The 55,290-nt window shown below is 60.2% G+C and carries 58 protein-coding genes and 1 pseudogene (1 of these 59 only partly in view); 25 read left to right on the plus strand and 34 right to left on the minus strand.

Features of this window, described 5'->3' with window-relative positions:
- The 5 genes and pseudogenes from JZX87_RS31505 to tsaD all read right to left on the minus strand — a co-directional run.
- Window positions 1-168, minus strand: a pseudogene (locus tag JZX87_RS31505) (methyltransferase); the annotation flags it as partial.
- Window positions 169-178: 10 nt separating this feature from the next.
- Window positions 179-619 (minus strand): EVE domain-containing protein, encoded by a 441-nt coding sequence (locus JZX87_RS25095; protein ID WP_206828654.1) that lies wholly within the window; start codon window positions 617-619, stop codon window positions 179-181.
- 8 nt (window positions 620-627) lie between these two features.
- On the minus strand, window positions 628-930 hold the full coding sequence (locus JZX87_RS25100) for a YciI-like protein (protein ID WP_183828417.1): 303 nt from the start codon (window positions 928-930) through the stop codon (window positions 628-630).
- Between the two features lie 25 nt (window positions 931-955).
- Complete coding sequence (locus JZX87_RS25105) at window positions 956-1,939, minus strand: NAD(P)H-dependent glycerol-3-phosphate dehydrogenase (protein WP_206828656.1); 984 nt, start codon at window positions 1,937-1,939, stop codon at window positions 956-958.
- A complete protein-coding gene (tsaD, locus tag JZX87_RS25110) occupies window positions 1,936-3,033 on the minus strand; it encodes a tRNA (adenosine(37)-N6)-threonylcarbamoyltransferase complex transferase subunit TsaD (RefSeq protein WP_206828657.1) in 1,098 nt (365 codons plus the stop codon). The genes JZX87_RS25105 and tsaD overlap by 4 nt, the downstream gene beginning before the upstream one ends.
- 70 nt (window positions 3,034-3,103) lie before the next feature.
- Here tsaD and hemC point away from each other — a divergent pair, with 70 nt between their 5' ends.
- The 6 genes from hemC (at window position 3,104) to JZX87_RS25140 (ending at window position 9,084) form a co-directional block, all read left to right on the plus strand.
- On the plus strand, window positions 3,104-4,033 hold the full coding sequence (gene hemC / locus JZX87_RS25115; RefSeq protein ID WP_206828658.1) for a hydroxymethylbilane synthase: 930 nt from the start codon (window positions 3,104-3,106) through the stop codon (window positions 4,031-4,033).
- Window positions 4,034-4,036: 3 nt separating this feature from the next.
- Window positions 4,037-4,747, plus strand: coding sequence for a uroporphyrinogen-III synthase (locus tag JZX87_RS25120; RefSeq protein WP_206828659.1), 711 nt, complete (start codon window positions 4,037-4,039; stop codon window positions 4,745-4,747).
- Between the two features lie 91 nt (window positions 4,748-4,838).
- Window positions 4,839-6,158, plus strand: a complete 1,320-nt coding sequence (locus tag JZX87_RS25125) for a COG4223 family protein (protein WP_206828660.1) — start codon at window positions 4,839-4,841, stop codon at window positions 6,156-6,158.
- A 14-nt stretch (window positions 6,159-6,172) separates the two neighbouring features.
- Complete coding sequence (locus JZX87_RS25130) at window positions 6,173-7,792, plus strand: heme biosynthesis protein HemY (protein ID WP_183828434.1); 1,620 nt, start codon at window positions 6,173-6,175, stop codon at window positions 7,790-7,792.
- A 23-nt stretch (window positions 7,793-7,815) separates the two neighbouring features.
- The gene (locus JZX87_RS25135; protein ID WP_148147838.1) at window positions 7,816-8,298 is read left to right on the plus strand and encodes a tellurite resistance TerB family protein; all 483 of its coding nucleotides are present in this window, start codon (window positions 7,816-7,818) and stop codon (window positions 8,296-8,298) included.
- Window positions 8,299-8,301: 3 nt separating this feature from the next.
- Window positions 8,302-9,084 carry a glutamine amidotransferase gene (locus JZX87_RS25140; protein WP_206828661.1) on the plus strand — a complete coding sequence of 261 codons (783 nt, stop codon included), beginning with the start codon at window positions 8,302-8,304 and terminating at the stop codon, window positions 9,082-9,084.
- Between the two features lie 28 nt (window positions 9,085-9,112).
- On the opposite strand, the gene JZX87_RS25145 is transcribed toward JZX87_RS25140, so the two are convergent.
- Window positions 9,113-10,351 carry an MFS transporter gene (locus JZX87_RS25145; RefSeq protein ID WP_183686355.1) on the minus strand — a complete coding sequence of 413 codons (1,239 nt, stop codon included), beginning with the start codon at window positions 10,349-10,351 and terminating at the stop codon, window positions 9,113-9,115.
- Window positions 10,352-10,540: 189 nt separating this feature from the next.
- Between JZX87_RS25145 and JZX87_RS25150 the strand changes: the two genes are divergently transcribed.
- Together JZX87_RS25150 and JZX87_RS25155 are read left to right on the plus strand one after the other, a co-directional pair.
- Window positions 10,541-10,831 carry a YggT family protein gene (locus tag JZX87_RS25150; RefSeq protein WP_148147835.1) on the plus strand — a complete coding sequence of 97 codons (291 nt, stop codon included), beginning with the start codon at window positions 10,541-10,543 and terminating at the stop codon, window positions 10,829-10,831.
- Window positions 10,828-11,136 carry a DUF167 domain-containing protein gene (locus tag JZX87_RS25155; RefSeq protein ID WP_206828662.1) on the plus strand — a complete coding sequence of 103 codons (309 nt, stop codon included), beginning with the start codon at window positions 10,828-10,830 and terminating at the stop codon, window positions 11,134-11,136. Before JZX87_RS25150 ends, JZX87_RS25155 begins: the two co-directional genes overlap by 4 nt.
- Here the strand turns inward: JZX87_RS25155 and ppa are convergent, their stop codons facing one another.
- The 7 genes from ppa to JZX87_RS25190 all read right to left on the minus strand — a co-directional run bounded on the left by ppa (window position 11,137) and on the right by JZX87_RS25190 (window position 20,551).
- Window positions 11,137-11,670 (minus strand): inorganic diphosphatase, encoded by a 534-nt coding sequence (gene ppa / locus JZX87_RS25160; RefSeq protein ID WP_148147833.1) that lies wholly within the window; start codon window positions 11,668-11,670, stop codon window positions 11,137-11,139. It abuts the gene before it with no gap.
- 135 nt (window positions 11,671-11,805) lie between these two features.
- A complete protein-coding gene (locus JZX87_RS25165; RefSeq protein WP_148147832.1) occupies window positions 11,806-12,315 on the minus strand; it encodes a GNAT family N-acetyltransferase in 510 nt (169 codons plus the stop codon).
- A 198-nt stretch (window positions 12,316-12,513) separates the two neighbouring features.
- Window positions 12,514-14,334 carry a translational GTPase TypA gene (typA, locus tag JZX87_RS25170; RefSeq protein ID WP_148147831.1) on the minus strand — a complete coding sequence of 607 codons (1,821 nt, stop codon included), beginning with the start codon at window positions 14,332-14,334 and terminating at the stop codon, window positions 12,514-12,516.
- 124 nt (window positions 14,335-14,458) lie between these two features.
- Window positions 14,459-16,138 (minus strand): ABC transporter permease, encoded by a 1,680-nt coding sequence (locus tag JZX87_RS25175; RefSeq protein ID WP_206828663.1) that lies wholly within the window; start codon window positions 16,136-16,138, stop codon window positions 14,459-14,461.
- 130 nt (window positions 16,139-16,268) lie between these two features.
- Complete coding sequence (locus JZX87_RS25180; RefSeq protein WP_206828664.1) at window positions 16,269-17,228, minus strand: ABC transporter substrate-binding protein; 960 nt, start codon at window positions 17,226-17,228, stop codon at window positions 16,269-16,271.
- A 28-nt stretch (window positions 17,229-17,256) separates the two neighbouring features.
- Window positions 17,257-18,351 carry an ABC transporter ATP-binding protein gene (locus JZX87_RS25185; RefSeq protein WP_206828665.1) on the minus strand — a complete coding sequence of 365 codons (1,095 nt, stop codon included), beginning with the start codon at window positions 18,349-18,351 and terminating at the stop codon, window positions 17,257-17,259.
- A 112-nt stretch (window positions 18,352-18,463) separates the two neighbouring features.
- Window positions 18,464-20,551 carry a M3 family metallopeptidase gene (locus tag JZX87_RS25190; RefSeq protein ID WP_206828666.1) on the minus strand — a complete coding sequence of 696 codons (2,088 nt, stop codon included), beginning with the start codon at window positions 20,549-20,551 and terminating at the stop codon, window positions 18,464-18,466.
- Between the two features lie 158 nt (window positions 20,552-20,709).
- On the opposite strand from JZX87_RS25190, the gene JZX87_RS25195 reads away from it, so the two are divergent.
- Complete coding sequence (locus tag JZX87_RS25195; RefSeq protein WP_148147826.1) at window positions 20,710-21,207, plus strand: MarR family winged helix-turn-helix transcriptional regulator; 498 nt, start codon at window positions 20,710-20,712, stop codon at window positions 21,205-21,207.
- Window positions 21,208-21,229: 22 nt separating this feature from the next.
- A complete protein-coding gene (locus tag JZX87_RS25200) occupies window positions 21,230-22,405 on the plus strand; it encodes a multidrug effflux MFS transporter (RefSeq protein ID WP_206828696.1) in 1,176 nt (391 codons plus the stop codon).
- 54 nt (window positions 22,406-22,459) lie between these two features.
- On the opposite strand, the gene JZX87_RS25205 is transcribed toward JZX87_RS25200, so the two are convergent.
- The 3 genes from JZX87_RS25205 to JZX87_RS25215 form a co-directional block, all read right to left on the minus strand.
- Window positions 22,460-23,683 (minus strand): argininosuccinate synthase, encoded by a 1,224-nt coding sequence (locus JZX87_RS25205; RefSeq protein WP_206828667.1) that lies wholly within the window; start codon window positions 23,681-23,683, stop codon window positions 22,460-22,462.
- Window positions 23,684-23,794: 111 nt separating this feature from the next.
- Window positions 23,795-24,097 carry a type II toxin-antitoxin system RelE/ParE family toxin gene (locus JZX87_RS25210; protein WP_206828668.1) on the minus strand — a complete coding sequence of 101 codons (303 nt, stop codon included), beginning with the start codon at window positions 24,095-24,097 and terminating at the stop codon, window positions 23,795-23,797.
- Window positions 24,087-24,335: a type II toxin-antitoxin system ParD family antitoxin gene (locus JZX87_RS25215; protein ID WP_206828669.1), complete on the minus strand. Its 249-nt coding sequence runs from the start codon at window positions 24,333-24,335 to the stop codon at window positions 24,087-24,089. The genes JZX87_RS25210 and JZX87_RS25215 overlap by 11 nt, the downstream gene beginning before the upstream one ends.
- A 102-nt stretch (window positions 24,336-24,437) precedes the next feature.
- Between JZX87_RS25215 and JZX87_RS25220 the strand changes: the two genes are divergently transcribed.
- Together JZX87_RS25220 and JZX87_RS25225 are read left to right on the plus strand one after the other, a co-directional pair.
- A complete protein-coding gene (locus JZX87_RS25220) occupies window positions 24,438-25,295 on the plus strand; it encodes an SDR family NAD(P)-dependent oxidoreductase (protein WP_206828670.1) in 858 nt (285 codons plus the stop codon).
- A gap of 70 nt (window positions 25,296-25,365) precedes the next feature.
- Entirely contained in the window at window positions 25,366-26,007 is a 642-nt protein-coding gene (locus JZX87_RS25225) for a LysE family translocator (protein ID WP_148147823.1), read from the plus strand.
- Between the two features lie 22 nt (window positions 26,008-26,029).
- Here JZX87_RS25225 and JZX87_RS25230 read toward each other — a convergent pair whose 3' ends face one another.
- The 3 genes from JZX87_RS25230 to JZX87_RS25240 all read right to left on the minus strand — a co-directional run bounded on the left by JZX87_RS25230 (window position 26,030) and on the right by JZX87_RS25240 (window position 28,756).
- A complete protein-coding gene (locus JZX87_RS25230; protein WP_206828671.1) occupies window positions 26,030-26,824 on the minus strand; it encodes an ABC transporter ATP-binding protein in 795 nt (264 codons plus the stop codon).
- A complete protein-coding gene (locus JZX87_RS25235) occupies window positions 26,821-27,702 on the minus strand; it encodes an ABC transporter permease (RefSeq protein ID WP_206828672.1) in 882 nt (293 codons plus the stop codon). Before JZX87_RS25235 ends, JZX87_RS25230 begins: the two co-directional genes overlap by 4 nt.
- Window positions 27,703-27,802: 100 nt before the next feature.
- Entirely contained in the window at window positions 27,803-28,756 is a 954-nt protein-coding gene (locus JZX87_RS25240) for an ABC transporter substrate-binding protein (protein WP_206828673.1), read from the minus strand.
- Window positions 28,757-29,019: 263 nt separating this feature from the next.
- On the opposite strand from JZX87_RS25240, the gene JZX87_RS25245 reads away from it, so the two are divergent.
- Window positions 29,020-29,415, plus strand: a complete 396-nt coding sequence (locus JZX87_RS25245) for a MarR family winged helix-turn-helix transcriptional regulator (RefSeq protein WP_286195044.1) — start codon at window positions 29,020-29,022, stop codon at window positions 29,413-29,415.
- Window positions 29,412-31,280 (plus strand): FUSC family protein, encoded by a 1,869-nt coding sequence (locus JZX87_RS25250; RefSeq protein ID WP_206828674.1) that lies wholly within the window; start codon window positions 29,412-29,414, stop codon window positions 31,278-31,280. Before JZX87_RS25245 ends, JZX87_RS25250 begins: the two co-directional genes overlap by 4 nt.
- A gap of 11 nt (window positions 31,281-31,291) precedes the next feature.
- Here the strand turns inward: JZX87_RS25250 and rlmN are convergent, their stop codons facing one another.
- Window positions 31,292-32,536, minus strand: coding sequence for a dual-specificity RNA methyltransferase RlmN (gene rlmN, locus JZX87_RS25255; protein WP_206828675.1), 1,245 nt, complete (start codon window positions 32,534-32,536; stop codon window positions 31,292-31,294).
- Window positions 32,537-32,754: 218 nt separating this feature from the next.
- On the minus strand, window positions 32,755-33,258 hold the full coding sequence (locus tag JZX87_RS25260) for an invasion associated locus B family protein (RefSeq protein ID WP_183828488.1): 504 nt from the start codon (window positions 33,256-33,258) through the stop codon (window positions 32,755-32,757).
- A 254-nt stretch (window positions 33,259-33,512) separates the two neighbouring features.
- Between JZX87_RS25260 and JZX87_RS25265 the strand changes: the two genes are divergently transcribed.
- On the plus strand, window positions 33,513-34,073 hold the full coding sequence (locus JZX87_RS25265) for a sigma-70 family RNA polymerase sigma factor (protein ID WP_206828676.1): 561 nt from the start codon (window positions 33,513-33,515) through the stop codon (window positions 34,071-34,073).
- A 19-nt stretch (window positions 34,074-34,092) separates the two neighbouring features.
- On the opposite strand, the gene JZX87_RS25270 is transcribed toward JZX87_RS25265, so the two are convergent.
- The 4 genes from JZX87_RS25270 to JZX87_RS25285 all read right to left on the minus strand — a co-directional run bounded on the left by JZX87_RS25270 (window position 34,093) and on the right by JZX87_RS25285 (window position 36,223).
- Window positions 34,093-34,485, minus strand: a complete 393-nt coding sequence (locus JZX87_RS25270) for a YkvA family protein (RefSeq protein WP_148147814.1) — start codon at window positions 34,483-34,485, stop codon at window positions 34,093-34,095.
- A gap of 97 nt (window positions 34,486-34,582) precedes the next feature.
- Window positions 34,583-34,885 carry a 4a-hydroxytetrahydrobiopterin dehydratase gene (locus JZX87_RS25275; RefSeq protein WP_206828677.1) on the minus strand — a complete coding sequence of 101 codons (303 nt, stop codon included), beginning with the start codon at window positions 34,883-34,885 and terminating at the stop codon, window positions 34,583-34,585.
- 30 nt (window positions 34,886-34,915) lie between these two features.
- Entirely contained in the window at window positions 34,916-35,503 is a 588-nt protein-coding gene (gene thpR / locus JZX87_RS25280) for an RNA 2',3'-cyclic phosphodiesterase (protein ID WP_183828492.1), read from the minus strand.
- 69 nt (window positions 35,504-35,572) lie between these two features.
- Complete coding sequence (locus JZX87_RS25285; protein WP_148147811.1) at window positions 35,573-36,223, minus strand: arylesterase; 651 nt, start codon at window positions 36,221-36,223, stop codon at window positions 35,573-35,575.
- A 55-nt stretch (window positions 36,224-36,278) separates the two neighbouring features.
- Between JZX87_RS25285 and JZX87_RS25290 the strand changes: the two genes are divergently transcribed.
- The 4 genes from JZX87_RS25290 to JZX87_RS25305 all read left to right on the plus strand — a co-directional run bounded on the left by JZX87_RS25290 (window position 36,279) and on the right by JZX87_RS25305 (window position 41,295).
- Complete coding sequence (locus JZX87_RS25290) at window positions 36,279-37,010, plus strand: ATP-binding cassette domain-containing protein (RefSeq protein ID WP_500066944.1); 732 nt, start codon at window positions 36,279-36,281, stop codon at window positions 37,008-37,010.
- Window positions 37,007-39,550 carry an ABC transporter permease gene (locus tag JZX87_RS25295; RefSeq protein ID WP_206828678.1) on the plus strand — a complete coding sequence of 848 codons (2,544 nt, stop codon included), beginning with the start codon at window positions 37,007-37,009 and terminating at the stop codon, window positions 39,548-39,550. The genes JZX87_RS25290 and JZX87_RS25295 overlap by 4 nt, the downstream gene beginning before the upstream one ends.
- Window positions 39,551-39,881: 331 nt before the next feature.
- Window positions 39,882-40,619 (plus strand): Bax inhibitor-1/YccA family protein, encoded by a 738-nt coding sequence (locus tag JZX87_RS25300; RefSeq protein WP_148147808.1) that lies wholly within the window; start codon window positions 39,882-39,884, stop codon window positions 40,617-40,619.
- Window positions 40,620-40,737: 118 nt separating this feature from the next.
- Window positions 40,738-41,295 carry a GNAT family N-acetyltransferase gene (locus JZX87_RS25305; RefSeq protein ID WP_148147807.1) on the plus strand — a complete coding sequence of 186 codons (558 nt, stop codon included), beginning with the start codon at window positions 40,738-40,740 and terminating at the stop codon, window positions 41,293-41,295.
- 30 nt (window positions 41,296-41,325) lie between these two features.
- On the opposite strand, the gene JZX87_RS25310 is transcribed toward JZX87_RS25305, so the two are convergent.
- Window positions 41,326-41,715: a DUF2794 domain-containing protein gene (locus tag JZX87_RS25310; protein ID WP_148147806.1), complete on the minus strand. Its 390-nt coding sequence runs from the start codon at window positions 41,713-41,715 to the stop codon at window positions 41,326-41,328.
- Window positions 41,716-42,079: 364 nt separating this feature from the next.
- A complete protein-coding gene (locus JZX87_RS25315) occupies window positions 42,080-42,829 on the minus strand; it encodes a DUF1223 domain-containing protein (protein WP_206828679.1) in 750 nt (249 codons plus the stop codon).
- On the opposite strand from JZX87_RS25315, the gene JZX87_RS31510 reads away from it, so the two are divergent.
- Window positions 42,828-42,953, plus strand: coding sequence for a hypothetical protein (locus JZX87_RS31510; protein WP_286195048.1), 126 nt, complete (start codon window positions 42,828-42,830; stop codon window positions 42,951-42,953). The genes JZX87_RS25315 and JZX87_RS31510 overlap by 2 nt on opposite strands.
- Before the next feature lie 64 nt (window positions 42,954-43,017).
- On the opposite strand, the gene JZX87_RS25320 is transcribed toward JZX87_RS31510, so the two are convergent.
- A complete protein-coding gene (locus JZX87_RS25320) occupies window positions 43,018-43,755 on the minus strand; it encodes a sulfite exporter TauE/SafE family protein (RefSeq protein WP_206828680.1) in 738 nt (245 codons plus the stop codon).
- A 217-nt stretch (window positions 43,756-43,972) separates the two neighbouring features.
- Complete coding sequence (gene acnA, locus JZX87_RS25325; protein WP_206828681.1) at window positions 43,973-46,666, minus strand: aconitate hydratase AcnA; 2,694 nt, start codon at window positions 46,664-46,666, stop codon at window positions 43,973-43,975.
- Window positions 46,667-46,935: 269 nt separating this feature from the next.
- Between acnA and ccmA the strand changes: the two genes are divergently transcribed.
- The 5 genes from ccmA to JZX87_RS25350 all read left to right on the plus strand — a co-directional run bounded on the left by ccmA (window position 46,936) and on the right by JZX87_RS25350 (window position 50,099).
- Entirely contained in the window at window positions 46,936-47,580 is a 645-nt protein-coding gene (gene ccmA / locus JZX87_RS25330) for a heme ABC exporter ATP-binding protein CcmA (RefSeq protein WP_206828698.1), read from the plus strand.
- Window positions 47,581-47,836: 256 nt separating this feature from the next.
- A complete protein-coding gene (ccmB, locus tag JZX87_RS25335; RefSeq protein WP_206828682.1) occupies window positions 47,837-48,496 on the plus strand; it encodes a heme exporter protein CcmB in 660 nt (219 codons plus the stop codon).
- Window positions 48,497-48,539: 43 nt separating this feature from the next.
- Window positions 48,540-49,310, plus strand: coding sequence for a heme ABC transporter permease (locus JZX87_RS25340; RefSeq protein WP_206828683.1), 771 nt, complete (start codon window positions 48,540-48,542; stop codon window positions 49,308-49,310).
- Window position 49,311: 1 nt separating this feature from the next.
- Window positions 49,312-49,491: a heme exporter protein CcmD gene (gene ccmD / locus JZX87_RS25345; protein ID WP_206828684.1), complete on the plus strand. Its 180-nt coding sequence runs from the start codon at window positions 49,312-49,314 to the stop codon at window positions 49,489-49,491.
- Entirely contained in the window at window positions 49,488-50,099 is a 612-nt protein-coding gene (locus tag JZX87_RS25350; RefSeq protein ID WP_206828685.1) for a DsbE family thiol:disulfide interchange protein, read from the plus strand. Before ccmD ends, JZX87_RS25350 begins: the two co-directional genes overlap by 4 nt.
- Before the next feature lie 3 nt (window positions 50,100-50,102).
- On the opposite strand, the gene JZX87_RS25355 is transcribed toward JZX87_RS25350, so the two are convergent.
- The 5 genes from JZX87_RS25355 to mtaB form a co-directional block, all read right to left on the minus strand.
- Window positions 50,103-51,284, minus strand: a complete 1,182-nt coding sequence (locus tag JZX87_RS25355) for a GGDEF domain-containing protein (protein ID WP_206828686.1) — start codon at window positions 51,282-51,284, stop codon at window positions 50,103-50,105.
- A 112-nt stretch (window positions 51,285-51,396) separates the two neighbouring features.
- Window positions 51,397-51,984, minus strand: coding sequence for a DUF2585 domain-containing protein (locus JZX87_RS25360; protein ID WP_206828687.1), 588 nt, complete (start codon window positions 51,982-51,984; stop codon window positions 51,397-51,399).
- Window positions 51,981-52,634, minus strand: a complete 654-nt coding sequence (locus JZX87_RS25365) for a septation protein A (RefSeq protein WP_206828688.1) — start codon at window positions 52,632-52,634, stop codon at window positions 51,981-51,983. The genes JZX87_RS25360 and JZX87_RS25365 overlap by 4 nt, the downstream gene beginning before the upstream one ends.
- A 53-nt stretch (window positions 52,635-52,687) precedes the next feature.
- The gene (ftsY, locus tag JZX87_RS25370; RefSeq protein WP_206828689.1) at window positions 52,688-54,241 is read right to left on the minus strand and encodes a signal recognition particle-docking protein FtsY; all 1,554 of its coding nucleotides are present in this window, start codon (window positions 54,239-54,241) and stop codon (window positions 52,688-52,690) included.
- A gap of 19 nt (window positions 54,242-54,260) precedes the next feature.
- Window positions 54,261-55,290, minus strand: partial view of a tRNA (N(6)-L-threonylcarbamoyladenosine(37)-C(2))-methylthiotransferase MtaB gene (gene mtaB / locus JZX87_RS25375; protein ID WP_206828690.1) — the 3' portion only. Its footprint extends 251 nt past the window's final position; the window shows 1,030 of its 1,281 coding nt (coding positions 252-1,281); its start codon lies off the right edge, out of view — the gene reads right to left on this strand; the stop codon is at window positions 54,261-54,263.

A 55,290-nucleotide genomic window follows, 5' to 3' on the forward strand; every position in this document is an offset into this window, starting at 1 on the left:
GGCAAAGGCCCAGAACGGCGGCGGCAGGCCGATGGCCTGCAGATCCTCCTCCGTCTTCAGCCACAGATCATGCGCCTCTGTTGCCAGATGCAGCAAAATCTCCGGCACATGCGGCGGCCGCATGAGATCGGTGTTTTCGAGGATGAAGGCCTTGGGCTCGGTCTTCAAGCTTGCGAACTCAGGCGGGAGATTTCGGAGGATTGTCGAGACCACCGAGACGGCAGATCTCGAAATATTCCTCATCCGTCACCGGCTGCACCGAAAGCCGCATGGAAGTGACCAGTGCCATCTTCTCGAATTTCGGGTTGGCCTTGACGTCCTTCAGCGTAACGGGCTTCGGCATATCCGCGACGGCGCGGATATCGACGCAATCCCATTTGGGATCACCCTTGGCCGAACTATCCGGATGCGACAGGGCGCAGACCTCGACGATCCCGACAATCTCCAGCCCCTCGTTCGAGTGGTAGAAGAAACCCTTGTCGCCGATCTTCATCGCCCGCATGTTGTTGCGCGCCAGATAGTTGCGAACACCGGTCCATTCCTCGCCGACCTCGCCCTTGGCTTTCTGCTGTTCCCAGGACCAGACATTCGGCTCGGACTTGTAAAGCCAATAGGCCATCTATTGCCTCACTTCTGCTCGTTGGCCGGGTTGTTGAACACCCAGTTCCACGGCTTCACATCCACCTTCTCGAACAGGCCGGCAAGGTAATAGGGATCTGCCTCTGCAATCGTCCGGGCCGCTGCAATATCGGCGGCCTCGACCACGACAAGGCTACCATTCGGCTTGCTGTCGTCATCCAGGAACGGGCCGGCAAACTTCAGCGTACCTTCGGCGTTGAGCTTATTCAGATGCTCCACATGCGCGGGACGGGTATCCATGCGAACCTGCAGGTGGCCGGGCTTGTCGGTGCAGAGAAAGGCAAACAGCATTGGGGTCTCCCGAGTTTTAAATGGACTACTCGGCCTTGATCGGCCGGGTCATGAGCTGTTCCATCGCGGTCATCACATCGAGACGTCCGTCGATAATGGCCGCGACCGCATCCGTAATCGGCAGATCGACCGAAAATTTCCGACCGAGCCGGGCCGCGACCGAGGCCGCAAATGCACCTTCGACCAGCGGCCCACCGACGGTCTGCGCCGGCTCACCCTTCCCGATCGAAATGCCGAAACTCAGATTGCGTGACTGATGGCTGGTACCGGTCAGCACGAGGTCGCCGAGCCCAGACAGACCGCGCACTGTATCCGAGTTGCCGCCCATGGCTTCAACGAGCCGGGACATCTCGGCCAGGCCCCGGGAAATCAGCGCCGCACGGGCCGACTCGCCAAGCCCCGCGCCTTCGACGATGCCACATGCAATCGCCAGCACGTTCTTGAGCGCCCCGCCGAGCTGCACGCCGATCACATCCGACGAAGCGTAAAGCCGGAAACTGCGGCTGGAGAGAACCTGCGCAAGCCTTTCCGCCAGCACCGGGTCCTGCGCGCCGAGCGACATCGCCGTCGGCAGACCGCGCGCGATATCGGCGGCAAAACCAGGCCCCGAAAGCACCGCCAGAGGCGTCTTCGGCAATTCCGCCGATATGACATCGGTCAGCAGCCGCTCGGCCCGATCAAGCCCCTTGGCGCAGATGACAACGGCTGCATCCGGGGAGAGATAAGGTCCGTAATGCCGCGCCGCATCGAGCTGCGCCCTCGACGGCACGGCGAAGAGAACGACATTCGCTTCCGCCACCGCATCCGGCTCGGCTGAAAACTGCAGCGCGTCCGGCAAGGGCACGCCGGGCAGTGCCGAATCATGCATCCGGTCATCGCGCAGATCGGCCATCAGGTTCGGCTGGCGCCCGACAAGCGTCACCGGGTAACGACCCTCCAATGCGAACACGGTCGCAAGTGCCGTTCCGAATGCGCCTGCGCCGATGACGGCGATCCGCTCGTTGGTCATGCCTTCGCTCCTCGTTTGCCGGATCCGAGCAAGGTCTTTGCATCCTTATCCAGCGGCCAGCGCGAACGTGGCGCGACATTGAGATCGTCGGCCGGAAACTCCTCCGCCATCCGCTCCAGACCCGCCCAGGCGATCATTGCTGCATTGTCGGTGCAGAGCCTGAGCGGCGGCGCGATGAAGCGGAACCCGTGTTCGAGGCAAAGTGCCTGCAGCGTGCGCCGGATTTCCTGATTGGCGGCAACACCACCGGCGACGACCAGCGCCGGCTCGGTATCGAAACCGGCAAACGCCTCGCGGAAACGCAGCAGCCCGCGGCCGATCCGGTCGCGAAGCGTGCGCGATACCGCCTTCTGGAACGAGGCGCAGATATCGGCGACATCCTGTTCGGTCAGCGGCGCGATCTCGGTCGCGGCCTGCCGCACGGCAGTCTTCAGGCCGGAAAAGGAAAAGTCGAGACGCGCCTCGCCAACCAGCGGACGCGGCAGCGAGAACCGGTCAGGATTACCGGAAAGGGCAGCCTTTTCGACCGCCGGACCACCTGGATAAGGCAGGCCGAGCAATTTCGCCGTCTTGTCGAAAGCCTCGCCCAGCGCATCGTCGATCGTCGTGCCCCAGCGCTCGTATTGGCCGACACCGCGGATCAGGATGAGCTGCGTATGCCCGCCGGAGACGAGCAGCATCAGATAGGGGAAGGAAAGCCCGTCCGTCATCCGTGCCGTCAGCGCATGGCCTTCGAGATGGTTGATGGCCAGAAGCGGCTTGCCCGAAACGCGGGCTATCGCCTTTGCCGTCATCAACCCGACCAACAGACCGCCAATCAGGCCGGGACCGGAGGTCGCGGCAATCGCATCGACATCATCGAGCGTCACGTTTGCACGGCGCAGCGCTTCCTCGACCAGCTCGTCCAGCGCCTCGACATGCGCGCGTGCCGCGATTTCCGGCACGACGCCGCCATAGGCCGAGTGTTCGTCGAGCTGCGACAGCACCACATCGGACAAAATCTCGCCGCGCCCGTCCTCATGGCGTGCGACGACCGCGGCGGCGGTCTCGTCGCAGCTTGTTTCAATGCCGAGGATGCGCAGATATGAGGTCATTGGCCCTTGTTCATTGCGATGCCGGATGATCCGGTTTACGAGAGCTTCCGGTAACAACGGAATGAGACGGATGCAAACAAAACCTTTCCGGATCGGCACGCGCGGCAGCCCGCTGGCGTTGGCCCAGGCCCACGAAACGCGGTCACGGCTGATGGCGGCCCATGGCTTGCCGGAAGAGATGTTCGAGATTGTCGTGCTGTCGACCACCGGCGACCGCATCACCGACCGCTCGCTCTCCGAGATCGGCGGCAAGGGCCTGTTCACCCAGGAACTCGAGGAACAGCTGTCCTCCGGCGAGCTGGATATCGCCGTGCATTCGTCGAAGGACATGCCGACCAAGCTGCCGGAAGGATTGCATATCGCAGCCTACCTGCCGCGTGAGGATTTCCGCGACGCCTTCATCGGTCGCACCGCATCGACCCTGAAGGCCCTGCCCGATGGCGCGATCGTCGGCACGGCATCGCTCAGGCGCCAGGCGCTCATCCGCCGTCTTCGCCCGGACATTCAGGTGACGATCTTCCGCGGCTCGGTCGGCACGCGCCTGCGCAAGCTGGATGAGGGCACGGTCGATGCGACCCTGCTCGCCTTTGCCGGCCTGAAACGGCTGTCGATGGAAGAGGTCGTGACCGAACTTCTCGATCCCGCCGATTTCCCGCCTGCTCCCGCGCAAGGTGCGATCTGCGTCGAAAGCCGCATCGGTGATCCACGCACGGATGCCCTCATCGCTCCGATCAACGACCGCCCGACCTATGACGCCGTGACCTGCGAACGCGCCTTCCTGGCCGCGCTCGATGGTTCCTGTCGTACGCCGATCGGCGGTTTCGCGATCTGTGACGGAGATCACCTCAAATTCTCCGGCCTGATCCTGACACCCGACGGTCGGCGCGAACATGCAATCGAAGTCGAGGGCAAGCGGCTGGATGCGGAGGCGCTCGGCCTTCGCGCCGGCGAAGCCGTCCGTGCCGCAGCCGGCCCCGGCTTCTTCGACAGCTGGAGCTGACCCTTGCGGGTCGTCGTCACCCGACCTGAAATTTCAGCCGCTAGAACGGCTGAACGGCTGAAGCTTCTGGGCCATGACCCCGTGCTTCTGCCGCTCAGCAGGGCGATGCATCACCGGCAGGTAGCGACACACGCTCTGGTCCTGCCCCATTCGGCGCTGATCGTGACCAGCGCCGAAGCATTTCGTGCACTTGGCGGCATCGACACCGGCTTGAAGATTGACCGGGATATCCAACTCTTTGCAGTTGGCGAGAAAACGGCTGCGGCAGCAAGGTCGGCAGGTTTCACCAACATCCATATCGGTTCCGGCGACGGTGCCGGACTAGCCGATCTGATCGCCTCTAAATTCGAAAACCCGGACCGTCCGCTCCTCTATCTCGCCGGAAAACCTCGTGCCGAATCGCTTGAAAATAGGCTTGAGGAACTGGGTCTGCCCGTCCGGGTAGCCGAAATCTACAAAATGATCCCGATTGATTATCACGCAGAAGAATTATTCGAACGACTGCTGACATCTCAGGCTCAGGCCGTGCTTCTCTACTCGCGGGAAAACGCCGCCCGATTTTTCGAGATCGCGGAGCATCACGCGGTCTCCCTTCCCGAAACCGCATTCCTCTGTATCAGCCCCCGAACCGCCGATGCCGTGCCCGCGGCGTTTCGCCCTCATGTCAGGATCGCCGAAAGCCCGGACGAAAACGCCCTGTTGGCGCTTCTTTAACCCCCGCCTGATCCTAATTCCCTTTGCGCCCCTTTCCTTAACAGGGGGCACCGACTAGGTTTTAGTGAACGCATGCAGAAAAGAGGTCGAGATGGTATCCGAAAAACCACCGCGCCGGTCCAACCCGAACAAGGAACCGGTCACCATCGACCTGACGGCGGAGGAAACCGCCGCAGTGGCTGAGCCCGTCCGCGCCAATGACAGCGATGATGTCATCGATGCGCGTGAGAACGATGCCGCCGAAACGCCGGTAGCTTCAGATATTCCGGAAGCCACGCCAATGCTGGAAACGGAAACGGCAGTGACCGAAACAAAAGGCGAGCCGGAAGCTGCGACGCCAGAAACGCCACGCTTCGACGAACCGGATCCCGAACCGGTCACGGCATCTGCCGAGCCGTCGGAAGAAAAGGCCAAGGAAGAAGAACCGCCCCCCTTCCAGCCAAGGCCCAGAACTGAAGACTATTCGACCAGAAATACGGCCCCGATAACATCCAAACCCACAACCTCGACGCTCGTCGCATCCGGCATTTTCGGCGGCATCGTCGCTCTGCTTCTGGCCGGCAGCATGCAATATGCCGGCGTCCTGCCCGGCGGCGCATCCTCGTCTTCATCGAGCGACAGCGACGTTTCTGCAGAGATCGCCTCGCTTCGTCAGGAAATCGCATCTCTCGCCAGCAGGCCAGTCGAACCATCCGCCGATATCACAAGCCGTCTGGCCGCACTCGAAAGCAGCGCTTCGACGGGTGGCGGCGGATCGACCGAGACGGATCAGAAGTTAGCCGCCCTCGAAGCCGAACTCGCCACCCTGAAATCGGCAAATGCAGCGGCTGCCGCAACCTCGACACAACTGGCCGGCCGCCTGCAGCAGGCGGAAGCCCAGATCGCCGACAAAGGCCCCGAGCAGCAGGCGGCGCGCGCTGTCGCCGCAGCAGCCCTGAAGAGCGCCGTAGATCGCGGCGGCTCTTTCGAGGCAGAACTGCAGACCTACAAGACCGTCGCTGGCGACGATCCGGCAATTGCAAGCCTCCAGCCGTTTGCCGCCAAGGGCGTTCAGTCGCGCGTCGAGCTTCAGCGTCAGGTCTCCGGCGTGGCGGACAGCATGGTCGAGGCGGTCGCCCAGCCTGATCCCGATCAGGGCCTGGCCTCACGGCTTTATTCTTCCGCCCTCTCGGTCGTGAAGGTGCGCAAGGTCGGCGACGTCACCGGCAACACGCCAGAAGATATAGTCGCCCGTTTCGAGGACCGGCTTCGCTCCGGCGATTTTGCCGCCGCCGCCCGCGAATGGGAGACGCTTCCAGATGCGGCCAAGACGGCATCCCAGTCGTTCAAGCAGGAACTCGACGCCCGCATAGAGGTTGAAAATCTCGTAGGCGGTGCGTTGACCCGCGCGATTACCGGCACTCAAGGCTGAGGACGAAAAACGGAATGGTCAGACTTTTCATTTTCCTTCTCGTCGTTCTCGGTCTCGGCTGGAGCTTTGCATGGCTCGCCGATCGCCCCGGCCTGCTCTCCATCACCTGGCAGGACCACCTGATCGAGACGAGCCTGATGGTTGCCGCCACGATGGTCGTGGCGCTGATTGGCGCCGTCATGCTTCTGTGGTGGGTGATCGGCATCATCTGGACCTCGCCTTATTCGGTCCGCCGTTATTTTCGCGCCCGCAAGCGTGACCGTGGTTATCAGGCGCTGTCGACTGGCCTGATCGCGGCCGGCGCCGGCAACGCGCTTCTTGCCCGCAAGATGAGCATCCGTACCCGCAATCTGCTCAGCGCCGACCAGGAACCGCTGATCCACCTTCTCGATGCGCAGGCCGCTCTCATCGAAGGCAAATATGACGACGCCCGCGCCAAGTTCGAGAGCATGTCGAACGATCCCGAAACGCGCGAACTCGGACTGCGCGGCCTCTACATGGAAGCGCGCCGCCTCGGTGCCAACGAAGCGGCCCGGCAATACGCCGAAAAGGCCGTCGAACACGCGCCTTACCTGCCCTGGGCGTCCCAGGCGACGCTGGAATCCCAGAGCCAATCCGGCCGCTGGGACGAGGCCTTGGAAACGCTGGCGCAACAGCGTGCCGCCAACATCATCAGCAGGTCCGAAGCCGACCGCCTGAGAGCGGTTCTCCTGACCGCCCGCGCGGGCGAGCGGCTGGAAAGCGACCCGAGCGGTGCCCGCGAAGATTCCACCGATGCGCTGAAACTGGCCAAGGACCTCGTCCCCGCCGCCATCATCTGTGCCAAGGCGCTGCTGCGGCAGGAAAATATCAAGAAGGCCGCATCGGTCCTGGAAGGCGTTTGGAAGCTTTCGCCGCATCCGGATATCGCCCGCACTTATATCCGCGCCCGCAGCGGCGATAGCACGCTCGACCGGCTGAAACGCGCCGAAAAGCTAGAGGCCATGCGTCCGAACAATATCGAGTCGCTTCTCGCCGTTTCGCAGGCAGCGCTTGATGCTCAGGATTTTGCCAAGGCCAGGGCAAGGGCGGAAGCCGCGGCTCGTGTTGAACCGAGCGAGCGGGTCTACCTGCTGCTGGCCGATATTGAGGAAGCCGAAACCGGAGATCAGGGCCGCATCCGCCACTGGATGCAGCAGGCTCTTCGCGCTTCGCGTAATGCAGCCTGGGTTGCTGACGGCTTCGTTTCGGAAAACTGGCTTCCTGTTTCGCCGGTCACCGGCAAACTCGACGCCTTCGAGTGGAAAGTGCCATTCAGCCAGTTGGAAGGTCCGCTTGTCGAAGGCAAGGTTGCTGCGGACGAAGCGATTGCCGCTCTTCCGCCTGTCATCGTGAACGAGCGGCCACCGGTGGAAACGACAAGACAAAACGCATCCGCAGAGCCGACAATCGTCATAGAAAAGAAACCGGCAAAACCGGCAGCCGAGCCTGCTGTTGCAGCAAAGACAACAGAGCCGGAGAAAGTCATACCAGCACCTGCTAAAACGCAAGAAAATGACGCCGAACCGGTTCCATTTTTCGGGCGTCCACCGGATGATCCCGGTGTGAAGGATCAAAACGCCGACCCGACCAAAACGCGGTTACGGCTGTTTTAAGGAAAGATGGAGAAGGCCTATCGATGTTGGACCGCATACAGGCCTTTCTCCATACCCTGACATCTCATGAAGACAAGGAATTTGCACCGGACGACCCGCGGGTCGCCTTCGTTGCGCTCTGTTTCCAAGTCATGGAGGCGGATGGTGCCATCTCCAAAAAGGAACAGCAAAAATTCCGTGAACTGATCCGCCAGCGGTATGATCTCAGCGAGGATAGGCTGAAGGCGTTGATCGAGGCCGGCCACGAGGCGGGCCATGAAGCGGTTGACTATTACCGGTTCACTTCCGATCTAAGACGTCATCTCGTCAATGAAGACGACCGCGTCGAACTTCTCGGCATTCTCTGGGACATTGTCTATGCCGATGGTCAGAGAAGCGAGATCGAGGATCATGTGATTTGGAGGATCGCTGACCTTCTCGGTGTTTCTTCGCGGGATCGTGTGCTGCAGCGCCAAGAGGCAGCTGTGCGCCGCGCCGAAGAAAATGCGGAGGAGAGTAAGGACTAACTGATGCTCGTAATGCCTCCGCGAAAGACAGATTTCTTTCCCGTTCTCGTCGTTCTCCATCAGGAGCGCTCGTCGTCCGGCCGCGTTGGCCAGATGCTTCTTGAGAAGGGCTTTCCGCTCGATATCCGCCGTCCGGTTCTGGGCGAAGCATTGCCGCAAACGCTCGCCGGACATTCCGGCGCCGTCATTTTCGGTGGACCGATGAGCGCCAACGATCCCGACCCGTTCGTCGAGCAGGAGACCGACTGGATCGGTGTCCCCTTGAAGGAAAACAAGCCTTATCTCGGCATCTGCCTCGGCGCCCAGATGATGGTGCGCCACCTCGGCGGCAAGGTAGGCGCGAAACAGGGCGAGATCACCGAGATCGGCTGGTACCCCTTACGCCCGACCGAACATGGCCGGCTGCTGATGCAATGGCCGAAAATGGTCTACCATTTTCATCGCGAAGGCTTTGACGTTCCGCGCGGTGTCAAGCTTCTGGCGGAAGGTGACGCCTATCCCAACCAGGCGATCCGTTACGGCGACAATGCCTGGGGCGTGCAGTTCCACGCGGAACTGACCCGCGCGATGATGCAGCGTTGGGTCGTTCACGGCGCAGAGCGCTTCACCATGCCCAACGCGCAGCAGGGCAGCGAGCACCTCGAAGGCCGCATGATGTTCGATGCGCCGCTCAAGGCCTGGCTGTCGGAATTCCTCGATATGGTGTTCCTGAACAAAAAGGCCGTAGCAGCAGCTTCACCCCGATACGGCGCATCGATGCCGGCAACCGAAGTGGCGCAAAGCTGAGCTGCAGCGGGTGTCCGCAGCGACCGGATTAGTTGCGCTCCGGCGCTTCCAGCGTGTCGATCCTTCTGAGCTTCGAAAAGCCGAGCGCCCAGATGACGGTGACGGCAAGCGTGCCGACGCCGCCGATGACGACGGCGGGCACTGCGCCGATGAAATGCGCCATCGTGCCGGCGCGGAATTCGCCTAGCTCGTTTGAGGCCCCGACGAACACCATATTGACGGCGTTGACCCGCCCGCGCACCTCGTCTGGCGTCCAAAGTGCGATCAGCGTTTCGCGGACATAGACGGAGATCATGTCGGCCGCGCCCATGATCATCAGTGAAACGATCGAGAGCCATGGCGTCGAGGAGAGGCCGAAGATCAGCGTGCCGAGACCGAAAAAGCCGACGCCGACAAACATCGCAACCCCTGCATGATGCCGGATCGGGTGGAAGGCAAGCCAGACGGCAACGACGATCGCACCGATACCTGGTGCGGCACGCAACAGGCCGAGGCCCCATGGGCCAAGTTCGAGCACGTCACGTGCGAAGATTGGCATGAGCGCGACAGCGCCGCCGAGAAGCACCGCGAACAGATCGAGCGAGATCGCGCCGAGAACCACTTTCTCGCTGAAGATGAAACGGAACCCGGCAAGCAGATGGGCGACATCGACCTTGGCAGCCGAGGTCCGCTGCGCCGGCTTCGGGATCATGAAGACGAGAAGTGCGGCAAGCGTCAGCAATACGAACGCCACGATGTAGGCAGCCGTCGCGTTCAGCCCATAAAGCAGGCCGCCGAAGACCGGGCCGAGAATGGAGGCTGTCTGCCAGGAAGACGAATTCCAGGCGATCGCATTGGCAAGGTCCTTCTCCGGCACGAGGTTCGGCCCGAGCGACTGCACCGCCGGCCCCATGAAGGCACGCTCGATGCCGAATACGACGAGGATGGCGAAAACCAGCCAGGGTGAAAAGGCGCCGGCGACCGTCAGCCCAAGAAGCGCCGCCGCACAGCCTGCACCGATGACCATGCAGATCGCCATGATCATGCGCCGGTTATACCGATCGGCCACCGTACCCGTGACAAGGATAAGCAGCAGCGAAGGCAGGAACTGGAACAGTCCGATCAGACCCAGATAGAGCGGGTTGCGGGTTTCATCATACATCTGCCAGCCGACCGAAACGCTGATGATCTGGATGGCGAAGCCAGCGAAGAACCGCGACAGGAAGAACTTTGTGTAGGACGAATGGCGAAAAGCTGCAAAGCGGTCGTCAGAGGCAGGAATGGACATCACAAGCGACTTTCAGTGGACCGTCATGGACGAATTCGCGTAGCGCCACTGTTAAACATGCTGAAACTGCGGCGGGTGCGACACTTGCCCGTTAGTTCCCCAATGTCTACATGTCTGTCAACTTGGAATTTGTGGGCCGACCGCCGCGATCCTGAAGGATGGGGCCTGGCAACAAGATTGGAGACCTGAATGCTCGCCCTGTTTCAGACCATTGACCTGGCCTTGAACCTCTACACCTGGATATTGATCGCCAGCGCCATCTTCTCCTGGCTCTTCGCCTTCAACGTTATCAATTCGAGCAACCAGTTCGTCGATGCCATCGGCCGCTTCCTCTATAACGTCACGGAACCAGTCCTGCGCCCGATCCGTCGTGTCATGCCCAATCTCGGCGGAATCGACATCTCCCCGATCATTGTTCTGCTGCTGATCTTCTTCCTGCGTTCCTTCATGTGGACGACCCTCTACCCGATCTTCGCGTGACTTCGATAAGCGTTCACGCCGACCATATAAGGCTGAGCATCAAGCTCACCCCGAATGGCGGCCGCGACGCGATCGATGGTATCGAGACGGATGCGGAGGGTAACGCGTTTCTCAAAGCGCGTGTCTCTGCGGTGCCGGAAGATGGCAAGGCCAACAAGGCGCTGATCGCACTTCTCTCAAAGAAGCTGCGCGTGCCGAAAAGCTCGATATCTTTCATCTCCGGTGAAACGGCGCGTAAAAAAATCCTCCGGATCGATGGCGACCCGGAGGATTTGAAAGTGAAGATCGAAAGCCTGATTGGCTGATTACTTCTGGGCCTTGTAGCGGTCGATCGCCTCGACGATCAGGCGCTTTGCGACGTCGACATCCTGCCAGCCGCCGATCTTGACCCACTTGCCGGGCTCCAGATCCTTGTAGTGCTCGAAGAAGTGCTCGATCTGCTTCAGCGTGATTTCCGGCAGATCGGTGTAGTTCTTGATCTTGTCGTAGCGCTGGGTCAGCTTCGGAACCGGCACGGCGAGGATCTTTTCGTCCTTGCCACCATCGTCTTCCATGATCATCACGCCGATCGGACGAACGTTGATGACGCAGCCCGGAACCAGCGGACGGGTGTTGCAGATCAGAACGTCGCACGGGTCGCCGTCTTCGGAAAGCGTGTGCGGGATGAAGCCGTAGTTACCCGGATAGGTCATCGGCGTGTAGAGAAAGCGGTCGACGATCAGAGCACCGGCTTCCTTGTCCATCTCGTACTTGATCGGCTGACCGCCAACCGGCACCTCGACGATGACGTTGACGTCTTCAGGCGGGTTCTTGCCGATGGAAATTGCATCGATACGCATCGTGATCCTCAATTAGGTTCAATTCACCAAGCGTCGATAGCGAAAATCCGGCTCCAAGGCAATAAGCCATTGAATTGACGGGGGCCGGTCACGCAAGGAGAGGAAAGTTATTCCCCGACACGCCCCAAGGGCGCATCAGCTCTGCCAGACGAAGCCGACTTTCTTCAGTTGCGAACCACCGAAATCCTCCATTCCCTCAACGGCATCGTTGCCACCGTGACGGCGGAAGAAGCGGATCGCATGATCGCTGTCCTCCAGGCACCAGACGACCAGGCCGCGGCAACCCAGCGAGGTCAAAAGCTTGCGGCTTTCGCCGAAGAGCCGCCGTCCCAGCCCGATACCCTGGAATTCCGGCCGCAGATAGATCTCGTAGATTTCGCCGTCATAGGGCAGCGCCCGGGCGCGGTTGAGGCCAACCGTCGCGTAACCGGCAATCTCGCCGGCGACGTCAACCACGAGAAGCGTTGCCGGCCCGTCCGTTGCCTTGCGCCACCATTTCTCGCCACGACGTTCCAGCATCTGGATCAACGGCTTGTGCGGAATGAGACCCGCATAGGCCTGCACCCAGCTCTGCCGGTGTACATCCGAGATGGCTCGGGCATCCTGCGGATCTGCCCGCCGAACATCGATAGACAACGTCTTCATAACGCGACTTTAGGTCCTGCTATGCGGGCTCCGCCATCGGTCAATCATTAACCAGACGGATTGCCCACAGAGTTCTGATGGGGACAATGTCCATCGAGTTAACGCTTTTTTAACCTCGGTTACAAGCTGTGCGATTTGCAGGAACACAAAAAAGCCCGGCTTGCGGCCGGGCTTTTCACAACTAGATTTCAGGACGGCTTAGAGAGCTGCCTTCGACTTGTCGAAGCGCTTGCGGTCGTTGGCGTCGAGATAGATCTTGCGCAGGCGGATCGACTTCGGCGTGACTTCCATCAGCTCGTCGTCCTGGATCCAGGAGAGCGCGCGGTCGAGCGTCATGCGGATCGGCGGGGTCAGGCGGACGGCTTCGTCCTTGCCGGCCGAACGGATGTTCGTCAGCTGCTTGCCCTTCAAGACGTTGACTTCGAGGTCGTTGTCGCGGGTATGGATGCCGATGATCATGCCGGCATAGACCTTCTCGCCCGGCTCGATAATCATCGGGCCGCGGTCTTCCAGGTTGAACATGGCGTAAGCAACAGCTTCACCGGCCTGGTTGGACAGAAGAACACCGTTGGTACGACCGGCAATTTCTCCCTTGTAAGGCTGATAATCATGGAACAGGCGGTTCATGATCGCCGTGCCTCGCGTGTCGGTCAGAAGCTCAGACTGGTAGCCAATCAGGCCACGGGTCGGAGCGAGGAACTTCAGACGAACGCGGCTGCCGCCCGAAGGACGCAGTTCGGTCATCTCGGCCTTGCGCTCGGACATCTTCTGAACGACGACGCCGGAATGTTCTTCATCGACGTCGATGACGACTTCTTCGATCGGCTCCATCGTGGTGCCGTTCTCGTCCTTGTGCATGACGACGCGCGGACGCGAAACGGCAAGCTCGAAGCCTTCGCGACGCATGGTTTCGATCAGAACGGCAAGCTGAAGTTCGCCGCGGCCGGACACGTAGAACGAATCCTTGCCTTCAGCTTCTTCGATCTTCAGCGCAACGTTGCCTTCGGCTTCCTTGAACAGACGATCACGGATGACGCGGCTGGTCACCTTGTCGCCTTCGGTGCCGGCAAGCGGGCTGTCGTTGACGATGAAGGACATGGTAACGGTCGGCGGGTCGATCGGCTGAGCCTGCATGGCCTCGGTCACCGAAGGATCGCAGAACGTGTCGGCAACGGTGCCCTTGGACAGACCGGCAATCGCGACGATGTCACCAGCGATCGCTTCGTCGATGGCAGTACGCTCGATGCCGCGGAATGCGAGGATCTTGGAAATACGGCCGGTTTCAACCGTCTTGCCGTCCTGGGACAGAACCTTGACGGCCTGGTTCGGCTTGATCGAACCGGAAGCGACGCGACCGGTGATGATACGGCCGAGGAACGGGTTGGCTTCGAGAAGCGTACCGATCATGCGGAACGGGCCTTCTTCGACTGTCGGCTCCGGAACGTGCTTGAGCACGAGATCGAGCAGCGGTGCCAGACCTTCGTCCTTCGGGCCTTCCGGGTTGACGTTCATCCAGCCATCGCGACCCGAACCGTAGAGGATCGGGAAGTCGAGCTGCTCGTCGGTGGCGTCGAGATTTGCGAACAGGTCGAAAACTTCGTTGATGACTTCTTCGTGGCGACCGTCCGGACGGTCGATCTTGTTGATCGCGACGATCGGCTTGAGGCCGACCTTCAGCGCTTTGCCGACGACGAACTTGGTCTGCGGCATCGGGCCTTCAGACGAGTCGACCAGAACGATCGCACCGTCCACCATCGAAAGAATACGTTCGACTTCGCCGCCGAAGTCGGCGTGGCCTGGGGTATCGACGATGTTGACGCGAACGCCCTTCCACTCAACCGACGTCGCCTTGGCGAGAATCGTGATGCCGCGTTCCTTTTCGAGATCGTTCGAGTCCATGACGCGTTCTGCAACGCGCTGGTTTTCGCGGAACGAGCCCGACTGTTTCAGGAGCTCGTCAACGAGCGTCGTTTTGCCATGGTCAACGTGCGCGATGATCGCGATGTTGCGAAGTGCCATATTAGGGGTTCTCTGAAGTTGGGGCGCAACAATACTGGGGCCACGCCAATTTCGTTGGCGCGCTCATACCCCGTTTTTTGCAAATGCGAAAGGGGGGCCAAGCGCAACGGTTGAATCCATGGGTCTATTCGGCGACGAGACCGCTCCTTCTCAAGAGGGCAAGCAGGAGAAGCGGCAAAAGAGTGGTGATCAGAATGGCGATGAACGCCATGGCCATGCCGAGCCCGATAGACCCCTGCTCGAACTGTTGCCAGATGAAGGTGGCGATCGTCTGCATGCCGACCGGCGCGATGACGACGGAAGCGACAAGCTCACGCGAGGCGAGTGCGAAGACGAGCAGCATGGCCGAGGCGAGACTCGGGAATACCAGCGGCAGAAGAATACGGCGGAAGGCGGTGATGCCGGAAGCGCCGAACACGCGGGCTGCGGCTTCGAGATTATCGCCGATCTGCTGGAAGGCGGCCGTCGAATAGCGCATGGTCTGGGGCAACAGGATGCAGCAATAGGCAAGCAGCAGGATGAACGGCGTATTGTAGGGCGTCGCCGGCAGCCACGGCATGTTCCAGGCGAGGATCAGGCCGACGGCAACGACGATGCCGGGAAGCGCATTCGGAATGATCGTCAGGCTGTCGATCGCCAGCCGCCCGCGGATTTTCGTCTTCACCACCGTGTAAGCGGCCGTCACCCCGATCAGGCCGGTGATCAGCGCCGTGCCGATACCGAGCGAAAAGCTGTTGGCAAGCGCGCCGAGCGCCCCAGCGCTGTTGCCGAACACCTGCAGGAAATTGTCGAAGCTCATGTTGTCGAACGCCAGCCCGCCGGAAATCGTCCGCGACATGGCGGTGGCAAGGATCGACAGAAGCGGTACGCCGGTGGCAAGGAACGAGACGATGATGAAAGCCGTAAGTACCGGCCACTTCATCGCCCCGAGCGGCCGCTTGTCCTTGGCTGTCGGCTTGCCGTTGACCGTCTGGTAGGAGCGCCGCGACAGGATCCAGCGCTGGCCGAGGAAGGTCAGGAGCGAAAGCCCCACCAGCAGCAGCGACATGATCGAGGCGCCTGGCAGATCGATCGGCCAGTCGGAAATGCGAAGATCGATGCCGGTGACGAGAACCTGGAAACCGGCGCGGCGGCCAAGCGCTGCCGGCGTGCCGTATTCCTCGATCGCCGCGGCAAACACCAGCATCAGGCTGGCGGCCAGACCCGGAGCAGACAAGGGAAGCGTGATCCGCCAGAAGGCGCGCGCGGGCGTGGCGCCGAACACCCGGCCGACATCCGCATAGCGGGCACCAACCGCTTCCACCGTGCGCGATACGGCGAAATAGACCACCGGGAACGTGTTGAACGCCATGACCATGGTCATGCCCGCCAGAGAAAACAGGAAGGGCGAAAGATTGAAACCGACCAGCTGCTGCAGATATCCGCGCGGCTGCAAGGTCATGATCCAGCCGAGCGTGGCGATATAGGGCGGGATCATGAAGGGCACGAGCAGAGCCACGTCGAACAGCGCCGCCCCCGGCACGCGGTAGAGTGCCCGAAACACGCCGAGCGGCACCGCGACCAAGGCTGAGGCCAGCACGACGCAGAAACCGAGCAGGATCGTGTTGCCGGCCATGCCGATCAGCGCGCCATCATTCAGCGTGGCGACGAAGGAAGAAAAGGGCCTGGCGAACGAACCTTGGCCGAGATCAGGGAAAACGCCCTGCATGACGACCGCGGCAAAGGGTACGGCAACGACGAGAAGCAGTCCCACAATCGCCAGCCATGCCGCCGGGGCCGGTCCGCCAACGCTTTTTGCCGCCATCACTCAGTCCTTCATGTCCTGCCGCAGCATTCTTCAAGCCATGCGATGAGATGACCTGAAAAATGATGCGCGACGTTCAAAGTGAAACAACGCCGCCTGCTCCGAAGAGCAGACGGCGTCGCAGCGAAAATTACTTGCCACCAAAAATCTTGGTGATCTCGCCGAGTGTTTCCTTGCGCTTGCCATAGACCGCGGCGTTGTCGAACTTCAGCAGCTTCAGGTCGCTGATCAGCGGACGGTCGGCGGCAACGTCGCTGCGGGCCGGCATCAGCATCTGGGCGGCAACCATCTTCTGGCCGGCGTCGGACAGCATGTAGTCGATGAACTTCTTGGCCTCGTCCTGGTTCTTGGACCAGTTGAGGATCATCGCCGGACGCGGTGCAATGACGGTGCCGGAAGCCGGGAAGACGACCTCAACGCTTTCGCCCTTCTTGGCGGCAGCAAGCGTGATGTAATCGACCGCGCCGAAGACGGCAGCCTTGGCGCCCTGCAGAACCGGGTTCAGCGCTTCGGCATTGGCGCCGGCAATGATCGCGCCGTTAGCCTGCAAGTCCTTGAACAGCTTGAAGTCGTCCTGGCCGGCAAGGGCAGCCGTCAGCTCGAAGGACGAGCCGGACTGTGCCGGGTCGGGAATGTTGACCATGTCCTTGTATTCCGGCTTGGTCAGGTCAGCCCATTCGGACGGCTTCGGCGTGCCGCTCTTGGTGTTCCATGCAATGCCGAGAGCTGAGATGCCCTGTGCGACGGCATAGTCGGACTTGAGGAAATCCGGAACCTTGGCAGCGTTGGGGCTGGAATACTTGACCAGCCAGCCGCGCTTTTCGAAGTCGGTCGCGGTATCCCAGGACGCCGAGATCAGAACGTCGACGACCGGGTTCGATGCTTCGGCCTCGATACGGGCCATGACCTTGCCGGTGGTTGCCTGGAAGACATTGACCTTGATGCCGGTTTCCTTGGTGAAACCTTCCGACATCTTGTCGATCAGGCTCTGCGGGCCGGCGGTGTAGACGGTGATGTCGGCATGCGCGACGCCGGCCATCAGGACGGCGGCAACGGCACCGAATGTAATGCTCTTCAACGACTTGAACATGTCCCAAAACTCCTGTTGGGGTGAATGCTTACAGATGCGGATGACGTGAATTTTCAAACCAGCGGATCTGGTCGAGATCGATGGAAAGGCCGACGCCATCGCCGGGCTTCAGCTTGTGACGGCTCAGGACCTGCAGCTCGACCTGATCGGCGCCGATCAGCGAAACGGTCGCCAGATGCCCGTCGCCGCGGAACTGCGAGCGCAGCACGCTGGCGGCCACCCGATCCTGCTGGATCTCGCCGGGCGTGATGGCCGAGACAGGGATGAGAATGCTGCGCGTGCCGGCCGAGCCATGATCGGCGCGCATCAACGCAACGTCGCTATTGCCGAAGAACCAGCAGGCATCGCGGTTTTGCAACTCGGCAATGCCACCTAGTCGCAGGAAGTCGGCAACTTCGGGGGTCGCCGGCTGCGCCACCAGTTCGTCCGGGCTCGCGAGCTGTTCGATCAACCCGCCGCGCATCACGGCGACCTGATCGGCAAGCGTCAGCGCTTCCGAGTGATCATGGGTGACATAGATGGCGGTGAGGCCGAGCGAGGCGATCAGTTCCGCCAGTTCGCCAACCATGTTTTCGCGCAATTCGCGGTCGAGATTGGAAAGCGGCTCGTCGAACAGGATAAGCTGCGGCTCGGCAACGATCGCCCGCGCGATTGCCACGCGCTGCTGTTGACCGCCGGAAAGATCGCTTGGCCGGCGAGCGGCATAGGCGGAAAGCCCGACGCGCTCCAAGGCATGCATGGTGCGTTGCTCGCGCTCGGTGCGACCGATGCCGCGCATCTCGAGCGGGAAGGAGATATTGCCACCGACCGTCATATGCGGCCAGAGCGCGTAATCCTGGAAAACCATGCCGAGATTGCGCTTTTCCGGCGGTGCGAAGATGCCGCTTGCGGCATCGGCAACCACCTGCCCGGCGATAGAGACGGACCCCTTGCTGGGGGCGAGAAGCCCGGCCACCAACCGCAGGAGCGTGGTCTTGCCGCAACCGGAAGGACCGAGAAGCGCAAGCGTCTTGCCCTGCCCCAGAGCCACATCGATGCCCTTAAGTACCGGCGTTGCACCATAGTGCAGCTCCAGTCCGGCCGTCGATACGGCAACGTTGCGTGCAAGGCTATCAATTGTCATGGGAACCGGCGTCGGCAGAAGATGATGCCGGTTCCATAGTCAGCCTGCATGACAGGCGGGTTACATTTTTATGACAGCGGGATGACAGTTGTCGATTACGACCGGTGCCGGATCAGGCGTCGCTGCCCGTAAGTTCCGATACCATCGCCAAACCCTTTTTCTTCAACATCGCCGTCGGATCCGGCAACTTGCCGCGGAAGGCCTTGTAGGTCACTTCCGGATCGATCGAGCCGCCGACCGAATAGATGTTGTTCTTGAGCTTGCGCGCCATGACCGGATCGAAGGCATTGCCGACCTCTTCGAATGCCGAAAACGCATCCGCATCCAGCACTTCCGACCACATGTAGGAGTAATATCCGGCCGCATATCCCTCGCCGGAAAACACGTGCTGGAAATGCGGCGTTGCGTGGCGCATGACGAGCGAGGCCGGGATTTTCAGCTCCGACAGGATCTCCGCCTGCACCGCCATCGGATCATCCGCAGGCGCCCGCGTATGAAACGCCATGTCGACCAGCGCCGATGCGGTGAACTCGACCGTCGCAAAACCGGCATTGAAGGTGCGCGCCGCCAGAACCTTGTCGAGCAGTTCCTTCGGCATCGGCTTGCCGGTCTCGTAATGGACGGCGTATTTTTCGAGGATTTCCGGCACCGTCAGCCAGTGTTCGTAAAGCTGCGAGGGCAGTTCGACAAAATCGCGCGACACGCCCGTGCCGGAGACGGACGGATAGGTCACATCCGAGAGCATGCCGTGCAGCGCATGGCCGAACTCGTGGAAGAGCGTGCGGGCGTCATCGAGCGAAAGCAGAGCAGGCTTGCCTTCCGCCGGCTTGGCGAAATTGCAGACATTGTAGATGATCGGCAGCTCGCCCTTAGCACCATTCTTCAATGGCAGTTTGTGCTGCGACTGGAACGAACTCATCCACGCGCCGGACCGCTTGGAGGACCGGGCGAAATAATCGCCGAGGAACAGTGCCTTCAGCGCACCGCTCTCGTCGCGCAGCTCGAACACCCGCACATCCGGATGATAGGCGGCAATGCCTTTCAGCTCGGCCAGCGTCACGCCGAACAGCCGCTTGGCAACATCGAAACAGGCTTCGATGACCTTTTCCAGCTGCAGATAGGGCTTAAGCTCGGATTCGGAGAAGGAGAAGGTCCGCTCGCGCAGCTTCTCGGCATAATAACGCCAGTCCCATGGCATGACCGGGTGGTTCCTGCCCTCTTCCGCCACCAGCTTGCCGAGGCTTGCTTCTTCCTCAAGCGCCTTGGAGCGGGCCTTGTCCCAGACCTTGTGCAGCAGGTCGTTCACATTGTCGGCGGTCTTTGCCATCGTGTTGTCGAGCTTCAGGGCCGCAAAGTTTTCATAACCCAGAAGCTTTGCCTTTTCCGCACGCAGCGCTAGCGTCTCGCGAACGATCGCTACATTGTCCCGCGCACCACCGTTTTCACCGCGCGCCACCCAGGCCTTGAACGCCTGCTCGCGCAGGTCGCGCCGGGCCGAGAATGTCAGGAACGGCTCGATGATCGAGCGCGACAGCGTCACCATATAGCCGTCGGCCTCGCCGCGATCCCTGGCGGCAGCAGCCATCGCATCGCGCAGAAAATCCGGCAGGCCTTCCAGCTCGGCCTCGTCGGTCAGCTTCAACGACCATTCCTTCTCGTCTCCGAGAACATTCTGGCCGAACTGCGCACCGAGACCGGCAAGCTTTTCGCCGATCGAAGAAAGCCGGTCCTGCTCGGGCTTCTCAAGCTTGGCACCCGATTTGACGAAGCCTTTCCAGTGGCGCTCCAGCACCCGCTCCTGCTCGAGCGTCAAGCCAAGCTCCGCCCGCTTTTCCCACAAAGCATCGATGCGACCGAAAAGAGCGGCATTGGTGCCGATCTTCGAATAATGCCGTGACATTTTCGGCGCGATTTCCCGCTCCAGCGCCTGGATCGTCTCGTTCGTATGCGCGCCGGCCTTGCCCCAGAACAGGGAGGAGACGCGGGAAAGCTCGTCACCGGCAATTTCCAGCGCCACGACGGTGTTCTCAAAGCTAGGCGCTTCCGGATTGTTGGCGATAGCGTCGATCTCCGCCTCGTGGCTTGCCAGAGCCACCTCGAAAGCGGGAGCGAAATCCTCGTCTTTCACGAGATCGAACCGCGGCAGGCCTTCATGCCCGCTCCAATCGACAAGGGCACGGTTGACGGAAGCGTTGGCCATAAGGGAAATCCTTCTGCGATTCTGATTTGTTTCTGGTCTACAGGATAGGTTGTCGAGTGTCTGGATCAAGTACGACAAAGCGAAGCTTCACGCAGTCGTTTCACGCGGCAGCGAGCTTTTCCGTTTGCGGCCACGCGGAAAGATAGTAAGTCAACCTTATGAGCCTTCCAGTCAAAATCTCCCATGATGTGCCGCAAGGCGATATCCTGGGTCTGTTGATCGTCGATACCGCGCGTGCATTGCGAACGGCGTTTGAAAATCGCATCAACGCGGCAGGGCTGGGCCTCACCCCCGGCGAGGCAAGGGCGCTGATACACATCGCCGATCATGAAGGCAGCCGGCAGCTCGATATTGCCTCGCAGATGAGCGTCGAGCCGATGACGCTCTGCACCTATCTCGACAAATTGCAGACACTTGGTCTGATCGAGCGCCATAAATGCGCAGCCGATCGGCGCGCCAAGCGGATTGCCCTGACAAATACGTCGGATGACATGATCCGCAGGATCCGCGCCGAGCTCCACGTCATTCTCGACCATGCGACATCCGGCCTGTCTCTGGAGGCAAAAAGCCAACTGGAAGCGTCGCTTTCCGCGGTGAACAGGAATCTCCAGGAGACCTCTCCTCCCGCTCCAACGGGTGCCGATGAGAGACGCTGATACCGCCGCCCGCCCGACAATCATGACGGAACGGCGCACGACCATCATCGGCGCCCTTCTGACCGCGATCGGCCCCGTTTCGATGGCGGTCTATACACCTGCCATGCCGGAACTGGTTCGCGCTTTCGGCACGACGGAATCCGCCATCAAGCTGTCGCTCTCGCTTTATTTCGGCGGCTTCGCCTTAGCCCAGTTGCTCGCCGGCCCCGTTTCCGATGCCTATGGCCGGAGAAAAGCCTCGATTGCCTTCCTGACGATCTATGTTCTGGGCTCGCTGATCGCAGCCATGGCGATCGACGTCGACTGGATCCTCGCAGGACGACTGATCCAGGGGATCGGCGCTTCGGTCGGCGTCACCGTTGCCCGTGCCGCCGTTCGCGACCAATTTCTCGGCATACAGGCCGCGCGGATCATGAACATGATCGGCATCATTCTGGCGATCGGTCCGGCGCTCGGACCGACCATCGGCGGACTTGCCCTTTCCGCCTTCGGCTGGCAGTCGATCTTCCTGCTGATGATCGCCTTCGGCGCGAGCGCATTGCTGACCTGCGTCTTTGCGCTCAAGGAAACAGCCGTTCCGGACCGATCGCGCCTGCGGCCCGTCACGCTGGTAAAAACCTATGCCGGCCTGATCACCGACCTGCGCTTTCTCTTTCCTTCGCTCATTCTCGGCGGCTCGATAGGCGCGCTTTATGCCCAGGGCACCATGCTGCCCTTCGTCCTCATCGATGTTGTCGGCCTCAGTCCGACGCAATTCGGCCTCGGCATGCTGGCCCAGACGGGCTCCTACCTGGCGGGTTCGATCACTCTGCGCATGATCTCCGGACGCATATCCGGTCCTGCCGCGGTTGCAATCGGCATCGCCTTCTGCGGCACGGGCGGCTTCCTGATGCTGTTGTCCGTGCACCTGCTCGATCCGACATTCCTGTCGATCATGGTCCCGGTCGGCATATGCACATTCGGCATCGCCTTCCTGACGCCGCATGTCGTCACCTCAGGCCTTGCCGCATTTCCGAAAGTCGCGGGCTCCGCTTCCGCGCTGATGGGTTTCATCCAGATGGGCGGCGGCTTTCTCGGCGGGCTGGTGGCAGCCACTTTCGCAAACCCGCTGACGTCCTTCGGCACGATCATCCCCATCATGGAATTCACCGCGGTCGCGGCCTATCTCGCTCACCGCTTCATCAGTCGCCGGCAATAAAAAAGCCCCGCTGCGGTAACAGCGGGGCCCGATCTGGCAAATCGGTAAGCCCGATTATTTCAGCTGATTGCGCTTGGCGAGCGTGCGCAGGCGCAGCGAATTCAGCTTGATGAATCCGGCTGCATCCTTCTGGTCATAGGCGCCGTGATCGTCTTCGAAGGTGACCAGCGCGTCGGAATAGAGCGACTTGTCGCTTTCGCGGCCGATGACCATGACATTGCCCTTGTAGAGCTTCAGCGTCACTTCGCCTTCGACATGCTCCTGGCTCTTGTCGATCAGGGCCTGCAGCATTTCGCGTTCCGGCGAGAACCAGAAGCCGTAATAGATCAGCTCGGCATATTTCGGCATCAGCTCATCTTTCAGGTGAGCAGCGCCGCGATCGAGCGTGATCGATTCGATTGCGCGGTGAGCCGAAAGCAGGATCGTGCCGCCGGGGGTCTCGTAGACGCCGCGCGACTTCATGCCGACAAAACGGTTCTCGACGAGATCGAGACGGCCGATGCCGTTGTCGCGGCCATAATTGTTGAGCTGTGCAAGCAGGGTTGCCGGCGACATCTCGACACCATTGATCGAGACGGCGTCACCCTTGCGGAAACCGATCTTGATCGTGGTTGCCTGATCGGGAGCGGCTTCCGGCGAAATCGTGCGCATATGCACATATTCCGGAGCCTCGACGGCCGGATCTTCGAGAACCTTGCCCTCGGAAGACGAGTGCAACAGGTTGGCGTCGACAGAGAACGGCGCTTCGCCCTTCTTGTCCTTGGCGACCGGGATCTGGTGCTGTTCGGCAAAGTTCAAAAGGTCCGTACGGCTCTTGAACGTCCAGTCGCGCCACGGAGCGATGATCTTGATATCCGGGTTCAAGGCATAGGCCGACATTTCGAAACGAACCTGGTCGTTACCCTTGCCGGTCGCGCCATGAGCGATCGCGTCGGCGCCGGTCTTCTTGGCGATCTCGATCAGGTGCTTGGAGATCAGCGGACGGGCGATCGACGTGCCAAGCAGATAGACGCCTTCATAAACGGCATTGGCGCGGAACATCGGGAAAACGAAGTCACGGACGAATTCTTCGCGGACATCTTCGATGAAGATTTCCTTGATGCCCAGCATCTCGGCCTTCTTGCGCGCAGGCTCGAGCTCTTCGCCCTGGCCAAGGTCGGCCGTGAAGGTCACGACTTCAGCGTTGAGTTCGGTCTGCAGCCATTTCAGGATGATCGAGGTGTCGAGACCGCCGGAATAGGCGAGGACGACCTTCTTTACGTCTTTCGGGAGTGCCATGATGAATATGTCCGTCTGCGGGTGGCGGCGGAGACAAATCCGCCGAAATTGGATCGCCGAAGTTTTTAGCGAGTTTCTGGAGCCACGCAAGGGAAACCCGGAGAAACAACGTCAGAGATGACGCCGCACGTTCATCCGCTGGTGGAGGATGCGGATGATGAGCAACACGCTACCTCGCTGCCGATAGATGATCCGATGGGAACCCGTGGCGTAACTCATATAGCCTTTGCGAATATCGTCGATCGGCCTGCCGCATCTCGCGCCAACCACCAGACCATCCAAGACCGAAATCAGCTCGCGATAATAAAGATCCGCCTGGGCGACGGACCATGTATCACGCGAGTATAGCCAGATATCTGTGAGATCCCGGCTTGCGCGTGGAGAAAGCCTGTATCCGGTCCGCTCAGCCAACATGTTTGCGATGCAACTCGGCGAGGAATTCGTCGGGATCGAACGGCTGCGGCTCTCCCGACGCCTCGCCTTCGTCGATCGCGGCCCGGAGCGCCTCGATCTCGTCCTCTTCGCTTTCCTTCAGAAGCCGCAACGCCTCTTCGATCACTTCGCTTTCGGAGGCATAACGTCCGTCATCCACCTGCTTTTTGACATAGGCGGCCGTTTCTTCATCCACCCTGATCGATATGATCTCGCCCATCCGCTTGGCTCCGCTTCAATATCCCGTCATGTTGACGGGGTAGCGATAGATACCATATCCCCCCGGACCTTTGAACAGCAGCGTCATAGAGGAGACCGACCCATGACCGTTACTCATCCCGCTCTGAAAAAGGACAATGTCGCCGTCATCACCGGAGCCGCTTCCGGCATCGGGCTTGCCGCAGCCAAGGAATTTGCTCGGCAGGGCCTGTCCGTCGTGCTTGTCGACCTGGAGGGGGAAAAGCTCGTCGAAGCCTGTCGCGAAGTGACGGCACTTGCCGAAGGCGGCGAACACGATGTCGCGGCGATCGGCACCGATGTGTCGAAGCCGGACGAGATCGCAGCGCTTGAGCGGGCCGTTATCCAGCGTTTCGGCCGCGTCCATGTGCTGATGAACAATGCCGGCATACAGCCCGGCAGCAGCATTGTCGGCCCGCAGGCGAACTGGGAAAATGTGCTCGCCGTCAACCTGATGGGCGTCGTCAACGGCAGCCGCATCTTCGGCCCTGCGATGATCGCCCATGGCGAACCGGCGCTGATCATCAACACCGGCTCGAAGCAGGGCATCACCACGCCCCCCGGTGATCCGGCCTACAACGTCTCCAAATCCGGCGTGAAAACCTTCACCGAAGCGCTGCAGCACGAGTTACGAAACACCGAAGGCTGTCAGGTCTCGGCGCATCTCCTGATCCCCGGCTTTGTCTTCACCCCGCTTGCCGCGGGTGGCCGCACGGAAAAGCCGGAAGGCGCATGGACCTCGGAACAGACCGTCGGCTTTATGATGCAGAGCCTTGAGCGCGGCGACTTCTACATTCTCTGCCCCGACAACGACGTCGACCGCGCCACAGACGAGCGCCGCATGGCCTGGGCGATCGGTGACGTGATCGAAAACCGCCCACCGCTTTCCCGCTGGCACCCGGATTTTGCCGACGCATCAAAACAATTCATCAACAACCGTTGATTGATCGAATTGGCATAGGCTCGAAAGCCGGATAAACCGGACAAACAATTTCCGGCTTTCGAGAACGATCATGGAATTCCTGCCGAGCCTGCCGACACTCATCGCCTTCACCGCCGCCGGTCTTCTCCTGTCGATCACGCCGGGGCCGGATATGACATTGTCGATCAGCCGCGCGATCAGCGAAGGCCGCAAGACGGCGCTGCTCGTCGTGCTCGGAACGAACTTCGGCATCGTCTGCCACACGCTTCTGGTCGCCTTTGGTATTTCCGCGCTGATCACCGCCTCGCCAACCGCCTTCTTCATCCTGAAGACCGGCGGTGCTGCCTATCTTCTCTGGCTGGCCATCCAGGCAATCCGCTTCGGCTCCAGCCTGTCGGTCGAAAAGGTCGAGCGGCCGCAAAGCAGCGCGCTTGCCAGCATGTCGCTCGGCTTCTGGGTCAATATCCTCAACCCCAAGGTCATCATCTTCTTCATGACCTTCCTGCCGCAATTCGTCTCGGCGCAGGATCCGCATGTCACCGGAAAGCTGATCTTCTTCGGGCTTTATTTCATCGCCATCGGCATGCCGATCAACGTCATCGTCGTGCTGGCTGCAGACAGGCTTTCAAACTGGCTGCAGGCCAATCCGAAAGTCCTGCGCGGCATCGACTACACCTTTGCCGGCGTCTTCTCGATCTTCGCGGCAAAAATCTTCTTCACACAGGCGCGCTGACAAATGACGCTGCTGACCAGCGTCAGCCGATCAGCAGCGCGTCGTCGTCCAGCGTCTCGCCACGCATCTTGCGGAACATGGCGATCAGGTCCTCGACCTGCAGGTCCTTGCGGCTATCGCCGCTGACGTCGAGAATGATCTCGCCGCCATGCAGCATGATCGTGCGGTGGCCGAAATCCAGCGCCTGCCGCATGGAATGCGTCACCATCAGCGTCGTCAGCTTGCGCTCCGACACGACGCGCTGGGTGAGTTTCATGATGAACTCCGCCATGCCCGGATCGAGCGCCGCCGTATGCTCGTCGAGCAGCAAAACTTCGGAGCCCGCCAGCGTCGCCATGACCAGCGACACCGCCTGTCGCTGGCCGCCGGACAACAGGTCCATGCGGTCCTTCATCCGGTTTTCGAGCCCCAGATTGAGTTCGGCAACCCGCTCGCGAAAAAGCTCGCGACGGCGCGGGCCGAGCGCGGAGCGCAGGCCGCGGATCTCGCCACGACGTGCCGCAAGAGCAAGATTTTCTTCGATCGACAGGGAGCCGCAGCTGCCCGCCAGCGGATCCTGGAACACGCGGGCGACCAGACCGGCACGCGCGGATGTCGACTTGCGCGTCACATCGGTCTTGCCGATCATCACCTTGCCTTCGTTGGCCAGCACGTCGCCGGCCAGAACCCCGAGCAGGGTCGATTTGCCGGCACCGTTAGAGCCGATCACGGTCACGAATGAGCCTTCCTCGATCGTCAGGTTGACGCCCTTCAGCGCCTCCTTCTGCAGCGGCGTGCCCTTACCGAAGGTGACATGGATATTGCTGAGATCGATCATGACGAAGCTCCCCGGCGCAGGCGCGGCAGAACGAGCGCCACGGCCACCAGAACGGCCGTGACGAGATTGAGGTCGGAGGCTTTCAGGCCAAGCGCATCCGTCGACAGCGCCAGCTGGATGGCGATGCGATAGAGGATCGAGCCGACGACGCAGCCGATCAGCGCCAGGAGGATTCCGCGTGCTCCGAACAACGTCTCGCCGATGATGACGGCAGCAAGGCCGACGACGATCGTGCCGACACCGGAGGTGACATCTGCAAAGCCGTTGGTCTGCGCAAACAGCGCGCCGCCCAGCGCCACAAGCGCATTGGAAAGCGCAAGACCGAGATAGACCTGCCAGCTCGTATCGATGCCCTGCGCCCGCGACATGCGCGGATTGGCGCCGGTCGCGCGCATGGCAAGCCCGGCATCGCTTTCGAGAAAGCGCCAGACGGCGATGACCGCGATCACCACCAGCACGCCGACGAACAGCGGCCGTACATATACTTCACGCAGGCCCAGGCCGAAGAACGGGCTCAGCATCGTATCGGCATTGATCAGCGCCACATTCGGCTTTCCCATCACCCGGAGGTTTACGGAAAAGAGTGCGATCATCGTCAGGATCGAGGCGAGCAGGTTGAGGATACGGAAGCGCACGTTGAGAAACGCCGTCACCGTCCCGGCAGCGGCACCGGCCAGCATGGCAGCCAAGGCCGCAATCCACGGATTGATACCAACAGTGATCAGCACGGCCGCAACTGCTGCACCGAGCGGAAACGACCCGTCGACCGTGAGATCGGGAAAATCGAGCACGCGGAAGGCGAGAAATACACCGATGGCGACAAAGGCGAAAACCAGCCCGAGTTCCACTGCGCCCCAGAAGGCGATCTGACTAAGCACCTTGTCGTGCTCCCCTTTTTATCCGTCGCGTTTCGCGCCGGTTGGTCGTCGGTCACACCGGATGACGATGATATCATCCGGTGCGTTGATGAGAGACGGCTTATTCGACCGTGCGCGTGGCGCGCGAAACAATGGCCTCAGGCAGCGTCACGCCCATGCGGGTTGCAGCACCCTTGTTGATGACGAGATCGGTACCGGCAGCAACGGTCACCGGAATATCGCCGGGAGCCTCACCCTTGAGGATACGGGCAACGATCACGCCGGTCTGCTTGCCGACATCGTAATAGTTGAAGCCGAGAGCGGCAACGGCACCACGATCGACCGAACCGGTATCGGCGGCATAAAGCGGGATCTTGGCTTCTTCGGCAACGCCGACGGCGGCTTCGAACGCCGAAACGATCGTGTTGTCGGTCGGGATGTAGAAGACATCGGCACGGCCGACGAGACCGCGGGCGGCACCCTGCACTTCGGCAGACTTGGTGGCGACCGACTCGACCACGGTCATGCCGTTCTTGACGGCTTCTTCCTTCAGCGCGGCCAGGATCGAAACCGAATTGGTTTCAGCCGTGTTGTAGAGGAAGCCGATCGATTTCGCATTTGGCGAGATTTCCTTGATCAGCTTGATATGCTCGGCAACCGGCGACATGTCCGAAAGACCGGTTACATTGCGACCGGGCTTGGCGACATCCTTGACCAGCTGCGCACCGACCGGATCGGAAACGGCAGTAAAGACAACCGGAATATCGCGAGTTGCGGAAACGACGGCCTGGGCCGAAGGCGTGGAGATCGGCACGATGACGCTCGGCTCTTCGCCGACGAACTGGCGAGCGATCTGCGCGGCCGTGCCGGGATTGCCCTGCGCGGACTCATACAGGAATTTCAGGTTCTCACCGTCCTTGTAGCCTGCCTCGGCCAGTGCTGCCTTCACGCCGTCACGAGCGGCATCGAGTGCAGGATGTTCGACGATCGCCGTCACGGCGACAGTGACGTCGGCAGCTTTTGCAGGCATGGCGAGAGTCGTCGCTGCAGCAAGGGCAAGAATGAAAGCGCGCATAGGTTTCCTCCGGGCGATTTTTAGCTTTTTGGCTTCTTAGGGAGCCGGGCAGCCGAAATCAACAAACACCTGACCGCAGCGACTGATCCGCGACACACCGACACCTGCTTTCGGCAGCCATGCAACAATTGCATCACACCAAGTCGGCAAATTCGCTTGCGTGAAAAATACTTTTAATACAAATAATTTGAATGCACAGAAAATCAAATGATCCAAAAGCCGTATTCGGCGGCACCGTTGTCGTGTTTGCCAGAAGGTGGCGCATGTTCATCGATGAAAAGCTGGCGGAAAGCGGCCTGACGGACGCCAGCTGGACACCGCTGATCTACCTGCACCGGCTGGGTGACGGCCTGCTTCAGAAGGAACTCGCCGCCGCTTCCGGCCTCGACGAATCCAGCCTCGTGCGGCTGATCGATATCCTGTCGAAACGCGGCCTTCTCGAACGCCGGATCGATCCGGACGACCGCCGCGCACGCAGGCTCCATCTCACCGAAGAAGGCAGGAAGACGGCCTGTGCCATCCGCGCACAGCTCGTGGCGCTGGAAAAAGACCTGCTCGACGATTTCAGCGACGAGGACATTGCAGCCATGCTGCACATCTGCGAACGCGTCGAGGAGAAAATGGAGAAGGCTAAAGCCGGAATGAAGACTCAATCATGAGAGCGCTTTCCGCCATGTTCGATATCGACCCGGCCCGGTTACGCTTCACCGCGCGCACAGCGATCGCAGCCTGCTTGGCGCTGGTGATCGGCACTCTCATCGGCCTTGATCATCCGCAATGGGCAGCGATGACTGTCTGGATTACTGCCCTGCCGACACAGGGCCAGCGGCTGGAGCGGAGCCTGGCCCGTGTCGTAGGCACCATCGCCGGTGCGCTGGCAGGTGTCGGCCTTATGGTTTTGGCCGGCAATGATCCGCTTGGCATCATCATCGGGCTTTTGCTCTGGCTTGGATTGTGTTCAGGGATCGGGAACCTGATTACAGGCCCCGCGTCCTATGTCAGTCTTCTCGCCGGCTATTCCGCGGCGATGGTAGCACTCCTCGGCTACGGCCACGAAAGCTCGCTTTTACTGCTCGCGATCGATCGGATAGCAACAATCTGCCTCGGCGGCGCGGTGGGTACGATCGTCGCCCTGGCCTTTTCTCCCAAGCCTCAGCCAGTCGACATTTCCAAGCGTGTGAAAACAGTCATGTGCGAATGCCTCGACCATATAGTCGCGGGAGCAAGCGACAAGGCCGAACGCACACGCCTGATTCTGGAAATTACTGCACTGGATGAAAACCTCGACATAGCATCTGCCGGTTCGATTGGCGTTCGCCGAAAAGCCCGGGACATCCGCAGTCTCCTATCCGCTCTCACTGAACTGCTTCTGGATACACAATCGCCAAGCCATCCAAGCCCTGAAGGGGCACGGATGACACCTCTGGAGCAGAATGACATACCCGAACGATTGCAACTGATGGCAGACGAGCTAGAGGCGGATAAACCGTATCAGGCAAACCTGTTGAAAGCATTGGCGCCGCTCTGGCAGCGCGCGAACCGAACAGCGGCAACGATCGGTCCGGTAGCGGATCGCCACCGGCTTCCGCTTCCGCATCACGACTGGATAGGTGCCCGTTATGCGGCATTCAGATCAATGAGCGCAGTTGCGGCAACCGGGCTGGTTTGGATCCTCACGGGCTGGGCACTCGGACCCTACATGGTCATGGGCGCAGCAATTATGACCTCGGTCTTCTCGACCTTCCCGAATCCCGGTCTGCAAATGCGCTGGGTCGTCGGAGGCTCGATCAGTGGTGCCCTAGCTGCAGTGCTGGCTCATCTCTTCATTTTACCTATGGCAGGCAGCGTCACTATCGCCGCCCTGCTTACAATGCCTCTGATCCTTCTCGGCATGTTCGTCATGGCTCATCGCCGCGTCGGACTGGCTGGCATGGAATACAATCTCATTTACCTGCTGATGATGAATCCGACCGTGCCGGCGGATCCTGAGCTTGGTCATGTACTGTTGCAGGCCTCCGCTGTCCTGCTCGGCCCGGTCAGCGCCTATCTCGCCTTCGTCGCCCTGCCCGTCGACACCCGCCGCCGGCTGGATTTCGTCATCAGGCTGATGGTGCATGAGCTGACCGCCATAGCCGGGGGCGCATTCGACAAGCCCGGGCGCCACCTGCATTGGCGCATGCGCATCTATCATCGCCTTGTCACGCTCGTTCGCTGGAGCGAACGCAGCGGAAACGGAGGAGACTTTGCCGTGAATGGCGGCATGGGAACTCTGCTCATCGGAAACAGTCTACACGCAATCCGCAACATGATGGAGGAGCCTGACGTTGATGCCGGCTCGAAACGCGCGCTTCGCGCAACGTTGTTAAGCGTTGCCCACCTGTCTCGAAAACCCGATCGTGTCGTGAGAGCTTTCAAGAGGGCAGCAGCAAAACTGCAGGCGACATATCCGCAAGATGCCAGCCGATTGAGCGAGACGGCCGCTCTCGTCGCGGCCAATCAGGATTTCTTTCGCCGGGCTGGCTGAGCCCAAAAGGCTCAGTCGTCGTCCTCACCGTGGCCGGCGATCATCATGGCCTCGAAGGCGAGACGCTCGGTCTTGCGCATGCGTTCCGATTCCGACTTCAGCTGGCCACAGGCCGCCAGGATGTCGCGACCGCGCGGAGTGCGGATCGGCGAGGCGTAACCCGCCGCGTTGATGAAATCGGCAAATTTCTCGATCGTCTCCCAGTCCGAGCACTGATAATTGGTGCCCGGCCACGGATTGAACGGAATGAGGTTGATCTTCGCTGGAATGCCCTTGAGCAGCTGAACCATCAGCTTGGCGTCCTCCAGACTGTCGTTGACGTCCTTCAGCATCACATATTCGAAGGTGATGCGGCGGGCATTCGACAGGCTCGGATAGGCCCGGCAGGCGTCGAGCAGTTCCTTCAGCGGATACTTCTTGTTGATCGGCACCAGCATGTCGCGCAGCTCGTCGCGCACCGCATGCAGCGAGATTGCCAGCATCACGCCGATCTCTTCGCCGGTCCGATAGATTTCCGGCACGACACCCGAGGTGGACAGCGTAACGCGACGCTTCGACAAGGACAGGCCGTCGCCATCGGTGGCGATCAGAAGCGCTGTCTTGACGCTGTCGAAATTGTAGAGCGGCTCGCCCATGCCCATCATGACGATATTGGTGACCTTGCGGTCGCCGGTCGGAACGAAAGCGCCGGGCGGCGTATCGGCACCCGGAAAATCGCCCAGCCGTTCGCGGGCGAGCAGAAGCTGCGACAGGATTTCTTCCGCCGTCAGGTTGCGCACCAGCTTCTGCGTGCCGGTGTGACAGAAGGAACAGGTGAGCGTGCAGCCGACCTGACTGGAAATGCACAACGTGCCGCGGCCTTCTTCCGGAATATAGACGGTCTCGATCTCGACCGGACGACCGGCACCACGCGACGGAAAGCGCAACAGCCACTTTCGCGTGCCGTCATTCGAGATCTGCTCCTCGACGATTTCGGGACGCGCGATGGTGAAATGCTCTTTCAGCATCTCGCGCATGTCTTTGGCGACATTGGTCATCGCATCGAAATCGGAAACGCCGCGGATATAGAGCCAGTGCCATAGCTGGTTCACGCGCATGCGCAGCTGCTTTTCCTGCACGCCTTTCTCATGCAGGGCTTTCGCCATCTGCGGCCGCGTCAGGCCGATCAGCGAGGGCTTGGACGTGAAAAGATCCGGATTGGCAACCAGCGGCTTCTTGGCGATGGCACCGGGGGCAATGGCCTCTGTGACTGACATATTCTATCCCGTTCGAGCACATGCACATCGCCACCGCTTAGGTAGGCGGAAGGGCTGGGGCATGTCTGTGCGTGAAACCTGTATCGGTCGTGGCAACATCAGGCCCGACCATGTTGGCGCGGGCTTTAGCATCAAAATAGGCCGGCGTCACCCTGTCTTCAACAAACACGAAAGGCCGGTCGAACGACCGGCCTCCGCTTAAATCGACGGCGTGCCGCTTACTTGCAGGTTTCGATTTGCTTCAGTGCAGCCGAAATGCCCTGCAGAGAATAGGCGTAATTGGTTTTCGTGCCACGGCCGGAAACGGCGCTGACGCTCATATTGTGGCCGGTCTTCATCGCGTTGACGAGTGCCGGCTCTTCCGCCGCATTCTCGACCCAGGCAGCCTTTTCCTTGGTGAACATGGTAAAATTCTTGCCGTCGATGGTGACCGTCACCTTCGAATTGGCCTGCAGCGGATAACCGACCATTGCCTGCGGCTCATAGGAAACGCTCTGGCCCGGACGTTGCGACACGATGAAGAAAATGTCACCGTGATCGACGCTGGCAGGTTCCTTGGTGGTCGGAACGGAAAGGACATAGCAGACCGTGCTGTTGCCGGACTTGTACGAATAGGCACCCCATGCCTTGAATTGCTGGATGCGGGTCGGCGTCTGAGCCGAGGCGATGCCTGCGCTTACGAAGGTAAGAGCAAGGGCGAGTGCGACTGTGCGTGCGGACATGGTTTCCTGCCGAGTTTTGTTATACGTGACGCTTCAACGGTAAGGGGTGGGTGAAGCGGGCCATGATCTGGTTCATTTTGACTTAATTCTGGTTACCAATCCGTCAACATTGGAATTGGTTGCGCGCTCGCTGTAATGTGCTGTCAATGACACAAGGAATAGGGCAACAGTTTGTCCTCTTCCAAACTCACGCAATGACATTAGTATGGTTGCATAGATGCGAATCTAGGCTTTGAAAGAATTGCGTAGTTTGGATGCAGGGTGACGATCGGGACTACTTTGCGCGCTTGACCAGGGCTGTCGCCATGGAGCGTGATCAGGCAGCCTTTGGCGTGCTCTTCGATCACTTTGCGCCCCGATTGAAAACCTGGCTGATGAGCCAGCGAATTCCCGTCGATGAAGCGGAAGAGCTTGTCCAGGAAGTGATGACCGTACTCTGGCATCGTGCGTCCCTCTACGACCCGCAAAAATCCTCGCTTTCTACCTGGCTGTACCGCATCGCGCGCAATCGCCGCCTGGATGCGCAACGGCGCGCCAAGGGCAAGGATGCGCTCGGTGATGCGCAGTGGCAGATGATGGATATGCAGGCGACCGACTTATCTGTCGAAGTCAAAGAACGCGACGCACGGGTGCGTGAGGCGCTGAGTAGGATACCGGGCGAACAGATGGAACTGGTCAAGGCCGCCTTTTTCCTCGGCCAAACTCACACAGAAATTGCCGAGGCTACCGGTCTTCCACTCGGCACGGTGAAATCCCGCATCCGGCTTGCGTTCCGGCATTTGCGCCGCGCGCTCGAAGACGCGGCGGCGCCGTAAGACTGCATCTGGCCTCAGATCAGGCCCGAGCTTTTGCGATATCGGGATCGTCGGCAAGAACCTGATCCGCCGCGTCATAATGGCGATCGGCGATATGGCCCTGTATCAATCTCAGCGCCGCCGCCAGTACCGCGACGTCATCGGTAAAGCCGACCATGACGAACATATCCGGCACCAGATCGAAGGGCAGCACGAAATAGGCGAGTGCCGCCAGAAGCACACCGCGCACTCTGGTCGGTGTCTTCGGATCGACAGCGCAGTAATAGGCAGCCACCAAATCCCGGCTGAACGGCACGAACTTCACCGCCCGCTTCAGCGTCGGCCAGAATTTTGCACGCACCTGCTTTTCGCGACGATCCTGGGTGTCATCGTCGCCGGGCAGGAGAATTTCACCGATCTTTACGTCGTCCATGAGCGCTCCGTTGGAGACCTTCATCGATTTCACGTTTTCTATATGGAGAGCGACAATGGTCTTTCAAAGGCGCCAGTATCTCAAAGGCGGCGGCCTTTCAAAGGCGCCGCCCCCAGGCCTGGTCCATCATTGCGGCGAGGCGGAAATCACGGTCGGTCAACTGCTTCCTCGCATGCGTCGTCAATTTGACATCCACGCGGGAATAACTGTTGCTCCAGTCGGGATGATGATCGAGCTTTTCCGCAGCCAACGCGCATTCTGTCATGAAACCGAATGCCTCGGCAAAAGATCGGAATTTGAAGCATTTGCGAATAGCAAGACCATCCGCCGAAAGCTCCCAGCCTTCGAGCTTGGCCAACTCCCGGCTGACCTCGTCCGGTTCCAGCAATTCGCAACTCATGGGCGCAACGCCCTTTCAGAAACAGCTCTCTTAGAAATAGCTCTTCGCCGTTTCCGCGTCACTATATTCGTAGGCGTAACTGTCATCCCTCAAGGAAAAGATCTCTTCGGTCACATATGGACCTCCGCCGACGGATTCCTTTGAAGACAGGAGCACGAAACGCGAGACCTTGAACGGCGCGGTATGAAAATTGCCCCGGCCCGAGAGGTAGTGCACCACGTCGTCGAGACGGCAGTGCTTCAATCTTGCAAGTGTCACATGCGGCATGAACTTGCGCGGATCGGGCGGCAGTGCGATCCGCTGGCAGATCCGCTCGATTTCGGCCTGCAGCGCCAGCATATCTGGAGAAATTGAGACACCGGCCCAGATAGAATGCGGCTTCTTCGATCCGAAAGAGCCGATACCTGTCAGTTGCGCCTGGAATTCGGGCCGGTCGATCCGGTCCAGCCGATCAACGATCTCGTCGGCGGTACGGTTGTCGACATCGCCGATGAAGCGCAGGGTGATATGATAATTCTCGACGTCGATCCATCGCGCGCCCGGTATTCCACCCCGAAGGAGGGACAGGCTCAAGGCAACATGGCGCGGGACTTCGAGGGCGGTGAAAAGTCTCGGCATACGCAGAACCTCCTCGAATCTCTAGCAGATATCAATAGCGGAACACGCAATCTCGTTCCGTGCAAGTTGTTATTTTGTGGCTGAACTGATCTCCCCTAAAAATGATTCCACCATGGGGAGAGTACGCTCGACCATCACGGCCACGCCCCTTGCGTTCGGATGCATTCCGTCTTCGAGCTGCATGCCCGGCACGGTCGTGACCCCGTCGAGAAAGAATGGATAGACCGGCACGGCATGTTTTTCGGCGAGCCTTTTGTAGATCGGATTGAACTTTTCCGCATAGTCGCCCCCCATATTCGGCGGCGCCAGAATGCCGGCCAGGAGAACCTTGATGCCGCGTTCCTTCAGCCGCGTCAGCATGGCATCGAGGTTCTTTTCCGATTGTTCGGGCGCAATGCCGCGCAGCGCATCATTGGCGCCGAGTTCGAGAATGACGCCGCCCGTCCCGTCCGGAACCGACCAGTCGATGCGCGAAAGGCCGCCGGAAGTCGTATCACCCGAAACGCCCGCATTGGTAATCATCACATTCAGCCCCTTGGCTTTCAGCGCCGCCTCCAGCTGGGCCGTGTAGGATTCCGAGGGCGCGAGCTGATATCCGGCCATCAGGCTGTCGCCGAAACCAACCAGATTGATCGCCTTCTCCTGCGCTTTGGCCGAACCTGAGCCGGCAAAGAGAGCAACCATGACGATGAAGTGAAGAAGGCTTGCTTTAAAACTCAACTCACGTCTCCTAGATTTCTACAACTGCGCTGCAGCAAAAGCCCGGCACTACTCCATGGATATAGGGTTATTCGCTTTGACTGAAACCGTTATCGACCTCAAAAATGCCGACCTCACTCTCGGAAGCGCTGCAGCCTCCGTCCATGTACTGAAAGGCATCGACCTGACGATCGCAGCCGGCGAAGCCGTCGGCATCATCGGCCCGTCCGGTTCCGGCAAATCGACCCTGCTGATGGTTCTGGCCGGTCTCGAACGGCTGGACAGCGGCGAAATCTTCATCAAGGGCGAACCCCTTCACAGCTTTTCCGAGGATGTGCTGGCAGAATTCCGCGGCCGCAACATCGGCATCGTCTTCCAGTCCTTTCATCTGATCGCCAACATGACGGCGCTGGAAAACGTCGCCGTGCCGCTGGAGCTCGCCGGCGTTTCCGACGCCTTCGACATTGCCAGGCGCGAATTGACGGCGGTTGGCCTGGGCGAAAGGCTCAGCCACTATCCCGGCCAGCTTTCCGGTGGCGAACAGCAGCGCGTGGCGATCGCCCGTGCGCTCGCCCCCTCGCCCGCGCTGCTGATCGCCGACGAGCCGACCGGTAATCTCGATACCGAAACAGGAAGGCAGATCGCCGATCTTTTGTTTTCAAAGCAGGCCGAGCGCGGCATGACGCTGCTTCTCGTCACCCACGACAACAGTCTTGCGGCTCGCTGCTCGCGCCAGATCCGCGTAAGATCCGGCGAAATCGTCGAGGATAGCGCCGCCCGCACCGCCGGTCAGGCGGTGTCGGCATGAGTGCGGCGATCGCCCGTATCTCCATCGCCTTCCGTCTGGCGCTGCGCGAAATGCGCGGCGGTCTCGGCGGCTTCTACATCTTCCTCGCCTGTATCGCACTTGGAACCGGAGCGATCGCGACCGTCAATTCCGTCTCGACGGCGATCACCGGTGCAATTGCCAATCAGGGCCAGGCACTGCTCGCCGGCGACATCCGCTTCGAACTCAACAACCGCGAAGCCAGCGAAAAGGAACGTGCCTTCCTTGATGGCCTCGGTGAAGTTAGCGTCTCGACCGGCTTGCGCTCGATGGCGCGGATGCCGGACGGCTCCGGCCAGGCGCTGGTCGAGGTCAAGGGTGTCGACGGCGCTTACCCGCTCTACGGGCAGATGCAGACCGATCCTCAGCAGCCGATTGACCAGCTTCTGGCACAACAGGGAAATACCTTCGGTGCCGTCGCCGCGCCGCTGCTTCTGGAGCGGCTGGGCCTTTCGGTCGGCGACGAACTCCTTCTGGGAAATACCCGCCTTGTGCTTAAAGGCACGATCGTCAATGAACCCGACGCCCTGTCCGACGGTTTCGGTTTTGCACCAAGACTGATGATCAGCGGAGATGCCATCGCCGCATCCGGCCTGATCACCATCGGCAGCCTTGTCGAGCATTCTTACAAGATTCGTCTCGAGGCCCCCTCGACCCGATCCGCACTCGTCACCCGCGCAAACCGTGATTTCCCCGATGCCGGCTGGTCGGTGCGCACCAGCGATCGCGCCGCGCCTTCGCTTGCCGAAAATATCGACCGTTTCTCGCAATTCCTCACGCTTGTCGGCCTCACGGCTCTCATCGTAGGCGGCGTCGGCATCGCCAATGCGGTGCGCGCTTTCCTCGATGCCAAACGGACGACCATCGCCACATTCAAATGCCTCGGCGCTCCGGCCTCGGTCGTGACGATGATCTATCTTTTCCAGATCATGCTTCTGGCCGCGATCGGAATTGTCGTCGGCCTCGTGATCGGCGCGATCTCGCCCTTCATCGCCTTCCGTTATCTCGAAGGCGTGCTGCCCGTTCCCGAACAAGCAACCATCTATGGCGGCGCTCTGGCGATAGCGTCCGCCTTCGGCCTGCTCGTCACCTTCTCCTTCACCATCCTGCCACTCGGCCACGCGCGGGAAGTGCCGGCAACGGCGCTGTTCCGTGAACAGGGTTTCGAGGCAAGGCGCCTGCCGTCATGGCCCTATCTGCTCGCAGCCGGAGCGGCACTCGCGGCACTCGCGGCGCTGGCTATCTTCTGGGCCGACGACCGGCGCATCGCCTCCGTCTTCCTTCTCGCGGTTGCCGGAGCCTTCCTTCTGCTGCGAGTGGTCGCCGCCGGCATTGCGGCGCTTGCCCGACGGAGCCCGCGAGTCAACTCGCCCGCCCTCCGCCTGGCGATCGGAAACATTCACCGCCCCGGCGCACTGACGCCATCCGTCGTATTGTCGCTCGGCCTCGGTCTCGCGCTGCTCGTGACACTGGCGCTGATCGACGGCAACATGCGCAATCAGCTGACCGGGCGCATCACCCAAGGGGCGCCGAACTTCTTCTTCGTCGACGTCCAGAGCGCCGAAGTCGACGGCTTCCGGCAGCTGTTGAAGACGCAGGCTCCCGAAGGAAAGGTCTTCGAGGTTCCGATGCTGCGCGGGCGCATTCTCGCCTTCAATGGCAAGGACGTCAGCCAGATGAACGTCCCGCCGGAAGGCCGCTGGGTTCTGCGCGGCGACCGCGGCATTACCTACGCGAAGAAAAAGCCGGAAAGCTCGACGCTGACCGCTGGCGAATGGTGGCCGGAAGATTATGACGGCGAACCCCTCGTCTCCTTCTCTGCGGAAGAGGCGGGCGAACTTGGCCTGAAGCTCGGCGACACCGTCACCGTCAATGTTCTAGGCCGCAACATTACCGCAAAAATCGCCAGTTTTCGCAATGTCGAGTGGGAATCGCTCTCGATCAATTTCGTCATGGTCTTTTCGCCCAACACCTTCCGCGGCGCACCCCACGCCTGGCTGGCAACCTTGACTGAGCCATCCGCTTCGGCAGCGAAGGAAGCCGAAATCCTGAGAACAGTAACCACGGCCTATCCAACGATCACAAGCGTCAGGGTCAAGGATGCGATCGACCTGGTCGATCAGCTGGTCGGTCAGCTTGCAACCGCCATCCGTGCGGCAGCGGCAGTCGCGCTCGTCGCGTCGGTTCTGGTCCTGGCCGGTGCGCTCGCCGCCGGCAACCGAGCCCGCACCCATGATGCGGTCGTGCTGAAGACGCTCGGCGGTACGCGCCGCATGCTGATGCGTGCCTTCGGTTACGAATACCTGATCCTCGGCACGGCGACCGCGGTCTTCGCGCTGCTTGCCGGCGGATTGTCGGCCTGGTTCGTGGTTGCCCGCATCATGCGCATGCCATCCTCCTTCCTGCCGGACGTCGCGGTATTCACGCTTGTGATCTCGCTGGTTCTGACGGTCGGTATCGGCCTTATTGGCACCTGGCGCATTCTCGGCCAGAAGGCGGCTCCGGTGTTGCGGGAACTCTAGGGTCATTCCAGCATAAGCCAGAACCGGCTTTGTGTCCGGGGTTACACCAAAACAAAGAGATAGGACAGTTTCGAGGTTCGAAGAAGCGTGAAAACGCCCTGATCACTCAGGGGTTGCAAAATACCGGAAATATCCGTCGAATTCGCGCAATAATATCCCAGAGGTTGCTAAATTACACGCGCAGTTGATGTTTTCCAGCGGCGAACCCCTTGTATGCAAAGCGATCTCGCATCATATTCTACGTCAGGCTTGCTGGAGCTCCGCAGCGGCGCCTGGGTCATATATTAGGGGGCCCGACACCGTAGTAATTCCGGAGCTTAAAGAGGAAACAATGGCTGACTTCAACAACTACCAGAACCGAATGGCGCAGTCCCGTGCGCAGTCCGGTGAGATGATCGATGCAGGCCTGCGCGCCTACATGCTTCGGGTCTACAACCTGATGGCACTCGGACTTGCGATCACCGGTGTTGCTGCTTACGGCACCTATGCATTCGCGGCCTCCAACCCGGCCGTTGCACAGGCGCTTTACGGCGGTCCGCTCAAGTGGGTTATCATGCTGGCTCCGCTGGGCATGGTGTTCTTCCTGAGCTTCCGCATCAACAAGATGAGCGTTCCGGCTGCGCAGATGACCTTCTGGGTCTATGCCGCACTGATGGGTCTCTCGCTGTCCTCGATCTTCCTGGTCTTCACCGGCCAGAGCATCGTTCAGACATTCTTCGTCACCGCAGCATCGTTTGGCGCCCTGTCGCTTTACGGCTACACGACGAAGAAGGACCTGTCCGGCCTCGGCTCGTTCCTGATCATGGGTCTGTTCGGCCTGATCATCGCGTCGATCGTCAACATCTTCCTACAGTCGTCTGCAATGGGCTTCGCGATCTCCGCCATCGGCGTGCTGATCTTCGCTGGCCTGACCGCGTACGACACGCAGAAGATCAAGGAAATGTACTGGGACGGTCACGACTCCGCCACGACGGGCCGCATGGCCATCATGGGCGCACTGACCCTGTACCTCGACTTCATCAACCTCTTCACCTTCCTGCTGCAGTTCATGGGCAACCGCGACGAATAAGCGGAAGAGTGATTGTTACGAAGAAGGCGGCTTTCGAGCCGCCTTTTTTGTTGCCTGGTTTTTTGAGCAAGCCTAGGCTGGACACAGTTTCAAACCAACATCCCGCTTGTTCCCCGCCATGACATTTTCCATTCGCAATGCTACTGCGGCCGACCTTCCGGCCATCACCGAAATCTATCGTGACAGCGTGCTGAACGGCACTGCAAGTTACGAAATCACTGCCCCCGACCTGATCGAGATGACCAGCCGCCAGTCCGGCATCATCGAAAAAGGGTACCCCTATATCGCAGCGGAAGCGGAAGACGGCAGCCTTCTCGGCTATGCCTATGCCTCAGCATTCCGCACCCGCCCGGCCTATCGCTGGCTAGTGGAGGATTCGATCTATCTCGCACCCGAAGCCCGCGGCAAAGGCGTCGGCAAGGCCCTGCTGAAGGAATTGCTGATCCGCTGTGAAGCGCTCGGCTTCCGGCAGATGGTAGCCGTCATCGGCGGCGCCAGCCCCGCTTCGGTTGCCGTCCACAAAAGTCTCGGCTTCGAGATGACCGGCACGCTGAAAGGCACGGGCTTCAAACATGGGAAATGGCTGGATACAGTCCTGATGCAGGTCTCGCTTGGTGAAGGCACTAAAACCGACCCGGATCTTGCAGCCTATCCCGGAACGCTGTTTGCGGGATAACGCGGAGTCGTAAGCACCCATCGCTGCGCATCAATCGATCAGCTTCAAAGCCTTGTCGAAAACCTTCAGCACCTGCTGCAGTTCATGACCCCGTTTGAGAATCATGCCGTTAGTGCTGATCACCGAATAGGCGCCCTGTTTGCCGGCAAGCTTGGGATTTTTCTCCACTCGGAAAAGCGGCATCTCACCGGATCGTTTGAAGATGGAAAAGACTGCCCGATCCTTCAGATGATCGATCGCATAGTCCTTCCACTCGCCTTCACCGACCATGCGGCCGTAAATCCAGAGAATGGCATCCAGCTCGCGCCGGTGAAATGTCACTGGAACAGGGTCAAGGCTCCGCTTGTATTCGCTGAGACTGACGACAACGGCCGCATCCTGGGGCCGCGCGCCCGCTGGCAAATCAGACTGATCGGCCATCAAAGCTCCAAACGTTACATGTCTTTGGTATGACAGTGTGCCCGACCCGTACAAAAATGCAAGTCATCGAGAAGGCTGCAGCAAGCGTCCCCCGCCGGGACAGATTTTTTCATCTGCCTAAATTCGGACAAAACAGCGCCAAAATCGGCATACATGTTGCGGCTGTTGGTTGGCGCGTTTAGCGCCATTGGCCCGGTCAGGTGCATTGACCCTTACCCCCAGCCCCCCAATGTTTCCGGGCCGGGCCATCCAACAACTTTCCAAGCTCATCGAAAAAAAACGGCCGCCGGTTTCGCCCCAGGCAAAGACCGGGCACGATTTCCTGTTTTGAAAAAAGGCAGAAACGTCTTCGGAAAATATCCGGTCAGTCTTTTTTGCGGCCTGCCATCAAGACCGTCGCACCGATGATCGAGGCAGGCTCGCCTCCTGAACCAGATGTCTGCAGGAGGATGGCGCAGCCGTCCTTTTTGGTCTTGCCAAGCGCCTTGCCGGGCAGTTTCAGCGTCATCTTCTGGCCGTTCCACATACCGACCGACTGCACGTCGTAAACGGCATGCCAGTATTCCATGTTCTTGCCGCTGTTTTCGCCCTTGGTCACGTCCACCTGCTGGTGCTTGGTGAAATAGGCAACCACGACATCGGCCTGTCCCTGCCCTTCGCCGATCTCGATCTCGATCTCGTCCCCGTGCATGGTAGCAGCGACGGGGACGGTCAGGCCCTTGCCGGCTTTCTGCAGATCATTGACCTTGCCATTGATGACCGTCTGATCGGTGCCCTTCACATGCTCGCGGCCGTTGATGATCGCCTGCGGCGTGTAGACACCACTGCGCCCCATCGTCTTGGCGTAACCATATTGCCGCTGGGTGTTTTCCTTGGAGGACAGCGTGTCGGTCCAGCCGAGATAGTTCCAGTAGTCCACATGATAGGAAAGCACCACGAGATCACCCTGGGCCACCAGCTGCGACAGCGTGTTGTCGGCCGGCGGACAGGAAGCACAGCCCTGCGAGGTGAAAAGCTCGACGACGCCCTTTGGCGACCGCACCTCTCCGGCCGATGCGATACTGCCAACGAGCAGGCTCGCAAGGACGATAACGGCACGCAAGGCAAACGGCATGGATGACGAACCTTTTGTCAGGGCAATCGCAAGAAGCGGTTGCCATCGGCAGGAAAGAAAACAAATCTCTGGGCTGGCGGAAAGTAACCATCCACAATTTCAAGAGAAAGTCACGATGGGGTGAGAACGGAGAATGTGATTAATCGTCGCCTTTTGGTTGTAAAATCAACTCGGGCAACACCGAGGGATTAGACGAGCTTAAGCAAACCCTGCGCGAGATAAACCGCACCTACGCCGGTCACGACCCAACGGGTCCAGGCGCGAAAGTTTGCATCCGTCATCTTCTGCAGAATACCGTTTCCGGCCCGTGCGCCGAGGATCGCAATCGGTGCAGCAATCAGCACAGCGATCGCGTCCACAGTCGGCAACTGCGAGGCTGCATCCCAGTAGAAGGCGATCTTGGCGAGATGCGACAACGTCTGGATCGACGCCTTGGTGGCGATGATCTTGCGGCGGTCCATCTGGGTGCGGATGAAGAAGATATCGACGGTTGGACCGGCGACACCGACGCTGATCGTCATCGCGCCGGAAAGAAGCCCCGCCAGAAACGCATGCGACGGCCGTGAGGCGTCAAGCTGCAACCTGTTGACCGGCAGCCAGACAAGGATCGGCATCAGCCCGACGCCGATCAGAACCACGATCAGGCTCGGCGTATAATTGGTCAGGAACAGGACGACCGCCGACAGCGCTACCCCGGAACACAGGATGGAAAGGATCCGCCAGTCGATATAGGCGCGAGAAAACCAGGCGCGCGATCCGTTCGATACCATCTGGATGACGCCCTGGATCGCGATCGCGGTGCCGACGGGATAGAGGAAAAGCAGAACCCAAAGCAGGATCAACCCGCCGGCCATGCCGAAAATGCCGGAAAGCAGCGACGTCAGGAAAACGGTGACGGCCATTCCGATGAAGATGATGAGGGACAATAGAATACGCCTGAGAGATAGAGCAGCCCCTCATCCGCCTGCCGGCACCTTCTCCCCCGCGAGCGGGAAGAAGGAATGTACCGCACCGCTCTGCCACATGTGCAACAACGGCGTAGGCCCCGTACCCTCTCCCCGCAAGCGGGGAGAGGGTTAGGTTGAGGAGAGCCCCAATTACTGAAAACCACCCGCCGGAATGCCCGGCGGGTGGCTGATATCGTTAAGCCGCGAGATCCCGCAGAACCGTCTGCAGGATGCCGCCATTGTTCATGTAGATAACCTCGTCGAGCGTATCGATGCGGCAGAGGATGTTGATCTCCTTCACCGTGCCGTCGCCATAGGTGATCTGGGCGGTCTTCCATTCGCGCGGCTTGATATCGCCTTCGAGGCCCTCGATGGTGACGACTTCGTCACCTTTGAGGTTGAGCGAAGCCCAGGTCGTACCCTCTTCGAAGACGAAAGGAACGACGCCCATGCCGACAAGGTTCGAGCGATGGATACGCTCGAACGACTGGGCGATCACTGCCTTGACGCCCAAGAGGTTGGTACCCTTTGCAGCCCAGTCGCGCGACGAACCGTTGCCATATTCGACACCGGCGAAGATGACCAGTGGAACGCCCTCTTCCTTGTATTTCATCGCCGCATCGTAAATCGACATCTCTTCCTTCGACGGATAGTGGATGGTGTAGCCGCCTTCCTTGCCGTTCGGGCCGAGCATGTGGTTGCGGATGCGAATATTGGCGAACGTGCCACGCATCATCACTTCGTGATTGCCGCGACGCGTGCCGTACTGGTTGAAGTCTGCAACGGCGACGCCGTTTTCGGTAAGATAAGCACCGGCCGGCGAGGACGCCTTGATCGAACCGGCCGGAGAAATGTGGTCGGTGGTGATCTTGTCACCGAAGAGACCAAGCACGCGGGCGCCCTTGATATCCTTCAGGCCCGAGCCCTTTTTGCCCATGCCGACGAAGTAAGGCGGGTTCTGCACATAGGTCGACTTGTCGTCCCAGGCATAGGTCTCGCCATCCGGGATCTGCACGGCCTGCCAGTTTTCATCACCCTTGAACACGTCCGCATATTTGCTCTCGAACAGTTCGCGGGTGACGTATTTGGCGATGAACTCCTGCACTTCAGCAGATGTCGGCCAGACATCCTTGAGGAAGACCGGCTGGCCATCGCTGCCGATACCAAGCGGTTCCGTCGTCAGGTCCTTCTGCACCGTGCCGGCCAGCGCATAAGCGACGACGAGCGGCGGCGAAGCCAGATAGTTGGCCTGGACATCCGGCGAGATACGGCCTTCGAAGTTTCGGTTACCGGAAAGCACACCCGAAACGATCAGGCCCTTGTCGTTGATCGTCTTGGAAATCGGCGCAGGCAGCGGGCCGGAATTTCCGATGCAGGTCGTGCAGCCGAAGCCGACAAGGTTGAAGCCAAGCGCATCGAGATCATTTTGCAAGCCGGACTTGGCAAGATATTCGCCGACGACCTGTGATCCCGGTGCAAGCGAGGTTTTCACCCATGGCGCGGTCTTCAAACCCTTGGCAACGGCGTTGCGGGCGAGAAGGCCGGCTGCGATCAGCACGCTCGGGTTCGAGGTGTTGGTGCACGACGTGATGGCGGCAATTGCCACATCGCCATGGCCGAGATCGAAATCCGTGCCTTCGACGGCATAACGGTTATCCAGCTGACCCGGCTTCTTGTAGTCGCTTTCCATCGAGCCGGCGAAACCGGAAGCAATGTTTTCCAGCGGAATACGGCCTTCCGGGCGTTTCGGACCGGCCATGGAAGGCACGACATCGCCGAGATCGAGTTCCAGCGTGTCGGTAAAGACAAGCTCCGAACCGTCCGTTTCACGCCACATGCCCTGCGCCTTCGAATAGGCTTCGACGAGCGCGATACGCTCCTTGGTGCGGCCGGACATGTTGAGGTAGTTGACGGTTTCGGCGTCGACCGGGAAGAAGCCGCAGGTCGCGCCGTATTCCGGGCCCATGTTGCCGATGGTGGCACGGTCGGCGACCGGCATGTTGTCCATGCCCGGACCGAAGAATTCAACGAATTTCGAAACCACGCCCTTTTTGCGCAGCATCTGCACGACGGTGAGCACGAGGTCGGTCGCGGTGACGCCCTCTTTCAGCTTACCCGTCAGCTTGAAGCCGATGACTTCCGGCAGAAGCATCGAAACCGGCTGGCCGAGCATCGAGGCTTCCGCTTCGATACCGCCCACACCCCAGCCGAGAACGCCAAGGCCGTTAATCATCGTGGTATGGCTATCGGTGCCAACGCAGGTATCAGGATAAGCGGTGACTTCACCGTCTTCTTCATTGGTCCAGACGGTCTGGCCAAGATATTCGAAATTCACCTGATGGCAGATGCCGGTGCCGGGCGGCACGACGCGAAAATTCTTGAACGCCTGCTGGCCCCATTTGAGGAAGCGGTAACGCTCGCCATTGCGCTGGTATTCCAGCTCGACATTGCGGGCGAAGGCAGTCGGCGTGCCGAATTCGTCGACGATGACAGAGTGGTCGATCACGAGATCGACGGGCACGAGCGGATTGATCTTTTCCGGATCGCCGCCGAGCGACTTGATGCCGTCACGCATGGCGGCAAGATCGACGACCGCCGGAACGCCGGTGAAGTCCTGCATCAGAACGCGGGCCGGGCGATAGGCGATCTCGGCCTCAGTCAGACCCTTGTTGCTCAGCCATTCGGCAATAGAGAGGATCTGCTCCTTGGTGACGGACTTTCCGTCTTCGAAACGAAGCAGGTTTTCAAGCAGCACCTTCATCGAGAAGGGCAGCTTGGAAACACCCGCCAGACCGTTCGCTTCGGCCTTGGGCAGTGAATAATAGACATAGTCCTTGCCGCCCACGGTAAGGACGGAACGACATTGAAAGCTATCGATAGACTTGGTCACGGATTAGAACCCCGCTGATATCAAGAGCCAACACGCGCGTGCGGACGCCTATGCATTAGAAATGCACTTAGGATGCGGGTGCGACCATTTCCGCTGTCCGCACGAGAAGATTTTGGTCTTCAGGTCCGGCGCTGAGTGGAAATCACGCCGGCCGCTGGCGTGGTTGCTATGTATATAGATAGTTTCTAAGAACCTTCCAGACACTTTGTCGCAGCGGGCAAAAGATTTTTTGCGGCTAGATGATTGAGAACTTAAACAAGGTTTCCGTGATGCGGCTGACGGCCGAAAACTTGAGCGCCAGACGCGGCGAAGACCTGATTTTCAAGGACATTTCCTTCACTTTGGAAGGGGGCGAAAGCCTTGTCCTGACGGGGAAAAACGGCTCGGGAAAATCGACACTGCTGCGCGCCGTGGCCGGTCTTCTGCGGCCCGAAAGCGGGCGAGTGACCTGGGAGCAGGATGATGCTGACGTCGGCATGCGGGCCGCCGAAACCTGCCATTATCTCGGCCATCGCAACGCAATGAAGGCCGAACTGACGGTCTCGGAGAACCTTTCCTTCTGGCGCGATTTCCTCGGTGATTTTAATGGAAATGCCGGCATAGGCATCGGCGAAGCAGCCGAAGCGGTCGGGCTCGGAGGCATCACCCATCTGCCTTTCGGCTATCTCTCCGCCGGCCAGCAGCGCCGCATGGCGTTTGCAAAACTGCTCGTCGCCTGGCGTCCGGTCTGGATACTGGATGAACCGACTGCGGCGCTAGATGTGAATGCCGAAGAGGTGTTCACGACGCTGATAAAGCAGCATCTGGCCTCTGGTGGCATCGTCCTTGCGGCAACGCACCAGTCGCTCGGGCTGGAGGATGCGCAGGAATTGCGGATGACCGGGTTTGCCGGGGTGATGGAGGAGATGTGGTGACCCACTATCGTCTCGCCCAGTCAGCCCCCCTCTGCCCTGCCGGGCATCTCCCCCACACGGGGGGAGATCACAAGCGGCATGACCTTTGCTCATCCAAAAACTACGCGCCCCGCAGAACGGCGGATTTGGTCTGCGGAGCAAGCTCCCATCTGATCTCCCCCCTTTTGGGGGAGATGCCCGGCAGGGCAGAGGGGGGTGACCTAACCCGCCAAGGCAAAAGTTGGGTCAGCACCACCACCCGCAAAGGCCAACCACAATGACCGCCCTCCTCCTCCGCGACCTGAAACTCTCGGTCCGCGCCGGCGGCGGTGCGTTGATCGGCGTGTTGTTCTTCATGACCGTCGTCGCCGTCATCCCCTTCGGCGTCGGTCCCGACCTGAACCTCCTCTCGCGCATCGGCCCCGCCATCGTCTGGATCGGTGCGCTTTTATCCGCCCTGCTAGGCCTCGATCGCATGTTCCAGACCGATCGCGAAGACGGTTCCCTCGACCTTCTTTTGATGCAGGAACATCCGTTGGTTTTGACAGTATTGGTCAAGTGCCTCGCCCACTGGCTCGGCAACGGACTACCGCTGGTCATCGCCTCGCCGCTTCTCGGCCTGTTCATGAACATGAGCGAAGTCGCGATCGGCGCGACCATGCTGACGCTTCTGGTCGGCACACCGGCGCTGACCTTCATCGGCGCGGTGGGTGCTGCCGTGGCCGTCGCTCTTCCCCGCGGCGGCCTGCTGGTCTCGATCCTCGTCTTGCCGCTGGCGATACCGGTATTGATCTTCGGCGTCAGCGCGTCTTATGCCGCTGTTGAAGATCCCGCCCCCTTCATGCCGCCTTTTCTGATATTGGTGGCCATCACGATGTTTTTTGCGGTGATCGGTCCTATCGGCGCGGCACTCGCTTTGCGAAACACGGCCGATTGATTAGAATCATTCTCGAAAACGCACGAGCCGGTTAGAAAGTCCAATGCCCGAAACCCTTGCCATCACGAAAATCTCCGATCTGGCCAACCCGACACGGTTCCTCGGCTTGGCGGCGCGTATCCTGCCATGGATGGCCGGCATCACCGCGATCCTCTTTGCAATCGGGCTTTATCTCACCTTTGCAAGCGAAGGCGATTACCAGCAGGGCATGACGGTGCGCATTATGTATGTGCATGTGCCGGCTGCCTGGCTGTCGATGATGTGTTATTCGGTCATGGCCATGTCGGCGATCGGCACGCTCGTCTGGCGCCATCCGCTGGCGGATGTCTCGCACAAGACCGCAGCCCCGCTCGGCGCCGCTTTTACCCTCATCGCGCTCGCCACCGGCTCGCTCTGGGGCAAGCCGATGTGGGGCACATGGTGGGTCTGGGATGCAAGGCTGACCTCAGTCTTCGTCCTGTTCCTCATGTATCTCGGCCTGATCGCGCTTAACCGCGCCATGGATGATCCGAGCAAGGCTGCCCGCGTCTCGGCCGTTCTGATCCTCGTCGGTTTCGTCAACATCCCGATCATCAAGTTTTCGGTCGATTGGTGGAACACGCTGCACCAGCCGGCCAGCGTCATCCGCATGGGCGGCCCAACGATCGACAAGGAATTCCTCTGGCCGCTGCTGATCATGGCAATCGCCTTCACGCTGCTGTTCTTCACGCTCCATATCGCGGCAATGCGCAACGAAATCTGGCGTCGCCGTGTCTCCGCCCAGCGCCGCATGGCCGCCCGCATGGCGGGTCAGACGCAGGCAAAGGAGGCATAAGATGAGCCATACGTTCTACATCACCGCATCCTACGCCGTTGCAGTCCTCGTCACGCTCTGTCTGATCGGCTGGGTCTGGCTCGATGGCCGTGCCCGCCAAAAGGAATTGGCGGAACTCGAAGCCTCCGGCATCCGCCGCCGCTCGGCCCGTCCGGCGCAGACAGACGGAACCGCGCAATGACTTCGGAGATGGAAGACACCAACCTCAAGCCACAGCGCAACCGGGCGCGTTATGCGCTGGCGCTGATCCCGCTTGCGGTCTTTGCAGGCTTTGCCGCCGTCGCCGGAAAGATGCTCTACGATCAGGACGTCAACGGGCTCGACGTTTCCGCCATCCCCTCGGCGCTGATCGGCAAGACGGCGCCATCGCTGGCAATGCCGCCGCTCGAAGGCTCGAACACTGCGGCCCTCACCGACGCTGCCATCAAGGGCAAGCTGACGCTGGTCAACGTCTTTGCCTCCTGGTGCGTGCCCTGCCGGCAGGAACATCCGATCCTGAAGGAATTGGCGAACGATAGCCGGCTCAACATCGTCGGCATCAACTACAAGGACCGCAACGACAACGCCCTGCGTTTCCTCGGCGAGCTCGGCAATCCCTATAAGGCAATCGGCGTCGACCCGAACGGCAAGGCGGCGATCGACTGGGGCGTTTACGGCATTCCGGAAAGCTATCTGGTCGGCCCGGACGGCACGATCCTCTACAAGAAGGTCGGCCCGTTCGATGAGCGCAGCCTGATGCAGGATCTCCTGCCGGCAATCGAGAAAGCCTCCGCGGCAGCCAAGGGCTGACCGCTACGACACGATCCTGAGCGGCGGCGGCCCTTCTGGCGGCCGTTGCCCCTCGGAAACGACCCTGTTTCTCCCGGCATTCTTGGCGCTGTAGAGACAGGCATCGGCGCGAACGATGGCATCGCGCACAAAATGATCGCCGGGCGCGGTCATCGACACGCCAAAACTTGCGGTGATCAACCCATCGACGCCATGCGCATGCCAACTCATCGCCTCGAAGCCAAGCCGCGCCTGCTCAGCCTTCTGCGCCGCCTCGGCAAGACTAGACCCCGGCAGGAATGCGACGAATTCCTCACCGCCAAAGCGGGCAATCGCAACGCTTTTCAGGTTCGCCCTCAAAATCTGCGCAAAGCCGATGATCACATGATCGCCTGCAGCATGGCCGAAGCGGTCGTTGACCTGCTTGAAATGATCGATGTCTCCGATGATTACCGCACCGGCGGGAAAAGCCCCGCTCCTGGCTGTTGGAAGCGCCTGCTCGAAACCGCGTCGATTGAGCAGCCCGGTGAGTGGGTCGCGCTCCGCCGCATCACGATGGCCCATAACGACATCTGAAACGACCGAACCAAGCACCGTCAGCGCCATGATGAAACCGACAATGCTGGCGGTAACCTGCATCAGGAAGGCGTATTCCGACGACAGGAACTGGTCGAGGGATTCGAAATTGCCGGCAGATGTCGAAACGAGCAGGACGGTCACCCGCACCATGGTCTCGATCACCACCAGCGACGCCATGACCACCAGCATGCGGTCGATCAGGGATCTCGTAAAGCGCCACACGGCGGCAATCGACATGGCAAGCAGGATGGCCAGCGACGAATCACCGATGGCAAGCTGCGACCGAAGGTTCTCGGCGCCTAAGATAAACCAGCAGACGACAGCGAAGGCGACAAGCGCGAAAGAAAGACGTGGCAGAAACAGATACGGCCGCTTGAAGCGAACCAGAAGCGCCTGTCCGTAAAGCAAGAACGCGGCGAAAAACAGCGCATTGGCAATCACCGCCTGGACGGAAAAAGGCAGCGCGTAACCAATGATCGGGAAGGCGAAGCCGAAGGACGACAGGACATAACCCAGCCCCCAGTAGCGCGCTGAGCCATAGGACCATCGGTCGGCAATCAGGAAAATAGTGCCGAAAACCAGAAAAATGAACGGCAAGAGATAGGCGAAATTATCGGTCTGTTCCATCTGACCCTGTGCAGAAAGCTTTCATGCATCCTGTCGGTAATGGAAAAGCCCTAGGCTCAGAACGTTAACATTTCAACGTCAGAAAGCCCCCAAATAGTACCTCTGCACAGGTTCAGCCGATGGCGCCCTGCCACGTCCTGATCGCATCTATCGGCCAGATCAGCATCAACACATTGAGCGTGAGATTGTCACGAATCAGCCAGCCGGTGAAAAGCTCGAAGACGATTGCGAGAGTGATGGTCAGCCAGACAGGCATGCGGGAGGCAAACAGAAACCCGAGCGTCATGAACACCGTGTCCATCGCCGAATTGAGTATGCTGTCGCCCGAATAACCGAGCGCCATCGTCGCATTGCGATAACGGTCGATGATGAGGGGGGAATTTTCCGCAATCTCCCACGCGGCTTCGATGAAAACCGCAAAGGTCAAGCGCTCCGCCATCGACCGGCGGCGCAGCATCAGCCAGCCGAAGGCATAAAACAGAAAGCCGTGAATGATATGCGACGGCGTGTACCAGTCGGCCAGATGCTGCGAGTTGCCTGGCGAGTTCACGCCGGGCTCAAATAGCTTCACATAACCGCATTCGCAGATCGGCAAGCGGCCCATGAAATAGAGAATGGTGATCTGCAGCAAGAACAGGACGAGTGCCGCGATCAGCCATCGCCGGGAGAAATTCTCGGTTTCCGGCGAAGGGGTCGTCACTTGTCACCTTCCGCAGCAACGGCGTCCTGCACGGTGTGGCGCATGATCAGCGGCATCTGCGACAGCGTGAACAGGATGGTGATCGGCATCGTGCCCCAGACCTTGAAATTGACCCAGGCCTCGTCGGAGAAATTGCGCCAGACGACCTCGTTGAGCACGGCGAGGAACAGGAAGAAAATGCCCCAGCGCAGGGTCAGCTTCCGCCATCCTTCGGCATCCAGATTGAATGCGGCATTGAAGACATAACCGAGCAGCGACTTGCCGAAGAAAAGGCCACCGAGCAGCACGACGCCGAACAGCGTGTTGACGATGGTCGGCTTCATCTTGATGAAGGTCTCGTCCTGTAGCCAGATCGACAATCCACCGAAGATCATCACCACCACGCCCGAAACGAAGGGCATGACCGGCAGATGCTTGAAGACGATTTTCGAGATGACCAGCGAGATCACGGTCGCGACCATGAACAGCGCGGTAGCGATCAGCAGCGGCCCGCCGATGGCAGAGAGTGCCGGAAACTTGCCGACAAGCCATTCACCGCGCAGGTTACCGAAGAAGAAGACCAGCAAGGGGCCCAGTTCCAGTGCCATTTTCAGGCCCGGCTTCTGCTTCTCTTCCTTGGTCGGCGTAACATCGCTTTCGATCGTCTGCATGGGACCCAACTATAATTCGTATTTATCCGAAGCCAAATCTTTACTTCGTGTCATCAATGCGGCGCGGGCGTCAGCCCTGCAATCGCCTCGGCAAAATCCTTCGCCTCGAAAGGTTCGAGATCATCGACACCTTCGCCGACCCCGATGAAATAGACCGGCAGGCGATGCTTGGCGGCGATCGCAACCAGAATGCCGCCGCGCGCCGTACCGTCTAGCTTGGTCATGATCAGACCGCTGACGCCAGCGACGTTGCGAAAAATTTCGACCTGGTTCATCGCGTTCTGACCGGTCGTCGCATCGAGCGTCTGCAACACGGTATGCGGCGCATCCGGATCGAGCTTGTTGAGGACACGGACGATCTTCTCCAGCTCCGCCATCAGCTCGGCCTTGTTCTGCAGCCGGCCAGCGGTGTCGATGATCAAGACGTCGGACTTCTTTTCCTTCGCCTGCACATAGGCGTCATAGGCAAGGCCCGCCGCATCGGCGCCGAGCTTGGTGCCGATGAATTCCGAATTGGTGCGATCCGCCCAGATCTTCAGCTGCTCGATCGCGGCGGCACGGAACGTATCGCCAGCAGCGAGCATGACCTTGAGGCCCGAGCCCGAAAGTTTTGCCGCCAGCTTGCCGATCGTCGTCGTCTTGCCGGTGCCATTGACGCCGACGACCAGAATGACATGCGGCTTGTGATTGAGGTCAAGCTGCAGCGGTTTTGCCACCGGCGCCAGAACCTTGGTGATTTCGGCCGACATGATGCGCGACACATCCTCGCCGGTCACATCCTTGCCGTAACGTTCGGCAGACAGGGTGCCGGTGATCCGCATCGCCGTCTCGACACCGAGATCGGCCTGGATCAGCAGGTCCTCCAGATCCTCCAGTGTCTCGTCATCCAGCTTGCGCTTGGTGAAGAGAGCGGCGATCTGGCCGGAGAGCTGCGACGACGTACGGGCAAGCCCGGCGCGCAGGCGCTGAAACCATGTCAGCTTCGGCGGCGGCACGACGGCCACGACTTCGGGTTCGGATTTGGAGGTGGAGAAGCCTTTGGGGAGGTTTACCTCGGCGGAGGCGTTACCCCCCTCTGTCCTGCCGGACATCTCCCCCACAGGGGTGTAGATCGGCTGGGGGCTGTTCGCCTGTTCTACATCAACCGTCGAGCTTGCCGAGGCTACTTCACCCTCGGAAAGTTCAACACCGACAGCCGGAATGGCCCCACCTGCAACACCATCATTAGATGCATCCGGCAACGGCGCATCCGTGATCTCCCCCCCTGTGGGGGAGATGCCCGGCAGGGCAGAGGGGGGTGTATCCGCTAAAACGCCGCCATCGACCTCAGCCGCAGCCTCCGCTTCCAGCAGCGCCAAAGGCACGACACCGAGATCCGATGTCTCCTCAGACCCGGCAAGCACGGCAGCCGCATCATCCGAAGGACCGCCGGCCGTCTCGATCTCGACCGATGCGACCGGATCAATCGGCGCCACCGGCAAGTCCTCGACGGCAACCTCGCTCGATGCAGGCGACAGGTCTTCAACCGGCTTTTCGACAGCCTGCTCAGCAGGCCGGTCAACCGGCTTGTCGCCGAAGGTGAAGACGCGTTTGATGAAGCTTACCATTACTTACAATCCGTTTCGGTCAGGCCGCCTGCTCATGGGCAGCCAGAAGCCGCATGTCGAGATGTTTGCCACTATGTCCCGTAATCATAACGCGCTCGATGTCGCGGGGAACCAGCCCCGGCGCTGCAACCAGCGAAAAGTTTTCCGTATGCGCCATGCCGTTGTTTTCAACAATGACCGTCTGCTCGGTTCCGACCATTCGGTCGAGATGCGCAAGATGCAGCGCCTCGCCACGGGCGCGAAGCCGCGCGGCGCGCTCCTTGACCAGCGCCCGGTCCACCTGCGGCATGCGCGCTGCCGGCGTGCCGGGGCGTGGGCTGTAGGGAAAGACATGCAGGAAGGAGATGCCGGCCTCTTCGGCCAGGGTCGCAGCCCCTTCGAACATCTCTTCCGTCTCGGTCGGGAAACCGGCGATCATATCCGCACCGAAGGCGATCTCCGGCCGCAGCCGCCGCGCCTGCTCGACGAAGGCCAGAGCCTCCGCGCGGGAATGACGGCGCTTCATCCGCTTTAAAATCATGTCGTCGCCATGCTGCAGCGACAGATGCAGATGCGGCATGAAACGCGGCTCGTCAGCGATCAGGTCCCACAGATGATTGTCCGCCTCGATACTGTCGATCGACGACAGCCGCAGCCGCAGAATGTCCGGCACCTGTTTCAGAAGCGTCTTAGCAAGATAACCGAGTGTCGGATTGCCCGGAAGGTCTGCCCCATAACTCGTCGCATCGACGCCGGTCAGCACGATCTCGCGATATCCGCTGTCCGTCAGTTTTCGCGCCTGTTCGACGACAGCCCCCATCGGCACAGAGCGGGAATTTCCGCGGCCGTAGGGGATGATGCAGAAGGTACAGCGATGGTCGCATCCATTCTGCACCTGGATGAAGGCGCGCACATGCCCGTCGATATGCCTGACCATCTGCGGCGCGGTGGCCTTGACGCTCATGATGTCGTTGACGCGGAGTTTCTCTTCCGCCGAAACGCCGAAATCCGGCAGGCCGCTATAAGAGGTGCTTTTCAGCTTTTCCTCATTGCCTAAAACGGCATCGACT

Source organism: Agrobacterium sp. Ap1 (genome assembly GCF_017313375.1).
GTDB classification, from domain to species: Bacteria; Pseudomonadota; Alphaproteobacteria; order Rhizobiales; family Rhizobiaceae; genus Neorhizobium; species Neorhizobium cellulosilyticum.

Bases quoted from the DNA above. Each gene is read 5' to 3' on its own strand.
- JZX87_RS25095 (WP_206828654.1), bottom strand. From the start codon at position 619: ATGGCCTATTGGCTTTACAAGTCCGAGCCGAATGTCTGGTCCTGGGAA.
- JZX87_RS25100 (WP_183828417.1), bottom strand. From the start codon at position 930: ATGCTGTTTGCCTTTCTCTGCACCGACAAGCCCGGCCACCTGCAGGTT.
- JZX87_RS25105 (WP_206828656.1), bottom strand. From the start codon at position 1,939: ATGACCAACGAGCGGATCGCCGTCATCGGCGCAGGCGCATTCGGAACG.
- tsaD (WP_206828657.1), bottom strand. From the start codon at position 3,033: ATGACCTCATATCTGCGCATCCTCGGCATTGAAACAAGCTGCGACGAG.
- hemC (WP_206828658.1), top strand. From the start codon at position 3,104: ATGCAAACAAAACCTTTCCGGATCGGCACGCGCGGCAGCCCGCTGGCG.
- JZX87_RS25125 (WP_206828660.1), top strand. From the start codon at position 4,839: ATGGTATCCGAAAAACCACCGCGCCGGTCCAACCCGAACAAGGAACCG.
- JZX87_RS25130 (WP_183828434.1), top strand. From the start codon at position 6,173: ATGGTCAGACTTTTCATTTTCCTTCTCGTCGTTCTCGGTCTCGGCTGG.
- JZX87_RS25135 (WP_148147838.1), top strand. From the start codon at position 7,816: ATGTTGGACCGCATACAGGCCTTTCTCCATACCCTGACATCTCATGAA.
- JZX87_RS25140 (WP_206828661.1), top strand. From the start codon at position 8,302: ATGCTCGTAATGCCTCCGCGAAAGACAGATTTCTTTCCCGTTCTCGTC.
- JZX87_RS25145 (WP_183686355.1), bottom strand. From the start codon at position 10,351: ATGTCCATTCCTGCCTCTGACGACCGCTTTGCAGCTTTTCGCCATTCG.
- JZX87_RS25150 (WP_148147835.1), top strand. From the start codon at position 10,541: ATGCTCGCCCTGTTTCAGACCATTGACCTGGCCTTGAACCTCTACACC.
- ppa (WP_148147833.1), bottom strand. From the start codon at position 11,670: ATGCGTATCGATGCAATTTCCATCGGCAAGAACCCGCCTGAAGACGTC.
- JZX87_RS25165 (WP_148147832.1), bottom strand. From the start codon at position 12,315: ATGAAGACGTTGTCTATCGATGTTCGGCGGGCAGATCCGCAGGATGCC.
- typA (WP_148147831.1), bottom strand. From the start codon at position 14,334: ATGGCACTTCGCAACATCGCGATCATCGCGCACGTTGACCATGGCAAA.
- JZX87_RS25175 (WP_206828663.1), bottom strand. From the start codon at position 16,138: ATGGCGGCAAAAAGCGTTGGCGGACCGGCCCCGGCGGCATGGCTGGCG.
- JZX87_RS25180 (WP_206828664.1), bottom strand. From the start codon at position 17,228: ATGTTCAAGTCGTTGAAGAGCATTACATTCGGTGCCGTTGCCGCCGTC.
- JZX87_RS25185 (WP_206828665.1), bottom strand. From the start codon at position 18,351: ATGACAATTGATAGCCTTGCACGCAACGTTGCCGTATCGACGGCCGGA.
- JZX87_RS25190 (WP_206828666.1), bottom strand. From the start codon at position 20,551: ATGGCCAACGCTTCCGTCAACCGTGCCCTTGTCGATTGGAGCGGGCAT.
- JZX87_RS25195 (WP_148147826.1), top strand. From the start codon at position 20,710: ATGAGCCTTCCAGTCAAAATCTCCCATGATGTGCCGCAAGGCGATATC.
- JZX87_RS25200 (WP_206828696.1), top strand. From the start codon at position 21,230: ATGACGGAACGGCGCACGACCATCATCGGCGCCCTTCTGACCGCGATC.
- JZX87_RS25205 (WP_206828667.1), bottom strand. From the start codon at position 23,683: ATGGCACTCCCGAAAGACGTAAAGAAGGTCGTCCTCGCCTATTCCGGC.
- JZX87_RS25210 (WP_206828668.1), bottom strand. From the start codon at position 24,097: ATGTTGGCTGAGCGGACCGGATACAGGCTTTCTCCACGCGCAAGCCGG.
- JZX87_RS25215 (WP_206828669.1), bottom strand. From the start codon at position 24,335: ATGGGCGAGATCATATCGATCAGGGTGGATGAAGAAACGGCCGCCTAT.
- JZX87_RS25220 (WP_206828670.1), top strand. From the start codon at position 24,438: ATGACCGTTACTCATCCCGCTCTGAAAAAGGACAATGTCGCCGTCATC.
- JZX87_RS25225 (WP_148147823.1), top strand. From the start codon at position 25,366: ATGGAATTCCTGCCGAGCCTGCCGACACTCATCGCCTTCACCGCCGCC.
- JZX87_RS25230 (WP_206828671.1), bottom strand. From the start codon at position 26,824: ATGATCGATCTCAGCAATATCCATGTCACCTTCGGTAAGGGCACGCCG.
- JZX87_RS25240 (WP_206828673.1), bottom strand. From the start codon at position 28,756: ATGCGCGCTTTCATTCTTGCCCTTGCTGCAGCGACGACTCTCGCCATG.
- JZX87_RS25245 (WP_286195044.1), top strand. From the start codon at position 29,020: ATGTTCATCGATGAAAAGCTGGCGGAAAGCGGCCTGACGGACGCCAGC.
- JZX87_RS25250 (WP_206828674.1), top strand. From the start codon at position 29,412: ATGAGAGCGCTTTCCGCCATGTTCGATATCGACCCGGCCCGGTTACGC.
- rlmN (WP_206828675.1), bottom strand. From the start codon at position 32,536: ATGTCAGTCACAGAGGCCATTGCCCCCGGTGCCATCGCCAAGAAGCCG.
- JZX87_RS25260 (WP_183828488.1), bottom strand. From the start codon at position 33,258: ATGTCCGCACGCACAGTCGCACTCGCCCTTGCTCTTACCTTCGTAAGC.
- JZX87_RS25265 (WP_206828676.1), top strand. From the start codon at position 33,513: ATGCAGGGTGACGATCGGGACTACTTTGCGCGCTTGACCAGGGCTGTC.
- JZX87_RS25270 (WP_148147814.1), bottom strand. From the start codon at position 34,485: ATGGACGACGTAAAGATCGGTGAAATTCTCCTGCCCGGCGACGATGAC.
- JZX87_RS25275 (WP_206828677.1), bottom strand. From the start codon at position 34,885: ATGAGTTGCGAATTGCTGGAACCGGACGAGGTCAGCCGGGAGTTGGCC.
- thpR (WP_183828492.1), bottom strand. From the start codon at position 35,503: ATGCCGAGACTTTTCACCGCCCTCGAAGTCCCGCGCCATGTTGCCTTG.
- JZX87_RS25290 (WP_500066944.1), top strand. From the start codon at position 36,279: ATGGATATAGGGTTATTCGCTTTGACTGAAACCGTTATCGACCTCAAA.
- JZX87_RS25295 (WP_206828678.1), top strand. From the start codon at position 37,007: ATGAGTGCGGCGATCGCCCGTATCTCCATCGCCTTCCGTCTGGCGCTG.
- JZX87_RS25300 (WP_148147808.1), top strand. From the start codon at position 39,882: ATGGCTGACTTCAACAACTACCAGAACCGAATGGCGCAGTCCCGTGCG.
- JZX87_RS25305 (WP_148147807.1), top strand. From the start codon at position 40,738: ATGACATTTTCCATTCGCAATGCTACTGCGGCCGACCTTCCGGCCATC.
- JZX87_RS25310 (WP_148147806.1), bottom strand. From the start codon at position 41,715: ATGGCCGATCAGTCTGATTTGCCAGCGGGCGCGCGGCCCCAGGATGCG.
- JZX87_RS31510 (WP_286195048.1), top strand. From the start codon at position 42,828: ATGGATGACGAACCTTTTGTCAGGGCAATCGCAAGAAGCGGTTGCCAT.
- JZX87_RS25315 (WP_206828679.1), bottom strand. From the start codon at position 42,829: ATGCCGTTTGCCTTGCGTGCCGTTATCGTCCTTGCGAGCCTGCTCGTT.
- ccmA (WP_206828698.1), top strand. From the start codon at position 46,936: ATGCGGCTGACGGCCGAAAACTTGAGCGCCAGACGCGGCGAAGACCTG.
- ccmB (WP_206828682.1), top strand. From the start codon at position 47,837: ATGACCGCCCTCCTCCTCCGCGACCTGAAACTCTCGGTCCGCGCCGGC.
- JZX87_RS25340 (WP_206828683.1), top strand. From the start codon at position 48,540: ATGCCCGAAACCCTTGCCATCACGAAAATCTCCGATCTGGCCAACCCG.
- ccmD (WP_206828684.1), top strand. From the start codon at position 49,312: ATGAGCCATACGTTCTACATCACCGCATCCTACGCCGTTGCAGTCCTC.
- JZX87_RS25350 (WP_206828685.1), top strand. From the start codon at position 49,488: ATGACTTCGGAGATGGAAGACACCAACCTCAAGCCACAGCGCAACCGG.
- JZX87_RS25355 (WP_206828686.1), bottom strand. From the start codon at position 51,284: ATGGAACAGACCGATAATTTCGCCTATCTCTTGCCGTTCATTTTTCTG.
- JZX87_RS25365 (WP_206828688.1), bottom strand. From the start codon at position 52,634: ATGCAGACGATCGAAAGCGATGTTACGCCGACCAAGGAAGAGAAGCAG.
- ftsY (WP_206828689.1), bottom strand. From the start codon at position 54,241: ATGGTAAGCTTCATCAAACGCGTCTTCACCTTCGGCGACAAGCCGGTT.